We start from the raw sequence: 55,483 nt of genomic DNA on the forward strand, positions 1-55,483 counted from the left end.
CGGGGGGGGGGGGGGGGGGTGGTGTCCGCGGGGGGGGGGGGTGGGGGGGGGGGGGGGGGGGGGGGGGGGGGGGGGGGCGGGGGGGGGGGGCCCCCCCCCCGGCGCCGGGTCGACCCGGAGGTCGCCGTCGGGGTCCGGCCGAGGTCAGGAGACCTTCTGGACCGTCCATACCTGCGTCGCACCGCCGTTGGTGCGCTGCATGTCGAGCAGCCAGCTCCCGTAGTACGCGCGGTTGCTCACCGTCAGGGCGTAGCCGCCGCTCGGGTCGGTCACGGTGACCGCTCCGTTGCGGCTGGACAGCTTCCACCTCTGCGTGGCGGCGTCGCCGCACGCCTGCTGGGCGATCCACATGCCCTGGGCGGGGGCTCCGCCCGTCTGCAGGCACTTGCCGGAGACGGCGGAGCGGATGCGGACGAGTCCGCTGCCCGCGTCGTCGAACAGCCACTGCTGCTGGGCGTATCCGGTGGCCCGGGACCCGACGAGCACCGTGCCGTCGGCGGAGCGCCCGCCCCAGACCTCGGCCGCCATGCCGGTGCCCGCGTTGCCGAGGGTGTAGCGGGTGCCGGGAGTGGTGGTGCCACCGCTCGCTCCGGCCGTACGGAAGGTGGTCGTCCGTCCGGCCCCGCTGTCGCGGCCGGACCGGTCACGGACCGAGACGGCGACCTGGTACGCGGTGCCGGGCTGGAGGTTGTAGATGCGCAGCGCCTGCGACTGCACCCAGGTCAGGTGCCTGCCGTTCAGCAGGACCTGGTACCAGGCGGCGCCCTCGACCTGGGGCCAGCTCACGAGGGCGGCCGTGGACTGGACCTGGCTGACCGTCACCGCCGGGCCGCCGGTGGGCTGCCCGGTGGGCGTCGGGGTCGGCGTCGGAGTGGGCGTCGGGCTCGGGTTCGGGTCGGGGCCGGAGCCGCCCCCGGACCGCATCAGGAACTGGTTGTCGGCGATGTTCCAGTGCGTGGCCAGGTAGCTGCCGGCCCTGGGGTTGGTGTGGAAGTAGTCGTCGTGGTTGCAGTCCAGGATGTTCTCGGCCGCCTGGTTGGTGCACACGTACCGCATCTGGGGGTAGTACGGCGTGTCCGAGTAGCACATGACGTCGTACTCGTCCGTGCAGTGCGCGCCGCGACTGGTGTTGGGCGCGCTGTTGTTGACCGCGCCGAGGTTGTGCCCCAGTTCGTGCGCGGCGGTGTGGCCGCCCCAGCAGCCGGCGTCGGTACGTCCGTAGGAGGGGCCGAAGTTGCTCTGGTTGTTCTGGCCCGGCCGCTCGTCACCGGCGAAGGTGCCGATGCCGCAGTAGACCTTGGTGTCCGCGAAGATCATGTACTTGCGGTCGCGCCGGTTGAGGCCCTTGTCGGCGAGCGCCCTGTTGGTGGCGCTGAACTCGGCGAGCGCGGACGCCGGAAGCTCGATGTTGAGCACGGTCGGCGTGCAGTCGGCCGCGGTCACGTAGCGGATGTGCCGTACGCCGCCGGTCTCCTTGGCGCTCGTCGCGTAGATGAGGTCGGCGTCGGCCGCCCACTTGCGGAACGAGGCGACGTACTCGGCGTACCGGTCGCGGTCGGAGCCGTGCACGTACACGACCTGCACGCGGTTGCCCGTGCTGCCGTCACCGTCGCACTGGACGGTCTGACCGGCGGGGCCCGCGGCGACGGCCTGGCTTCCGGACGTCGCGGCCGGCTCCGGGGCCGCGGCGGCCGCGGTCCTGGCCCCGGTGGCGTCGGCGGCCGGTGCGTCCTGCGGGCGTCCGGCCGCCGGCGCCTTGGTCTTCACGGCGGGGGCCACGTCCGCCTTGATGTCCACGCCCTTCGGCGGAGCGTCGGGCCCGTGGGTGCACAGTCCGGCGTCGGTGCGGTAGACGCCCGTGCAACGGTCGCCCTTGGCGGCCGCCTTGAGCCCGTCGTAGACCATGCCCCGCCGGGTGTCGTTGGCGGGCTTCCCGACGATGGGCTCCGGTTCCGCGTCCCTGGCCGGGGCGGCGGCCGGCGCGAGCGGCGCCGTCGTGGATCCGGCCTGCGCGGGTATGCCCGAAGCGGGCGTCCCTGCCTGGGCGTTGCCCCCTATGCCGGCGTAGGCGACACCTGCCGCGATCACCGCCGCTGACGCCACGGCGACGGTGGCGAGCATCAACCCCCTGGGCTTGCGTCTGTGTTCACGCTTCCTGCGATGACTGGTCATGCGCACCTCAAATCCTTGGTCGGAGGAGTGGGTGCCGGAAGCCTGCCAGACGCACACGGTGGAGAATTCGGGCAAACAGGAATGGCCGTCGAGATATCAGACCGTTACCTTTTCAGGTCGATCTGATGAACACTCAACTCTTTTTAATATAAGGCTAGTTGAAGACTCAGGCGTGAAAGGTCCAGGCCTTTCCGGCAATCTCGTTACCGAATCGAGATATACGGATCCGGCCTGTTGACGGTAATTCAGTTTGGGATTCACCTATTTACTACCTCGTGAATTCCCTTCGTCACCAGCCGTGAGGGACCCCGGCTGCGCGGGGCAGCCGGCCGCCCCGCACCCGGCGCGCACGCCCGAGCGCCCGGGCGCCGAGAGCGCGTTGCTGACAGACTCACGGCTCGTGAAGATCAATACTCTGCGGGGCTCCCTCGTCGTGGGAGCCCTCGCCCTCCTCTGCTCGGCCCTGTTCGCCCTCCCGGCGAACGCCGACTACGAGAACTGTGAGAAGCCGTCCCTCTGCCTCTACCAGGGCGCCGGCGGAACCGGCGAAAGCCTGCGGCTCCCACTGGACGGCACCGCCACCGTCACCGGCTCGGGCTGGGACGACAAGGCCCTGTCCGTGTACAACAACAGCCACTTCTGGGGCTGCTTGTACGCGAACACCTACCTCGGCGGCGCCGTGGAGACGATCCCGCCGGGCGCCCGCACCGACCTGAAGACGCTCGGTCAGCAGCTGACCTCCCACAAGCTGGCCCCCTCGCAGGGCGCCTGCTTCACGGGGTACGAGCGCTGCGCCAACGGTCAGCTGTGCATCTTCAAGGAGCCGAACGGCCGTGGCGGGATGTACGGCACCCAGAACGACCACGCGGGCTACCTCGTCGGGGTCTGGGCGGACAACGTGCGCTCGGTCATGAACCGCACCGAGAAGACCGCCTGCTTCTTCAACGACGCCTCCTGGGCGGGCGAGTGGGCGCAGACCGGGCTGCCCGCAGCCAAGGCGTACAAGGTCAACGCGGGCGACGGCACGTCGCTCACGGCCCCCTTCGACAAGTCCTTCCAGTCCCACCGGCTCAGGACTCCGGACACCGACACCACCACGGACAAGGAATGCCTGTCATGACACGCCCCGCACCCCGTACCGCACACCGCGGCGGCGCGCGTCTGACGGCCGCCGCCACCGCGCTGGGCTCGGTGCTCCTGTTCACCACCTCGGGCCCCACGAACGCGGCCGAGGAACCGCCGGCCGTCCCCGAGCTGCCGCGCTGGACCGCCCAGACCTCGGACAGCAGACTGCTCGCGCCCGGTGTGGAGTACTTCCGCTACAAGGAGACCTCGCCCATCGCGCAGCGCACGTACCCGCGCGAGCTGAACGTCGTCCGGATCGACCCCGCCAAGGGCGCCCTGCGGATCGAGAGCACGTTCGGCAGGAAGGCCGGAACCAGCGAGACCGTCCGGGAGATGACGGCCGCCATGCCCGAAGCCCCCCTCGCGGCCGTCAACGGCGGCTACTTCATGAACGAGGGCACCCCGGACACGACGGATGCCGTACCGGAGACCATCCAGACCTTCGGCGCCACCGTCCGCGACGGGGAGCTGATGGGAGCCTCCTGTCTCCCGGGCAAGAACCGCCACAGCGTGGTGCTCCAGTACGGCGTTCCGTACGTCACCAAGCTGGAGACCGACATCAGCGTGACCAGCAGCCTGACGGAGGAGCAGGGCCGGCCGTACGGCGAGGTCACGCAGCGCGTGGACGACGTCAACCGGAACCCCGGCGGCGCCCTGGGCTGCCCGCGCGACGCCGACGACGCCGCCGGCGAACTGGGCCCGTACAAGGACGCCTACGGCAAGGACCTGGCCGCCTACGCGGATCCGACCGAGTTCGTGCTGTTCAACTACTCCTACAAGGCGACGACTCCGAAGCCGGACGTCAACAAGAACGTCGCCGCCGACGACCAGGCCGGATACGAAGTGGTGCTGGACGGCACGACCGGCGCGATCGTCGACGGCGGTCCGGGCCGGGGCGGCCGTACGGTCGGCAAGGGCCAGTACGTCCTCCAGGCGATCGGGGACCACCAGGTCGACTGGCTGCGTCAGCAGAAGGAGAAGCAGGCCGCCCTGACGGTCACACAGAAGCTCTGGGACCACCGCTTCGAGGCCGACGGCATCAGGCGGGAGATATCCCTGGACGAGACGGTGGACGTCGTCAACGGCGGGTCCCTGCTCATGCGCGACGGCGTCGACAAGTACGGCAGCACGGGGCCCACGGGCTACGCCCACGGCAGCTGCGCCCGCCTCTACGACGAGAACGGCCAGAGCAAGGACCTCTCCGCCGCGACTCCCCAGGCCAAGACCGACTTCTGCCGTGACTCCCGCACCGCGATCGGCGTGGACGACCAGGGCCGCACGGTCCTCGTCGCCCTGAGCGGACCGCGCGACCACTACTCCCCCGACGGCGGGTTCCTCGCGGAGGTCACCGAACCGCTGAAGGCCCTCGGCGTCATGGACGCCGTCAACCAGGACGGCGGCGGCTCGACCACCATGCTGCTCGGCGGCGGCACGCCTCCGGTGAACGGCCTGACCGACGGTCCCGCTCCCGGCGTCGAGCGCCGGGTCTACGACTCGCTCTACGTCGCCACCGGCGGCAGCCCGGTCGTGGGCTAGACCGTCACGGCGGTACGGCACGAGGGTCTCGGCGCCGGCCCGCCGAGACCCTCCCGCCCCATGGACCCGTGACGGTCGATCGGGCCGGTCGCTCAGCGTCATCGACCTCCCGCAGCCCGACCCCGGGCGCGCAGGGCGGAAGGGCGCAGGGCGGCGTGCTCACTCGACCGGCTTGCCGGGCCGGTCGCGGGTGGCGCAGTGGACGCCGCCGCCTCCGGTGGCGATGGTGTCGATGTTCACCTGCACGATGTCCCGCTTGGGGAAGTGCTCCTGGAGGATCCCCCCGCGCGCGGTCGTCGGCCTTCCTGTCGCCGGACTTCGGCACGTACACCGCGTCGTTGCCGATGCAGAAGTTCGCGAACGTCGACAGATAGTCGTCGCTGTAGCCCGTGAGTCGGTCGTGCGCCAGGCGCACCGCCCTCTCCTCCCAGGATTCATTCTGATCGAACGATCATGAGCGATCGTACGTTCACGACTTCTTGACGTTCGATCCGTCGCTCCCTAGATTCGGTCCGCCCGATCGGACCAAGGAGCGCACCGGCATGTCCTCGATCCCGCTTCCTCCGGAGGACCGCGTCCTCAGTCCCCGCACCGGCTGGACGCGAGCGCACTGGGAGGCGGTCGCCGACGGGCTGTTGGCGTCGGCCCTGCGCCACGCCGGTCCCGGGCACGCCCTGATCGCGCTGCCCGGGCCCCGCCCCAGCGTCTCGGGCACGCGGTCGGACGCCCTCGAAGGATTCGCCCGGACCTTCCTGCTGGCCGCCTTCCGGATCGCGGGGTCGGCCGGCGCCGATCCGCACGGCTTCCTGTCGCGCTACGCCGAGGGCCTGGCCGCCGGCACCCGCGCGCCGACCACCGACCGCGAACTGACCGGCGGTGACCCGGTCTCCTGGCCGTCCGTCGGCGACCGCGACCAGGCCATGGTCGAGGCCGCCTCGGTCGCGCTCGCACTGCGCCTGACCCGCCCGTGGCTGTGGGACCGGCTCGACGAGCCGGTCCGCGAGCGCGTCCGCGCCTGGCTCGCCGGCGCCCTCCACCACACGCCCGTCGACAACAACTGGTGGCTCTTCCCGTTCACGGTCGGAGGCTTCCTGACCGAAGTCGGCGCGGACGCGGACGGCGCTGCCCGGGCCGCCGTCGAGCGCGGCCTGGCGAAGATCGAGCAGTGGTACCTCGGCGACGGCTGGTACACCGACGGCCGTCCGCGCGCCTTCGACCACTACAACGGCTGGGCCTTCCACCTCTACCCCGTCCTGCACGCCCATCTGGCCGGCGACGGAGGCCTGATGGAGGTCTACGGCCCCCGCCTCGGCAGCCATCTCGACGGCTACGCCCGCACCTTCGGCGCCGACGGCTCCCCTATGCACCAGGGCCGCTCCCTCACCTACCGCTTCGCCGCCGCCGCGCCGCTGTGGGCCGGCGCCCTCACCGGCCACACCCCGCTCACGCCGGGAGCCACGCGCCGCATCGCCTCCGGTTCGCTGCGCCATTTCCTCGACCGGGGCGCGGTGGACGCGGACGGGCTGCTCACCCTCGGCTGGCACGGCCCCCATCTCCCGCTCGTCCAGGAGTACTCGGGGCCCGCCTCGCCGTACTGGGCGAGCAAGGGTTTCCTCGGGCTCCTCCTTCCACCCGGCCACCCCGTGTGGACGGCGGTCGAGGAGCCCGCTCCGGTCGAGCACGCCGACGCGGTCGTCCCGCTCCCCCGGCCGGGCTGGCTGATCCAGTCCACCGCCGCCGACGGCGTCGTCAGGCTCCACAACCACGGCAGCGACGACCAGCCGGCCGACCGGGTCCTGCCCGACGACCCGCTGTACGCCCGGCTCGCCCACTCCACCGCCACCGGCCCGGTCCTCGACGGCACGCCCGACAACCACGTCGGCGTCCTCGTCGACGGCGAGCTCAGCCTGCGCGGCCGGATCCGCCCGCTCGGCGCGGGCGACGGCTGGGCCGCCTCCACGCACCGGCCCCGCGTCCGGGGCGCCGAACTCCCCGGCGTCACCGTGACCTCCGTCGTCCTGGCGGCGGGGGCGGACGAGATCCACGCCCATCTGGTCGCCGGCGCGGAACCCGGTACGGAGGTGCGTCACAGCGGCTGGGCGGCGGCGGGCACGAGCGTCGCGGAGAGCACGGACGGGCTGTCCACCAGGGTCGTCGCGGCGACGCCGGACGGTACGGAGCTGACGTCGTCCCTGCGGAACGTCCACGGGTACGCCGCGGCCGCCACCCGCCGCGCACCGAACGGCACCGCGTACGGGACGGCGGCCGCGCTGCCCGTCCTCACCGGAACCACGCGCGGTACGGTCGCCCTCTTCGTCGCCGCGAGCAGGCTGTCCGCGACCGAGCCGGAGGGGCTTCCTGCGCTCCCTGTGCACGTCGAGGGCCCCCGGGTCCGTCTGCGCCGGCCCGACGGCAGCGAGCTGGAGGCCCTGCTCGCGCCCGGGGCCGTCACCGTGACCGTGAACCGCCCGGCCGGCTGAGGGGGGCGGCTCCCGCCGCTCGGCAGCGGGTCAGCAGCGGGTGAGCGAGCCGCCGGTCAGGGTGGACTTGTCGCCGAACAGCCAGCCCTCGGTGTTCGTGCCCTGGATGCGGGCGAAGATCCACTTGTTGCCGTGGGCGTTGGTCACGTAGCAGTCGTACGAGACCTTCACACCGGACTTGATCACGGTCACATAGGAGCACTCCGCGTACGGCCCGGTGTAGAGGTGGGTGTTCTGGGACGCCGCGCCGACGCCGCTGCTCCGGTTCGAGTGGGCCCAGCCGGTGCACGCCGTCGACACCGGGGTGGGCTCCTTCACCGTGGAGCTGGGCAGGGTGTCCCGCGAGGCGGACGGGGACGCGGACGGCTTGTCGTCCCCGGCGCCGGGCGTCGTCGTGGGACCGGTCTCCTCCTCCTTCCCGGAAGGCGTGCCCGACGGCGTCGCGCTGGGACTGATGGACGTCAGGTCGCCGGGGGAGGTCGGGCCGTCGGTCGGGCCGCCCGCGTCGGACAGGTCACCGTCGGCGGACGTGCTCGCCGTGGGAAGCGCCGTGTCCGACCCGCCGGTGTCCGCGTCGCCGCGCATGTCCATCAGGGCGTACGCGACTCCGCCACAGGTGAGGACGGTGGCGGCCGCCACCGCGACGACCGTACGGGTGCGACGGCGCCGCGCGCGGACGTCGGTGGATCGCGTCTCGGCCCGGCCGCCGCCACCCGCGGTCACACCGGGCGCCATGCCCGGATGCGCGGCGCCGGGCAGCGGAGCGGAGCCGTACGGGTCGGCCGGCACGTAGGGGGCGACGGGCTGGGGGACGGCCTGGGGGGCGGGCTGCGAGAACGGGGCGGCGGCGGGAGGACCGAAGGCCGCCGGCGGTGTGCCGGGCCGCACGGCCGAGGGTGTGCCCGGGGCCGGAGCCGCTCCCGGGGCAGGGACCACGCCCGGGGCCGGAGCCACACCCGAGACCGGAGCCACACCCGAGGCAGGGTCCGCGCCCGGGGCAGGGACCGCGCCCGGGGCAAAGGCCGTGCCCGGGGCCGGAGCGACACCCGGGGCAAAGACCGTGCCCGGGGCCGGCGCGTGGTCCGTCGGCCAGCCTCCGGCGACCGCCTCCAGCATCTCGCGCGCCTGAGCGGCGTCGGGCCGCTGCAGCGGGTCCTTGGCCATCAGCGCCTGGAGCACGGGCGCGAGCGGCCCGGCGAGCCGGGGCGCGGGCAGCGGTTCGCCGACGATCGCCGCGAGCGTGGACCAGACCGACGTGCGGCGGAAGGGCGAGGCGCCCTCCACGGCCGCGTACAGCGTCATGCCGAGCGCCCAGATGTCGGACGCGGCTCCCGGCACCTGGCCCTGGGCGCGCTCCGGCGGCAGGTAGTCGAGGGAGCCGACGATCTGGCCGCTCTGGGTCAGCTTGGCCAGGGCCTCGTCGCCGGAGGCGTCCATGCTGGCGATGCCGAAGTCGGTGAGCACCACGCGCCCTCCGCCGAGGCCTCCGGAGTGGGAGGTGCCTCCACGCTCCAGCAGGATGTTGCCGGGCTTGACGTCCCGGTGGAGGACACCGGCCCGGTGCGCCGCGTCGAGCGCGTCCATCAGCTTGGCGCCGATCGCGGCCGCTTCGCGCGGGTCCATGGGGCCGCGCTCCGCCAGCACGTCGTCGAGGGAGGGTCCGTCGACCAGCTCCATGACGATGACCGGCAGTCCCCTCTCCTCGACCACGTCGTGCACGGTGACCACGCCGCTGTGCCGGATGCGGGCGGCGGCCTGCGCCTCCCGCTGCATGCGGACCCGCAGGTCGGCCAGGTCGGCGGGGGAGGCGTCGGTGTAGGCCCGCAGGACCTTGACGGCGACCTCGCGGTTCAGCAACTGGTCCACCGCCCGGGCGACCACGCCCATGCCGCCGCGGCCGATCATCGCGGTCACGCGGTACCGCCCGCCCAGGACCTCGCCGACCATGTCCGCGCCGTTCGCCCCCGTCACCTGTCACATCCCGTTCGTCGCACTGTTCGAAATCCGCCACTCGACGGGCACCAGCGTAGGGGTTCGCGTGTGTGCGAGTGCGCACGGACCGGCCCGCGGTACGAGGGCGCACGGGCCGACGTCGGCGACCATCAGGACATCTGAGCCGAGATCAGGACACTCGCCCCGGCACCGTCACGGAATCCCGGCGGTCGTGCGTCCGAAACGCGTGCACCAGCGAATCACGGGGTGGCTCCCGGCGCGCGGCCGAGGACGCGGTCGAGGTACGGGTTGGCGAAGAGACCTGTCGGGTCGAGCTCGTCGCGCAGGGCGACGAAGTCGCCGAAGCGCTCGTAGCGGGGACGCAGCCGTTCGGCGTCCAGGCCGTGCATCTTGCCCCAGTGCGGCCGGCCGCCGTGGGCGGCGAGGATGTCCTCGCAGGCGCGGAAGTACCGGTCGTACGGCATCCGGTGGTACTGGTGGAAGGCGATGTAGCAGCTCTCGCGGCCGTACGCGGTGGAGAGCCAGATGTCGTCGGCGGCGGTGAAGCGGACCTCCAGCGGGAAGGACACCTTCTCGTCGTGGGTGTCGATCCAGCGCTTCAGCTCCCCCAGCGCGTCGGCGGCCCGCTCCCGCGGAATGGCGAACTCGCCCTCGTGGAAGCGGACGTCGCGCGAGGACGCGAAGACCCGGTGGGACAGGTCGGTCCACTCGCGCGTGGACATGGCGCGCGCCGCGAAACGCGTGATCGGCGGTACGAGGGCCGGGAAGCGGGTGCCGAGCCGGTTGAGGCCCTCGAAGCCGAGGCCGCTGACGGTCTCGTCGACACGACGGCTCAGCTCGCCGATGGGCTTCAACGGGGTCGTGGCGGGCAGGCGCCGGAACCTGCGGGTGAGGGTCAGCTCGCTGTGCGGGAACCAGAAGAACTCGAAGTGGTCGTGGGTGTCGGCGAGTTCGTGCATCCGGTCGAGCGTCTCGGCCACCGGCGTGGTGGCGTCCCGGGCGTGGAGAACGTAGCCGGGCACGCACTGGAGCGTCACGCGGGTGATGACGCCGAGCGCGCCGAGACCGACCCGGGCGGCCGCGAACAGTCCGGGCCGCTCCGTGGCCGAGCAGGTGACCACCGATCCGTCGGCGAGGACGAGTTCGAGCGCCCGGACCTGGGTGGCGATCCCGCCGAAGCGGAGACCGCTGCCGTGCGTGCCGGTCGAGATCGCGCCGGAGACGGTCTGCCGGTCGATGTCGCCCATGTTCTCCAGCGCGAGGCCGTGCGCGGCGAGCAGCGGGTTGAGCTGCCACAGCGGCATTCCGGCACCGACCGTGACCAGGCCGGTCTCCGCGTCGACCGTGTGCGCCGCGTCCAGCCGGTCGAGCCTCAGCTGCACGCCGTCGGCGACGGCGACGGGGCTGAAGGAGTGGCCCGCGCCCACGGCCTTGAGGCGGAGCCCGTCGCGGGCCGCGTCCTTCACGGCGGCGGCCACCTCCCCCGTGTTTCCGGGCCGGACGACTCGTGCGGGACGTGCCTGCTGGCTTCCGGACCAGTTGCGCCAGGTCTCGGTCACGGGCGGATTCCTCTCGACGGAACGGTCCGGGGAAGCTGGACGGGCCGGGCCGCCACCGGGGCTTCGGTAGTCCGGGATGGTCGTCTTGGTCAGTCGTCCAAGTCAAGGGTCCCGATGCCTTGACTTGGACGACCGTCCAAGGAGAAGGTGGCCGCGCCTCGGCCGGCTCCTGCCGCCGCCCCGCCAGGAAGGCGCCCACACCATGCGAACCCCGCCCTCGGCACCCGGCACCGGCTCCGCCGCGCGCCCGCCCGCCCACTCCCCCGCCGTCGCCTCGGCTCCGTTCGCGGAGCTGGAGAAGGCGACGGCCGGGCTCACGCCGCCGTTCGCCGTCGTCGACCTCGACGCGCTGCGCGCCAACGCGCGGGAGATGACCGGACGCAGCAACGGCAAGCCCGTCCGCCTCGCCAGCAAGTCGCTGCGCTGCCGCGCGCTGATCACCGAGGTGCTGCGCCTGCCCGGCTTCGCCGGCATCCTCGCGTTCACGCTGCCCGAGGCCCTGTGGCTCGCGGAGCGGGCGGAGGACGTCCTCGTCGGCTATCCGACGACGGACCCCGACGCGCTGCGCAGGCTCGCCTCCGACGACACGCTCGCCGCGCGGGTGACGATCATGATCGACTCGGTCGAGCACCTGGACCACGTCACGTCCGTCATCGGCCACGACGGCCCTCCGGTACGGGTCTGCCTCGACCTCGACGCCTCGCTGCGCCTGTGGGGCGGTCGCCTGCACCTGGGGATGCGGCGCTCCCCGCTGCACTCGCCCGCCCAGGCCGGCGAGCTGGCCCGCGCCGTCGTCGCCCGCCGCCGCTTCCGGCTGGTCGGGCTCATGTCGTACGAGGGGCAGATCGCCGGCGTGGCGGACGACCAGCCCGGCCCGCGCGCCGCCCGGGCGGCGCTCCGGCTGGTCCAGCGGGTCTCCGCGCGCGAACTGGCACGGCGCAGGGCCGACGCGATCCGCGCGGTCCGCTCGGTCGCCGACCTGGAGTTCGTCAACGGCGGCGGCACCGGCAGCCTGCACACGACCTCGGCCGAGGCGGCCGTCACCGAACTCGGCGCCGGCTCCGGCCTCTACGCCCCGGCGCTCTTCGACCACTACCGCGCGTTCACCCCGTACCCCGCCGCCTTCTTCGTCCTCCCCGTCGTCCGGCGGCCCGCGCCCCGTCACGTCACGGTCCTCGGCGGCGGCTGGACCGCCTCCGGCCCGGCCGGCGCGGACCGCCTGCCGGTACCCGTCTGGCCGCCCGGCCTGCGCCTCCTGCCGCGCGAGGGCGCGGGCGAGGTCCAGACCCCGCTCACCGGAGAGGCCGCCGACGCGCTGTGGCTCGGCGACCGCGTCTGGTTCCGGCACGCCAAGGCCGGTGAACTGTGCGAGCGGGTCGACCGCCTGCACGTCGTCTCGGACGGCCGGATCGTCGACGAGGTCCCCACGTACCGGGGAGAGGGCCACGCGTTCCTCTGACCCCGGCCCCGCTGCCGATTCCCGCCCGGCCGTCGACTCCTGACGCGCGGTCGACCGCCGCCCGGCCGTCGGCTCCCGACGCGCGGTCGGCTTCCGTCCTGCCGTCGGCTCCTGTCACCTTGCCGATTCCCGTCCGGCCGTCGGCTCCTGTCCCGGTGTCGATTCCCGTCCTGCCGTCGGCTCCCGTCCCCCGCCGGCTCACGCCCTGCCGTCGGCTCCCGTCCCGCTGCCGACTTCCGTCCCTCCGTAGACTCCTGTCCCTCCACCCGCACGCCCAGGGAGCCTGCATGACCCGCCTGTCGGCCGACGAACGCCGCGACCAGCTCGTCGAGGCGGCCATCGCCGTCATGATCCGAGACGGCGTCGCGAAGGCGACCACCCGGGCCATCGCCACCGAGGCCGGAGCTCCGCTGGGCGCCTTCCACTACTGCTTCCGCTCCAAGCAGGAGCTCCTGCACGCCGTGATCGACCGGATCATGCGGCGCACGCTCGTCCCCACGGCGGCGCCGAGCACGGAGGACGACGACCGTCCCCCGTACGAGATCATCCGCGAGACCCTGCACGCCTACTGGGACGGCATCCGGCGGAGCCCCGCCGAGCAGATGGTGACGTACGAGCTGACCCAGTACGCCCTGCGGCAGCCGGACCTGACCGACGTGGCCCGCCGGCAGTACGCGCACTACCTGAGCGTGTACGGCGAGTACCTGGAGGCCGTCGCCCGCGCCGCCCGCATCCACTGGACCGTCGACGTCCCCGTCCTCGCACGCCACGGACTCGGCCTCATGGACGGTCTCACGCTCAACTGGCTCATCGACCGCGACGACGCCCAGGCCGAGGCCGCGCTCGACGAGTACGCCCGCTACCTCGGGACGGTCGCCGGGCGGTGATCGCGTCGGAGCGCTCCCGCAAGAAGCGCGTCGCCGGGACGCCGCGGGGACCGACGCGCGGCCGAGCGCCCGCCGACGCGTTCCCGGTACGAACCGGATGCGGGGCCGTTCGTCGTGCCGATCCGGCCGCCACCCCGCAGGATGGTCGCGGGAGCCGATCGGGTCCGAGGCGAGGAGGTCCGGGTGCCGGAGCCGAAGGACGAGGGGAGCCGCGAGGAGGCTCCGCGGCTGGGGGAGGCCGTTCTGGACGCCGTGTTCACCCAGTCGGACGTGGGGCTCCACGTGCTCGACACCGATCTGCGGGTGGTACGGGTCAACCCGGTGGCCGTCGGCATGCGCGGCGTGCCCGAGGAGCGCGTCGTCGGGAGGACCGCGGCCGAGGCGTACGCGGCGCTGGGTGTGACCGTCGACGAGGACGCGCTGCGTGACGTGCTGGCGACCGGGCAGCCGCTGAGGGACGCGCTGCTCCGCAGCACCCCGCTCTCGGACCCGGGTCACGAGCACGTCTTCTCCGTGTCGGTCCACCGCCTCGAGGACGACGAGGGCCGGGTCGTCGGGCTCGTCGCCACCACGCTGGACGTGACCGACCGGGAGCGCGCGAACGCCCGGCTGCGGCTGCTGTACGACGCACGGGAGCGGATCGGCGGCACGCTGGACGTGGAGCGGACCGCCCGCGAGCTGGTCGAGGTCGCGCTCGACGGCGGTTTCGCGGACGCGGTCGTCGTGGCGCTCACGGACGCCGTCCTGCAGGGCGGGGCACCGGAACTCGCCGGCCGGAACGGCCTGTTGATGCGCTGCGCGGCCGTCGGCGCCACGGATTCCGGGACGCCGGTGCCGACGGCGGGCTGTGTGCTCCTGCCCGGCCTCTTCGGCTCTCCGCTGCCGGACGCACCGGAGCTGGTGCCCTCGGCGGAGGGGATACGGCTGGTGGCGCCGCTGACGGTACGGGGCCTGGTCCTGGGGGCCGTCTCCTTCGAGCGCAAGCCGGGCTCCGAGCCGTACCTGCCGGCCGATCTCGACCTGGCGAAGAGCGTCACGACGCGGGCCGCGGCGAGCCTGGAGAACGCGCTGCGGTTCACCCGCGAGCACATCGTCATGACGGCCCTGCAGAGCTGGCCCCTGCGGCAGGAGCGGGAGACGCAGCGGGCCGCCGAGATCGCCCAGCGGCGCCGGGCCGGGGGCAGCGGGGCCGGCTCGTGGTTCGACGCGCTGCCGCTGCCCGGGGCACGGGTGGCGCTGGTGGTGGGTCAGGTGGAGCACCCCGGGCTGAGCGCCGTCGCCACGATGAGCCGGCTGCGGACCGCCGTCCACAGCCTCACGACGCTCGACCTCGACCCGCACGAGCTGCTCGCCCGTCTGCACGCGACGGTCCTGCGGCTCGCCCGCGAACAGGCCGGCGGGGAGGACCGCACGGCGGGCGGCCCGCACGGCCCACACGACACGGAAGGCCCGGCGGGCCCGCACGGCCGGCACGCCCCGGCGGGCCCGCACGGTCCGGGCCGCTCGGCCGGCGCGGGCGGCGCGCACGGCGGGAGCCGCTCGGCCGGCGCGCACGGCGGGGGCGACGGCGCGCCGGGCGTGGACGAGCCCACGGCGCACTGCACGTTCGCCGTGCACGACCCCGTCACGGGGAGGCTCGACATCGCGCGGGCGGGCACCTCGCTCCTCGCGATCGTGCGCCCGGACGGTTCGGTGGACACCTCGCCGCTTCCCGAGGGCCCGCTGCTCGGCGAGGAGGGGCCTCCGTTCGCCAGCACGAGTCTCGTGCTGCCGGAGGGAAGCACGGTCTGCCTCGCCTCGCCGGCCACGTCGCAGGACGAGGGGCCGACCGCCGCCGACCTGGTCGCCGCGCTCTCCGAGGCCCATCGCAGCCCGGAGGCGATGGCGAACGACGTGGCACCGCACCTCTCCCCCGACCGCGTCCTCCTCGTCGCCCGCACCCGGCGCCTGCCCTCGCGCGACCTGGCCCAATGGGACGTGCCCGCCGAACTCCAGGCCGTGGCGCCCGCCCGGAGGCACGCGGAGAAGCGCGTACGGGAGTGGTGGCCGGAGGCCGACGCGTTCCCGGTCGAGCTCGTCGTCAGCGAGCTGGTGACCAACGCGGTCCGCTACGGCGCCGCGCCGATCACCCTGCGGCTGATCCGGGGCGAGACGACGGTCGTCTGCGAGGTCGACGACGCCGCCCTCGTGGCGCCCCACCTGCGCCACGCCAAGGCCTCGGACGAGGGCGGCCGCGGCCTCCACATCTCGGCGACCCTCGCCGACGGCTGGGGCGTGCGGTACCGGGAGGACGGCAAGACGGTCTGGGCCGAACTGGACGTCCGTTCCCCGGAGGGCGGCTGACCGGGACGCGGGAGCCGGGCGATCCGCATGTCCGGGAACTCGTCGAGGGTGGGCCACGTTCTACAAGGACGTAGAAGTTCGTCCACCGACGTCGGGAGTACCGCACCATGGCCCTGTGGGACCGCATCAAGGAGTCCGCATCGACGATGCAGACCCAGCTGACCGCCCGGAAGAACGACCTCAAGAGCGGCGCGTTCCGCGATGCGAGCATGGCGATGTGCGCGCTCGTGGCCGCGGCCGACGGCACCGTCGACCCCGCCGAGCGCCGTCGCGTCGCCCAGCTCATCGCCACCAACGAGGTGCTGCAGAACTTCGACGCGACCGATCTGCGGCGCCGTTTCGACGACAACCTCGACAAGCTCGCCGCCGACTTCGACTTCGGCAAGGTCAGCGTGCTCCAGGAGGTGGCCAAGGCGAAGAAGAAGCCCGCCGAGGCTCGTGCCGTCGTCCAGATCGGCATCGTCATCGGCGGCGCGGACGGCGACTTCGACAAGACCGAGCAGGCCGTCGTCCGTGAGGCCTGCTTCACCCTCGGCCTCCCGCCGCACGAGTTCGACCTGTAGGCGCGTCGCGGGCGCCCCGCGGTCGCTACATCGACGTGGCCGCCCGCAGGACCGCGAAGAGCGTGACGGCGGAGTTGGCTGAGGACAGCGCCGACACGGTCGCCCCCGCCGCGGCGCCCCACACGGCGAGGCCCGCCGTCGTGAACGCCGACGGCCACGCGCGGGCCGCCGGGGCGGGTCGCAGCAGCGCCGCCACCCGGCGGGGCACGGGACCGGCCTGGGCGAGGGCGGGCAGGGTGGCGGCGAGCGGGCCCCGGGACATCAGGGCCGCGGTGCCGATGGCGCGCGCCACCGTGCGGCGGCTGCCGACCTCGGCCGCCGCCTCCTCGTCCGCCCACCGCTCGGCCGTGTACGTCACGGCGGTGCGCAGCGGCCGCAGGAACGGGTTCGCGCGGGCCGCCAGGTGCACCACGACCAGATGCCGGTGGTGACGCCCCTTCAGGTGCGCCCGCTCGTGGGCGAAGAGGGCCCGTCGTTCGGCCGGGCCCAGCCCGGCCAGCATCCCGGTGCTGGCCACCACGCGGTCCGGGGTCCGGCCCCGACGGCCGGGCAGGGCGTACGCGTACGGGTCGGGATCGGGCAGCACCGCGACGGACCGCGCCGGAAGTCCGGCGAGGGCGCCGTCCGCCCTCCGGCGTACCCGGACGTGCCGCCAGGCGGCCGACGCGCAGGAGACGAGGACCGCGAGCAGAGCGGGGATGGCCGCCGGGCCCGCGAGCTCGTCGTAGGGGACGGCCGCTCGTACCTCCGGGTCCGACCAGCCGTCCGGCAGCGGGTTACCCGGCAGTTGCGCGGTGCCCACGATCATGAGGAGTCCGAGGCAGAGGGTGCTGCACACGGCGAGGACGCCGGCGACGGCGGCGAGCAGCCGGGTCGCGGTGCGCGGGTGCAGGCGCTGCTCGGCGAGCCGGGCGACCGGCCAGGCGGTGAGCGGAAGGACCAGCGGAAGGAAGACGAAGACTCCCATGACGGTCAGTCTTCCGCCTCGCCCGGGGCCTCCTCCGAGGTGTCGGAGAGGAGTTCGCGCAGCAGCCGCTCGTCGTTCGGCGACAGGGCGGTGACGAAGCTCGCGAGGACCGCCTCGCGGTCGGCCTCGGCGTCGAGGACCTTGCGCATCCGCAGCGCCGCGAGCCCGGCCTCGTCCGCGACGGCGGTCCACACGAAGGAGCGCCCGGCGCGCTCGCGGGCCACGGCGCCCTTGCCGTGCAGCCGGGTGAGAATCGTGATGACGGTGGTGTACGCGAGGTCGCCGGCGAGGCGCTCCTGCACCCAGGCGACGGGTACGGGCCCAGGCGCGCTGCGCAGCATGGCGAGCACCTGGGCCTCCAGCTCGCCCTGCCCGCGCCTGCGCGGGGCGGGATCGGCCCCGCCCTTGTTCCGCTCCACCACGCCGTCGTCCTCCGTGCCGTCTCCGCCCGTCCTGCTCCCCGGGCGGCTGCTCATCGTACGCATCCGCGAGGAGGCCACGGGAACTCCGGCCGCCACCCGTCCGACTCCTTCACCGCACCGGAACGACGGAGCCGAGCACGACGGACCCGAGCACGACCATGCCGAGCACGACGGACCCGACACGGCGGACACGAGCGCGGCGAACGCGAGCGAGAGACAAGGGCAGAGACGGCGGATGGGCGGACTGGACATACGCATGCGCGGAGTCGCCTGCCGGCACGGCCGCAACGAGGCCGTCACCGGTGTCGACCTGGAGATCGCCGCCGGTGAACGGGTCGCGCTGACCGGGACGAACGGTTCCGGGAAGACGACGCTGCTGCGCGCGGTGCTCGGACTGCACGTGCGGACGAGCGGCACGATCGAGGTCGGCGGGCGCGGGGCGCGCTCGGCCGCCGAGTGGGCGTGGCGGCGCCGGGCGTGTGCCTGGATCCCGCAGAAGCCGGCGGCCGGACGGTTTCCGCTGCGCGGTGACGAACTGCTCGGCAGCAGCGGGGCCGCCGAGGAGGCGGCCGGGGCCGCTGAACGGCTCGGGGTCGGCGCGCTGACGGCGAGGCCCGTGGACACCCTGTCCGGCGGGCAGTTGCAGCGCATGTACCTGGCGCGGGCGATCGGCTGTGTGGCGGCCGGCGCGCAGGTGCTGCTCGCCGACGAGCCGACCGCCGCGCTCGACTTCGAGGGCCAGGAGGAGGCGGCGGACGTGCTGACCGCGCTCCCGGTCACGCTCGTGGTCGTGACCCACGACCGGGCGCTCGCCGGGCGCTGCGACCGGGTCCTGGAGATGGCCGCGGGCCGGCTGCGGGAGGTGCGGTGAGCACGCTCGCCACCGCCGATGCGGTGAACACGCTCGCCACGGCCGATCTCGGCGCCCTGCTCCGGCTCGTGCCGGTCCGGCGGGCGGGCGCCGCCCTGCTCCTCGCGGCCGTCGGGCTGCCGGTGATCGGCGTCGTCATCGTCGGCCTCGACATCATGCCGGTGCGCTTCGCGATGATGCACGTGGCGCTGCTGGGCATCGCGGTCGGTCTCCTGACCGGTCTCGACCCGATGCTGTGCGCGCTCGTGGCCTGCGCCCTGTCGGGGGCGGCGGTCGCACCGCTCGCCCGTACGCCGGACGGACTGTCCGGCGCGATGGGCCTGTTGATGAGCCTGGCCGTGGCCGCCGCACTGCTCGTCCTCGCCGTCTCCGGCGTCAACGCCTCAGGCGCCTTCGCGCTGCTGTGGGGCTCGATCCTGTCGGTCGGCACCGCGGACCTCGTGGTCCTGGGCGCCCTCGCCGTCGTCGTGCCGTCGCTGTTCTGGTGGCGGCGCCGTGAGGTGGCGCTGCTGCTGTACGACCGTGAGCTGGCGCAGTGTTCGGGCGTCCCGGTCCGGTTCCTGACCGCCGCGCTCCTCGTGCTCGTGGCGGTGGCGGTGGCCGGGGCGATCAAGCTGACGGGTGCGCTCCTGGTCGACGCCCTGACCCTGCTGCCCGCCCTCGCCGCCCGCCGGCTCGGCCGTTCGCTGTGGTCGATCACCCTGTGGGCGGTCGGCATCGGCGTCGCCGTCAATCTCACGGGTTTCCTGCTGGCCCTGTGGCTGGACTGGCCTCCCGGGCCCGTCCTCGTCCTGACGGCGGGGGCCTTGGTCCTCGTCGCGCACCTCGTCCCCGAACGGAGAAACCGCTCATGGCGCGCACCCGCGTCCGTTTCGCTCCCCTCGTCGCCCTCGCCGCACTGAGCGGGGCGGTCCCGCTGCTCGCCGGGTGCGGGAGCGAGGACTCGCCGGGCCCGGAGAACCCCGGGGCCGGCGGGCACAAGCCGGTGGTGGTCGCGACGACCACCTGGGAGGGCGCCTTCGCGAAGGCCGCGGGGGCCGAGGACGTCACGGTGATCGTGCCGCGTTCGGTGCACCACGCGCCGGACTACGACCCGAAGCCCTCGGACCTCGCCGCGGTCGCGAAGGCCGACTTCGTGCTCTACGCGCCCTTCGAGCCGTACGCCGGGAAGATCAAGGAGGCGGCCGGCTCGAAGGCGAGACTGGTCGAGGTGAACCTCGACAACGACCCGGCCAGGGCCGGCGCCGAAGTCACGCGCCTGGGCGGTCTGTTCGGGACGGAGGACGCCGCCGAGCGGTGGAAGACCCGGCTCGACGGCGAGGTCGCGAAGCTGAACGGAGAGCTGAAGTCCGCCTGGCCCGGCGGCCGGAGCCCGGTCGTCGTGACCCAGGTGTTCACCGCCTGGGCGGCGGACCTCGCGGGCGCCACGACGGTGGGCACGTACGGCCCCGAGCCGGTCACCCCGTCCCGGCTCGCCTCGCTGTCGGCGAAGAAGCCCGCGTACGTCCTCGACAACGCGCACATGTCCACGGGGACGGTGCTGCCGGACTCGGGCGCGCGCCAGGTCGGGATCGCGAACTACCCGGGAGAGGACCTGGACCTGCTGGCCGTGTACCGCGCCGCGGCGGCCGAGCTGAGGAAGGCCATGGACGAAGGCTGACCGGCTTGACCGCCCTGTCCGACCTGACCGGCCTGCCTGGCGGCCTGCCTGGCCTGACCGGCTGACCGGCCGGACCGGCCTCATGCGCCCGCGGACCGGTGCGCGAGGAGGGAGGGAGGACCGCGGTCGCGGTCCTCCCTCCCTCCTGGGCAGACTGCCGGAGCGTGGCCGGCTCAGCTGGTGAAGTAGCCGGCGTCGAGACCGATCCAGCCGGTGAAGCCGCGCTGGTCGAAGATGCGCAGCGAGCCGTCGGTGAGGACCTCCCACCGGACGGTCAGCGAATCCGTGACCCCGGAGCCGGTGATCTGACCGACCATGCCCTGCGTCCGGTTGGGGCGGATGTGCGGCGGGAGGGTGAGGATCGTCTCGCCGTTGGTCCACGCGGCGCCGTTGACGCGGGACAGCCGCAGGTGGATGTCGATGCGGTTGCCGAGCTGGCGGTACTGGGGGATGTAGTTGTCGGAGTTGGGCTTGTAGGTGGCGGTGTCGTAGTCGAGTGCGGTCCACGGGACGTGGTCGCCGGTGCCGTCGGTGGTGCTGGTGATGCCGTAGAGGGCCATCTGGCGCGGTCCTGGTTCCTGGGTGGCGAAGCCGAAGACGAGCTGCGGCCCGTTGGGCGTCTGGCGGACGGTGATGGATTCGGTCTCGCGGTGGGACAGGTCGAGAGCTGTGGTGTTGAAGGTCCGCTCGATGATCTGGCCCGTGGTGATGTCGTAGACGTTCCACCACGAGTTGCCGGGCCGGGGGTTGGTGGCGCTGTAGGCGCCGCCCTCGTTCTGGTAGAGGAGGTCGCCGTAGAGGCACCAGGCCTGGGTGCGGTACCGGGCCGGGAAGGTGTGCAGCGCGGTGAAGGTGCGGTTCTTGAAGGCGGCGAGGTCGTAGACTCGGTATTCCTCGGCGCCGGGTGCCCCGTGGCGCACGCCTATCCGTCCGTGGACGACGTCCACGGACGGGGTGTTGTGGGAGGAGCCCGGGACGGGTTCGAACACCTCGATCAGCGGGCTCCCCGCATCGACGATGGCGTCGGGGGTGAACGCGACGCGGCCGATGCGCTTGCCGTAGGCGAAGCCGCTGGCGACGGGATCCGCGTCGGTCTCCAGCCAGAGCCAGGGACGGCCGTCGACGTGCTCGACGCCGAGGCCGCCGCCGTGGCCGACGCCCCTCACGTACATGACGGCGCGGACGGTGCCGTCGGGCGCGACCTCGTTGACGCACAGGTCGCCGCGGCGACCGCGCTCGCCGTCGGGCAGGATCTCGGTCTCGTCGGCGAGCTTGCGACCGTCGCTGATGAGCTGCGTCACGTAGGCGAGGCCGGTCACCGGGTCGAAGGCGACCTGCTGGTGCACCCTGCCCTGCTTGAGCAGGATCTCCCTGCCGAACAGATCGACGGGCTGGGCGCGCAGGTCGAACCTGTTCTGCGCGTTCAGGGCGGCCGTCGCCCCGCTCTCGGCGGCGACGGCGGCCGCGAGGGGGGCCTGCCGGCCGGCGGCCTGCGCGGTCCCGGCGGGGGCGAGGACCGGAGCCGCGACCATGGCGGTCAGGACGGAGCGGCGAGTCAGCGACATGAGGCGGCCCGTTCCACGGAGTCGAGGAGAACGGTCCGGGTGGCGGCGGTCACCGCGGCCTTCGACGAGCCGCGGCACGGTCTGGGGTCGGAACAACCATTCATGAGCGTGCAGGCCCCCCTTTCAAGATCATCACGTACGGTGCCGCAATCCTTGCACACCACGCGGATCCGGTCAGGCCCCGGCGAGAGCGGTGGTACGGGCCTCCACGACGGTGCGGCGCAGGGCCGCGCGGTCGGGCTTGCCGGCGGCCGTGAGGGGCAGTTCGCGGAGCACCAGGAGGTGCTCGGGGTGCTTGTGGCGGGCGAGGCCGCGCGCGGAGAGGTGGGCACCGAGGTCCGCGAGGTCCGGGGCCCGCTCGCCCTTGGGCACCAGGCAGGCGGCGAGCCGCTCCCCCATCAGCGGGTCCGGGACGCCGACGCAGACGACGTCGCGCACCCGCGGGTGGGAGACGAGCTCGCGCTCGACCTCGGCGGGGCTGATGTTGGCTCCGCCGCGGATCACGATGTCCTTGAGGCGGCCGACGACGTGCAGGACGCCCTCGTCGTCGAGGAATCCGAGGTCGCCGGTCCTCACCCAGCCCTCGGGCGTCCGGTAGCGGGCGTCGAGGTCGGGCGAGGCCACGTAGCAGAGCGGGGTCATCGGCCCGCGGGACACGATCTCGCCGATCCGCCCGTCGGGCAGCGGCTCGTGCGTCGCGGGGTCGGCGATCCGGATCTCGGCGACGCGGGGATCGGGGCGGCCCGCGACGACTCCGGCGCGGTCGGTGGGCGGCACCGTGTGCCGCAGGCCGGTGTGGCAGTTGACGCCGTCGGCCGAGCCGTAGAGGTTGACGACCGGACAGCCGAAGGCCCGGGCCGCCGCCTCGGCGGTCGCCTCGTCGAGGGGCGCGCCGCCGACGACCAGCGCGGTCGGTGCCGGCAGCGGGGCCGCCGGCTGCGACCGCGGGGCCTCCGGGGCTTCGAGTGCCTCCAGCATCATGCGGACCATGGTGGGCACGCCGAGGACGTGCGTCGGGCGGTGTTCCCGTACGGCGGCGAGCGCGGCCCCGGGCGTGAAGTGGTCGAGGAGCACGAGCGTGCCGCCGTGGCGGGCGAGGGTCACCGCCGTGCCGTTCGAGCCGAAGGCGGAGGCGAGCGGCACCAGGAAGAGACAGCGGGGCGGGCTGCCGTCGGGCATGAGGGAGCCGAGGAAGTTCCCGCGCCCGCCGGCCAGGGCGTTGTGCGAGTAGGCGACCATCTTCGGCTCCGCCTCCGACCCGGAGGACACGAGGATGCGTGCCGCGCCGTCGGGATCCGGGCGGGCGGGGACGAAGCCCGTGGGGTCGGTGCGCAGCAGCTCGCGGAAGGGGACCGTGCCGTCGGGCACGAGGGCGTGCGCGGCGGTGTGCGCGGCGGCGGGTCCCGTTCGGGCCGAGGTGCCGCGGCCCGGGGCCGTGGCGATCACGTGGCGCAGGGCCGGCAGTGCGGGTGCGAGGGCCTGCAGGTCGGCGGCCGGCGTCCTGCCGCGGTGTTCCGTGGCGGCGACGACCGCCACGGCCTCCGCGCGCCGCAGCAGGCACTCGGCCTCCACGGCGCCCCGCCCGACCGGGAAGGGCAGGGCGACGGCACCCAGGGCGGCGAGGGCCAGGTCGGTGACGACGGCGTCGCGCGCGTCCGGGAGCTGTACGGCGACCACCTCTCCGGCCCGGACACCGAGCCCGCGCAGGCCTTCGGCGAGGGCGCGGACCTTGCGGTCGAGGGCCGTGTAGCAGAGCTTGCCCCGGGCGTCGAGGACGGCGGTCCGGTGCGGGTCGGCGATGCGTCTGGCCCGGAACAGGCTGTAGAGGTCGAGGTCGGGACAGGCGCCGTCGGCCGCCCAGGAGCGGCGGAGTGCGGCGGGCAGCAGGTCGTTCAGGGCGACGGTCACGCGAAGCTCCAGGGTTCGGGGACGGCGGGGGCGCCGTGCGCGTCCCGGCCGATCGGGCCGGACAGGCGCGGGTCGTGGTGGAGGGCGGACAGGTCGGTGGTGACGGCGGTGGCCGTCAGGCCGTGGGCGCGCAGCTGGTCGAGGGCGTCCTCGCCGCACATCCCGCGCAGGTCGTACGCGGCGGCGGCGCGGGCACAGGCGTCGGTCGGGGCGATCCAGCCGTCGGACGCCCGGAGCGGGTGCCGGAATCCGGCGGGCGGCCGGGGATCGGACCCTGCGGCGGCGCGGCGCAGGGCCGGGGCGAGGAGGGTGTCGGCGGCGCCGAGCAGCGAGGACTCGACGCGTGCGCCGCGCCCGGTGCGCTCGCGCAGGAGGAGGCCGGCGAGGACGGCCTCGGTGCCGTGGAGGCCGCCCAGGACGTCGAGGAGCGTCATGAGGGACGGTACGGGCGGTTCGCCGGCCGGGTGGACGGCCTCGCCCACTCCGGTGCGGGCCTGCGCCATGAAGTCGGTGCCCATGGGCGCGTCGTCGAGCCGGTCGGCCCAGCCTCCCGTGTAGGCGTAGACGAGGGACGGGTTGACGGCGGCCAGGTGCTCTGCGTCGAGTTCGAGGGCGGCGGCCTTCCCGGGAGCCCAGTTGTGCAGGAACACATCGACCTCGGCGGCGAGTTCGCGCAGCCGACGCCGGTCGCTGGCCGACTTGATGTCGAACTCGACCGCCTCTTTGCCCCTGTTGAGTGCGAGCCAGCGCGCGGAGATCCCGTCGCAGGCCGGTGGCATGCCCCGGAGCGGGTCGCCGCCCGGCGGCTCGACCCGGATCACCCGGGCGCCGAGCAGGTTCAACAGGTGGGCGGCAAGCGGTGCCTGGATGCGGCGTCCCGCTTCCAGGACGGTCACCCCGGCGAGGGGAAGGCCGGGCGCGGGCGGCACCCCGAGGGCCGTTCTGCCCGCTCCCAGGGAGCGCAGGTGCCACGGGTCGGCGCCGTCGCCCTCCCGGGCCCGCTCGACGAGCGTGCGCAGGCGGCACACCTCGATCCCGGCGACCGCGGACCCTGCCGTGGCCACGGCGGCCCAGCGGATCTGCTGCCACGTGTGGCGCCGGGTCGCTTCGTGGAGGGCGTCGGGCAAGGGCGCGCAGGCGGTGGCGTACCGGAACTGGAAGGGCCGCCAGCCCGCCCGTACCGCGCCGGCGGGAGCCTCCAGCTCGCGCCAGAACGCGGCCCAGGCGCCGGGGTCGAGGGTCTCCAGCTCGAAGAGGACGCCGTCGGCGGAGGTGAACGGCGGTCCGCCGGGGGCGGGTTCGACGGCCTCGGGTTCGTCGGCGCCGGCGGCGGCGAGGTACTGGGAGACGGCGAGCAGACCGGCGCGGTCGGCCGAGGTGGTCACGCGCGCCGCCCGGGCACCCGTGGACACGGCCGCGCCCGGCGTCGGGCCGCCGCTGCGGGCGGCCGCGGTCGCGCCCCGGGCCTGGCCGACCAGTGCGGCGAGCAGGCCCTGGACCGCGAGGACGCCGGTCGCGGTGGCGAGGTAGTCGACGCCGAGTCCGCGCGGGGCTCCGTGCCGGCGGCCGTGCACCGCCATCACTCCGGTGACGGCCTGCGCGGTGGCCTCGTCCTCGATGCCGGAGCCTTCCGCGCCCCAGGCGGTGGCGGCGGTGACCGGGGCGAAGCCGCCGCCGGTGAGCACGATCTCCCCTGCGCCGGCCGACTCCTCCCCTGTCTCCGGCTCCTGGCCCGGGTCCAGGGCTCCGAGCCGTCGAAGGTGGTCGGCCGCGGTTCCGGTCAGGACCGCGGACCCGGTGACGGCGACGGCGAGTCCGTCCAACGGGCGTGCGCCGCCGGGCGGGTGATGTGCCGTGGTGGTGTGCGTGGTCGCTGGTGACGCCATGCCTCTCCTCGTCTCCTGGCGGCGGCGTGGGCCGGCGCGCGGGGCTGTCACGTCGTGGGAACCGAGGGGCGGATGGGCCCGACCACTTCCACGGGCAGGCAGTCGGACGCGTGTTCTGTCGAGTTCCCGAGATGGAGGCAAACAGTGACGAATCATGACGTACCGGATTCCGGCGCCGACGCGGATGCCGGTCTCCTGCTCCTGCGGAAGCGGGTGGAGGCGTTCGTCCGCGACCGGGTCTTCCCGCACGAGTCCCTGCTCGACTCGGGCGGTCCCGCCGCCGCGGAGCTGAGGACCCGGCTGCGCGCCGAGGCCCGCGATGCGGGCCTGTGGGCCCTGCCGCTGCCGGCCGCACTCGGCGGCGGAGGGCTCCCGTTGAGCGCGTACGGCGCGCTCGCGGAGGCGGAGGGCGCCAGCGACCACGGCCCGGCCGCCCTCGGCTCCGCTCCTCTTCTCGACGTGACCATGCTGTCCCGGCACGGCTCGCCCCGGGTACGGGCGGAGTACCTCACGCGCCTGGTCTCCGGTGAGCTGCGGGCGTGTTATGCGATGACGGAGCCGGACACCCCCGGCACCGAGCCGGCGCTCACCGCCACCCGGGCGGAGCCGCGACGGGGCGGCGGCTGGAGCGTCACCGGCCGCAAGTGGTTCGTGTCGAACGCCGGGGACGCGGATCTGGTGACCGTGCTCGCCCGCTCGAGCGGGGCGCCCGGGGACCGCGACGGGCTGTCGCTCCTCCTCGTGCCCACCGGATCCCCCGGCTTCCGCGTCGTCCGCGAGCTGCCCGTGCTCGGCGCGACCGGCACGTACGAGATCGCGTTCGACCGTGTCGAGGTCGCGGCGGACCAGCTGGTCGGCGAGCCGGGCCGCGCGCTCGCCGTCGCGGGCGAACGTCTCCAACTGGGCCGGACCCTAAGGGCGTTGCGCTGGATCGGCCAGGCGCAGCGGGCCTTCGACCTCATGTGCGGACGCGCCGTCGCACGCCGGGGTGCCCGGGGCCCGCTCGCCGACCGGCAGCTCGTCCGACAGCACGTGTTCGAGGCGCTGTTGGCACTGCGCACGGCCCGCCCCCTCGTGTACGAGGCGATGGCCCTGGTCGCGGCGGGCCGCGAGGCCCGTGTGGAGGTGGGCCTGGCGAAGACGGCGGCGGCGCGCACGCTCCAGGACGTCGCGGACCGTGCCGTCCAGGTCTTCGGCGCGGCCGGACTCGGCCCGGACACTCCGCTTCCCGCCCTGTTCCGGACCGGGCGGACGGCCCGGATCCTCGACGGCCCGGACGAGCAGCACGTCTCCTCCGTCGCCCGGCGCGTGCTGCGGAGCCACGGGGCGCCGTCGGTCACACCCGCCTGAGGTCGACCCGGCCGAGGAGCGCGGCCAGGCCGAGGGCCAGGAAGTAGTCGCCCCAGACGAGTTCGTGCCGGACGGCCGTGCCGCCGTGCGGGTCGTAGCAGCCGTCGAGCAGCATCCCGGCCGGGAGGGAGCCGACGGGCCGGGTGAGGTGGGCGTGCGACGCGAGGCGGCGGAGGACGGCCTCCGCGCGGACGGCGCACACCGAGGCCCACGCGGCACCGGGAACCTGCGCCAGCTTCAGCAGCGCGACGGCGGTGATGGCGGCGGCGGAGGTGTCCGACGGGCCGTCGGGTCGGTGGGCCTCGGCGGGCGGGACGAGCGGGCCGGTGAGGAACGCGCAGCTCTGGAGGAGGAGTTCGGCGGCGACGGTCAGCCGGCCGACGCGCCAGGTGGCGTGGTCGCCGGGGGAGGCGCTCTTCAACGCGTCCGCCACGGCCAGGAGCAGCCATGCCTCGCCCCGGGTCCAGCCGGGCGCCGGTTCCGCCTCCGCCCTCCAGCCGCCCGCCGCGTCCCGACGCCATGCCGGAACGGGGCGCCGGGCGGCCGTACGAGGGAGGCACAGGTCCAGATGGCGATGCAGATGCGCGGCCGCCGCCTCCCGTCCTTCGAGTCCGGCGGCCGCCAGGAGCGGTACGAGGCCGGGGACGCCGTCCGCACGCGCCCGCAGCCGCACTCCGTCGAACGCGGAACCCCACGGCACCAGCCCGAGCACCGGATCGAACCCGGCGAGGACCGCCTCCGCCGCCCGCTCACGCATCCCGCCCACGGCCGCGACCTCGGCGCGCCGGCGGTCGTGCTCGTCCCCGTACCCGTCCCCGTCCTTGCCGCCGCCGGCGCTGCAGCCGCTGCCGACGGCGGTGACGTCTGGGGCGGCGGTGACGTCTGGGGCGGTGGCCTCGGCGGCGGTGGCGGCCGCCTCGGCCGCCTGGTCATGCTCCGGGGCCTCGCCCACCCTCGTGGCCGCACCCTGCCCCGTATCCGCCTCCTCGCCTTCGTCGGCGAGGGCGGTGCCGTACCAGAGGATGAGGCCGCGGGTGGCGGTGTCCGCCTCGATCCACGGGGCGAGCCGGGCCGTGGCGGCGGTCGCGCGGGCGCGGTCGGCGCCGCTGCCGGTGTGCAGTGCCCGCAGCCGGAGGAGTCCCGCCCAGAAGCCGCCGGTCCACGAGCCCCGGCCGGTGGTGGTCCACCGGCCGTCCGCCGGGTCCGCGTACAGCGGGAAGCGGTCGCCCACCTGCTCGGCGGTCTCCGCGACGCGCCCGAACAGCAGCCCGAGGGCCTCCTCGGCCCAGCCGGTGCCGGGGTGCTCGTTGGTCATGCCGCCGGACCCCGTCCCGTACGGCGGTCCCGTAGCGCCCAGACGAGCGCGACGGCCCCCGCGACGGCGAACTCCACCGCGACCAGGAGCCAGCCCTGGCCGTACCGCGCGCGCTCCGCGAGCAGTCCGAACAGCGGCGGCCCGACGGCGAATCCGGCGAAGAACCCCGCGGCGACGAGCGCCGAGTCCTGCCCCGCCCGGCCGGGCGCGGAACGCTGCATCACCAGCACCATCGAGACCGCGTTCCCCGACACGGCGAACACGCCGACCGCCACGGCGGCCGGCCACACCAGCGGTTCGACGCGGACCGCGGCGGCGAGGAGCACGGCCGCGAGGACCGCGCCGCCCGCGAGACCGCCGGGCAGCCAGGGCGCGCGGCCTGGATTCGCCGCCCGGGCCCAGCCGACGCGGCCGCCGATCCCGGCGAGGCCGAGGACGGCGACCAGGATGCCCGCCACCGTGGGCCCCAAGCCGAGGCGTTGGGCGCCGAAGAGCGCGAGGTAGGTGTTGACGGACGCGATGCCGGCGCCGAGGAAGAGCGAGAAGGCCGCGAGCCAGGGCACGGGACTGCCGGAGACGGCAGCCGGGGACACGGTCGGAGAGGGGGCCGGAGGCGCGGCGGGAACCGTCCGCCGAGCCGGGTCGGCGGACGGGATCGGCCCCGCCTTCGGCGGCGATCCCGCCTCGGGCCCCGGCCCCGGCACCGAGTCCGGCACTGGGCCGGGCGCGAGCACCGGCACTGGGCCGGGCGCGAGCACTGGCACCGAGTCCGGCACTGGGCCGGGCACCGGCACCGGCGGCGTCACCGTGCCTGCCCCGGCTGCCGGCCCGGCCGTCGTCCTCACCACCGGCGGCGACGGCTGCGACGGCTGCGACGGCGACGGACGCGTCGCGTCAGGCGGCAGGGCGCGCCAGGCCCAGACGGCGGCGAGAAGGGCCGCGGCGGCGGCCAGCCAGACCGCGCCGCGCCAGCCGACGAGGCCGGCGGCCGCCGCGAGCGGCAGGCCGGCGGCGAAGGCGCCCAGTTGGACCCCGGACTGCTTGGTGCCGGTCACGGTGCCCCGCCTCGGCGCCGGTACCGCGGCCAGGATCGCCTTGTTCGTGGCCGGGTTGGCGAGCGCCTGGGGCAGGCCACCGAGCGCGACCGCAGCGAGGAGCAGGCCGGGGCCCGGCGCCGCGCCGATCAGGCCGAGTGCCAGGGCCGAGACGGCGAGCAGCACCACGAGCGCACGGCGGGGGCCGGTCCGGTCCACGACCCGGCCGCCCACGGGCGAGAGCACGGCGGCCGTGCCGAAGCCCACGGTCGTGGTCAGCCCCAGCAGGGTTTCCGAGACGCCGAGCCGTTCGACGAGCCGGGGACCGAGGGCGCCGATCAGGAAGAGCTGCATCATCGAGAACGCCATCGCCGTCGTCAGCAGCGCGGTCAGCCCGCGCCCCGCCGACGCGGCCGCCGTCGTGGCCGCCGTCGCAGCCGTCGGCTCCCTGGTGCCCGCTTCCGCGTTCGTCACGTGTGGCTCCTCCTCCCGTACGACGGCTCCCGTACCGCGACTCCGTGCCACGGCTCTTGTGCAATCCCGTACGACGGCCCGGCCGCCCGTCGTCGCCGTCGAGAAGTCGTCCCGGACGCGCCGCGGGTTCCCGAGGCGCTCTTGTGGGGCGGGCCACAGTGGCGTACTCATTGGCCGACAGGTCGAGGGGGCGGCCTCCATGCGGCCGTTCCCGCCCTCATGCCTCCGAGGAGGGGTGCAAGGATGGGCGCGCCATGACAGCAGGCCGATGTTCGCGAGGGGCGCGGGCCGCGACGTTCGCGGCCGTCTGCGTGCTGCTCGCGGCCACCGGCCACATCCTCATGTCCGGCCGGTCCGTGCCGGTCGGGACGCTGTCCCTCGCGCTGGCCGGAACCGTGGCCGTCGCGTGGTTACTTGCGGAGCGCGAGCGCGGTCTGTTCGCGGTCACGGCGGCCACGGTGACGGTGCAGAGCGCGCTGCACGCGGTGTTCACCTGGTCCGCGTCACCGGCCCCCGTCACCACGACGGATGACCCCCACATGGACCACTCGGCCCACGTGGGGCACCTGATGACCAGTCACGCGGACTTGCCGGGAGAAGTGTTGACTGCCTTGGCAGCCCCCGGCTCCACGGGCTCCACGGCGCACGACATGACAGACATCTCCTCGACCATCGGCATGCTGTCGGCACATCTTCTGGCCGCGCTGCTGAGCGGCCTGTGGCTGGCGTACGGAGAGCGCGCCGTCTTCCGTCTGGCTCGGTCCCTGCCCCTGCGGCTCTTCCGGCCCCTGCGCCTCCTGCTCGCCGCGGTCGTGCCCGTCACGGCAACCCGCCCGCGTCTACGCCCCGTTCGCGCCGCCCGCGAACCCGCCCCACAGCAGCTCCACCTCGCCCATTCCCTCATCACCCGAGGTCCTCCAGAGGCACTCGCTGTCCTTTGACAGCCGGCTCCTCATCACCGGCGCCCGCCGTTCGCGTGCCGCCGGATTCCCTTTGCCTCGTAAGGACTTGTGGTGATGACTGCTGCCCACGACACCCTCAACCGGCGCCAGGGGCCGCCCCGGCCGACCCGCTCCGCGCACGCACCGGACGCCGCCGCCGACGCGGCGACGACGCTGCTCGCGCTCGCGGCACGGGACGGCGACCCGGCCAAGGCCGATCTCTTCGTCCGTGCCCTGCACCGCGACGTCTGGCGGTACGTGGCCTACCTCAGCGCGGACCGCCAGGCGGCGGACGACCTGACACAGGAGGTGTTCCTCCGTGCGCTGGCCGCGCTGCCGCGCTTCCAGGGGCGTTCCTCGGCGCGCACCTGGCTGCTGTCGATAGCCCGCCGCACGGTCGTCGACAGCCTGCGGCACGCCGCCGCGCGGCCCCGGCTGTCCGATCGCGACGACTGGCAGGCGGAGGCCGAACACACCCAGCCGCGCGGGCTTCCCGGTTTCGAGGACGGCGTCGCGCTCGCCGAACTCCTGGCCGCGATCCCGGCCGAGCGGAAGGACGCCTTCGTCCTCACCCAGCTCCTGGGTCTGCCGTACGCCGAGGCCGCCGAGGCCATGGGCTGCCCGGTGGGGACGGTCCGCTCGCGCGTGGCGCGGGCCCGCGCCGCGCTGGTCGCCCTGGTCCGCGGAGACGACGAGCCCTCGGAGCCGGGGCCGGGGACGGGGACGGGGAGGGAGCCGCGGACGGGGACGCAATCGCAGTCGCGGTCGCAGCAGGCCTCGGGCGACCGCCCGCCCGCCCGCAGACGGTTCACCCGGGCGCCCGCCCTCGCCTGACCCTGGCCCTGGCCCTGACCCAGGCCCAGGCCCAGGCCCTGGTGCTCGCGAGCCCGGCCGGGCGCCCGGGAACCCGGGGGCCCGGCCGGCCGACTCATCGGGGGACGTGTTCGTGTTCCGGCGACGGGAGAGGCGGCCGATGGAGAGTCCTGGAGCGTCCACGGCGGAGCGGGTCAGGGCCCGGGTCCGCATCCGGCGGGTCTCGGTCCCGCCGCCCGTCGCCGTCGGCGGTTTCCTCCTGCTGCTCGCCGCGGTCTTCTTCGGGTCGTATGCCTTGGGTGCGGCCGTGGGGCCGGTCGGCGCCCCCACTGGCTCCCGCTCCACGCCCGCGCCCCCGCCCACACCCGAGCCGGCACACGACCCGGGCGCCCCGCACCACGGCACCCACAGGTGACGGGGCCGGTCACCGATCGCCGGGCAGCAGCGCGCGTCACCGGGCGCCGCCCGCGCTGTGGCGATAGTCTCGCCAGCCCCGGATCGGAGCACACCGTGTCCCTTCTCCTCTTCCCCCGCACCCTCTTCCCCCGCACCCTCTCCTCCCGTCTCCTCGCCTCCTCCCCTTTCCTCTCCTCCCGCCGCACCAGGCCGGCCGCCCATGGGTGACCTCCTGCTGGTCCGTCACGGCGCGACGGAGTGGAGCGCCGCGGGGCGGCACACCGGGCGTACCGATCTGCCGCTCACCCCGGAGGGCGAGGCCGAGGCCCGCGTCCTCGCGCCGTACTTCGCCGGGCGCTCCTTCGCGTTCGTCCTGACCAGTCCGCTGCGCCGGGCCCGGCGGACGGCGGAGCTGGCCGGGCTGCGCGGTGCGGTGGCCGACGAGGACCTGTGCGAGTGGGACTACGGCGGCTACGAGGGGCTGACCACGGCCCGGATCCAGGAGGACCGGCCGGACTGGTCGCTGTGGCGCGACGGGGTTGCACCGCATCCGGACGGGCGGCCGGGCGAATCGGCCGAGGACGTGGGGCGCCGGGCGGACCGGGTGCTCGCACGCCTCGCGGGTCCGCTGTCCATGTCCGCCGAGGACGGCGTCGTGGTCGCTCACGCTCATCTGCTGCGCGTGCTCACCGCCCGCTACCTCGGTCTCCCGGCGTCCGAGGGACGTCTGTTCCTGCTGACCACGGCGACGCTCGGGCGGCTGTCGAGGGAGCACGGACTGCCCGTCATCGCCGGCTGGAACCAGCGGCCCCTCCCCCGGACCGGCGCCCCCGCATAAGCAGGTCCGGCGCCCCCGCACGAGGCGGCCGGGACGCACCCGACGGGCGTTCCGGGGGGTTTGCCGGCGGCTCCTCCGGGCCTGTGCGCAGCCTGTCCGCGGCTCGTCCGGCGCCCTCGGCGCAGGCCGTCCGCAGCCCGTCCGGAGCCCGTCCCGACGCCGAGCACGGACGGCACTCCGGATCAAGGCCAACCCGAAGAGGTCAAGGTCACAGCTGATCACACTGCTGAGACTTTAGGGCCCTGGCCTAGCATCCGGGCATGACTGTGCTGCCTGACGACGGCCTCTCCCTGGCCGCCGAGTTCCCCGCAGCGACCCATGCGCAGTGGCAGCGCCTCGTGGCGGGCGTACTGAGCAGGTCGGGCAAGGACGTTCCCGAGACCGAGGCCGAGGACGCGCTCTCCACCGCGCTGGAGGACGGCCTGCGGGCCCGGCCGCTGTACACGGCCGCCGACGGCGTGCCGGACGCCGGCCTGCCCGGATTCGCCCCGTTCGTGCGCGCCGGCCGCGCCGAGGGCAACACCGCGGGCGGCTGGGACGTGCGCCAGCGTCACCGTACGGCGGACTCCGAGGCGGTCCTGACGGACCTGGAGAACGGCGTCACGTCGCTGTGGCTGGCCGTCGGTCCCGACGGCGTCCCCGTCGAGGAGCTCGACCGGGTCCTGCGTGACGTGTACCTGGACCTGGCCCCGATCGTCCTGGAGGCCGGGGCGGAGACCGCCGCCGCGGCCGGCGAGCTGCTCTCGCTGTACGAGCGGCGCGGTGTCGCTCCCGAGGCGGCCCGCGGCAACCTCGGCGCCGATCCGCTCGGCACCGAGGCGCGCACGGGCGTGGCCTACGACGGCGACGGCTTCGCCGCCACGGTGGCGCTCGCGCGGCTGTGCGCGGAGTCGTACCCGGGTGTGCGGGCCCTGACCGTGGACGCCCTGCCGTACCACGAGGCCGGAGGCTCGGCCGCGCAGGAGCTCGGCTGCTCGCTCGCCACCGGTGTGGCCTATCTGCGGGCGCTCACCGGCGGCGGTCTGAGCGTCGAACAGGCCCTGGGTCAGCTGGAGTTCCGTTACGCGGCCACGGCCGACCAGTTCCTGACGATCGCCAAGCTGCGTGCCGCGCGCCGCCTGTGGGCGCGGGTCGCGGAGGCCTGCGGGGCGCCCGCGGCCGGGGCGCAGCTCCAGCACGCGGTCACCTCGTCGGTGATGATGACGGCCCGCGACCCGTGGGTGAACATGCTGCGGACGACGGTCGCGACCCTCGCGGCCGGTGTGGGCGGCGCCGAGTCGGTGACCGTGCAGCCCTTCGACCACGCGCTCGGCCTGCCGGACGCGTTCGCGCGTCGGATCGCCCGGAACACCTCGACGATCCTCGTCGAGGAGTCGCACCTCGCGCGGGTCATCGACCCGGCCGGCGGTTCCTGGTACGTGGAGTCCCTCACCGACGAACTCGCCCAGGCCGGCTGGGAGTTCTTCCAGGAGATCGAGCGGTCCGGTGGCCAGGCCGCCGCGCTGCGCTCGGGTCTGGTCGGGGACCGGCTCGCGGCGACCTGGGCGGAGCGTTCGAAGGCGCTGGCCAAGCGCCGCGAACCGATCACCGGCGTCAGCGAGTTCCCGTTCCTCGCGGAGAAGCCGGTGGAGCGCGAGCCCGCGCCCGCCGGTCCCGTCGGCGGTCTGCCGCGGGTCCGCCGCGACGAGGCCTTCGAGGCGCTGCGCGCCCGCTCCGACGCCCATCTGGCGGCGACCGGCGCACGGCCGCGCGTCTACCTGGCCGCGCTCGGCCCGGCCGCCGCGCACACGGCACGGCTCACCTTCGCCGCCAACCTCTTCCAGGCCGGCGGCATCGAGCCGGTCACCGACGGCTCCTTCGCGGACAGCGGCGCCACCGAGGTCTGCCTCTGCTCCAGCGACGCGCTGTACGAGGAGCGGGCCGCGGCCGAGGCGGCGGAGTTCCGCGCCGCCGGGGCCCGGCACGTCGCGCTCGCCGGACGCCCCGCGGCGTTCGCGGACGCCGACTCGTACGTCTTCGCGGGGTGCGACGCGATCGCCGTGCTCTCCGCCACCCTCGACCGCATGGGAGTGTCCTGATGGGAATCCCCGACTTCACCGGGATCGACCTCGGATCCCCCGCGCCGGCCGGCAGTGCCGACGAGTGGCGCGCCGCCGTCAAGCGTGCCTCCGGCGGCGACGACCTGCTGTGGGAGACGCCGGAGGGCATCGCGGTCAAGCCGCTGTACACCGGCCGTGACCTGGAGGACGTCGACTTCCTCGGGACGTACCCGGGTGTGACGCCGTATCTGCGCGGTCCCTACCCGACGATGTACGTCAACCAGCCGTGGACCATCCGCCAGTACGCGGGCTTCTCGACCGCCGAGGAGTCGAACGCCTTCTACCGGCGGAACCTGGCGGCCGGCCAGAAGGGCCTGTCGGTGGCCTTCGACCTGCCGACGCACCGCGGTTACGACAGCGACCACCCGCGCGTCACCGGCGACGTCGGCATGGCGGGCGTGGCGATCGACTCGATCTACGACATGCGGCAGCTGTTCGACGGGATCCCGCTGGACAAGATGTCGGTGTCGATGACGATGAACGGTGCCGTCCTGCCCGTTCTCGCCCTCTACATCGTGGCGGCGGAGGAGCAGGGTGTCTCCCCCGACAAGCTCGCGGGGACCATCCAGAACGACATCCTCAAGGAGTTCATGGTCCGCAACACCTACATCTACCCGCCGAAGCCGTCGATGCGGATCATCTCCGACATCTTCGCCTTCACCTCGCGGAACATGCCGCGCTACAACTCCATCTCGATCTCCGGCTACCACATCCAGGAGGCCGGTGCGACGGCCGACCTGGAGCTCGCGTACACGCTGGCGGACGGTGTCGAGTACATCCGCGCCGGCCGCGAGGCCGGTCTGGACGTGGACGCGTTCGCGCCGCGGCTGTCGTTCTTCTGGGCGATCGGCATGAACTTCTTCATGGAGGTGGCCAAGCTGCGCGCGGCCCGCCTCCTCTGGGCCAAGCTGGTCAAGGAGTTCGATCCGAAGAACGCGAAGTCCCTTTCGCTGCGCACCCATTCGCAGACCTCCGGCTGGTCGCTGACCGCGCAGGACGTCTTCAACAACGTCACCCGGACGTGCGTCGAGGCGATGGCGGCGACGCAGGGCCACACCCAGTCGCTGCACACCAACGCGCTCGACGAGGCGCTGGCGCTGCCGACCGACTTCTCGGCCCGCATCGCCCGCAACACCCAGCTGATGATCCAGCAGGAGTCGGGCACCACCCGGGTCATCGACCCGTGGGGCGGCAGCGCGTACGTGGAGCGGCTGACCTACGACCTGGCGCGCCGGGCGTGGCAGCACATCCAGGAGGTCGAGGCGGCCGGCGGCATGGCGCAGGCCATCGACGCGGGCATCCCGAAGCTGCGCGTCGAGGAGGCCGCGGCGCGTACGCAGGCGCGGATCGACTCGGGCCGTCAGCCGGTGATCGGCGTCAACAAGTACCGGGTCGACGGCGACGAGCAGATCGAGGTCCTCAAGGTCGACAACTCGTCCGTGCGGGCCCAGCAGATCGAGAAGCTGCGCCGGCTGCGCGCCGAGCGCGACGAGCGGGCCTGCCAGGACGCGCTCGACGACCTCACGCGGGCGGCGGGCGGCGAGGGCAACCTCCTCGAGCTGGCCGTGCGCGCGGCCCGCGCGAAGGCGACCGTCGGCGAGATCTCGGACGCCCTCGAGAAGGTGTACGGGCGGCACGCGGGCCAGATCCGTACGATCTCCGGCGTGTACCGCAACGAGGCAGGACAGTCGCCGTCCGTGGACGGCACCCGCGCGCTGGTGGACTCCTTCGAGGAGGCCGAGGGCCGGCGGCCGCGCATCCTGGTGGCCAAGATGGGCCAGGACGGGCACGACCGCGGCCAGAAGGTGATCGCGACCGCGTTCGCCGACCTGGGCTTCGACGTCGACGTCGGCCCGCTGTTCCAGACCCCGGCCGAGGTGGCCCGGCAGGCCGTGGAGGCGGACGTGCACATCGTGGGCGTCTCGTCGCTCGCGGCCGGTCACCTCACGCTCGTCCCGGCGCTGCGGGAGGAGCTGGCCGCGGAGGGCCGCGAGGACATCATGATCGTGGTCGGCGGGGTCATCCCGCCCCAGGACGTGCCGACGCTCCTGGAGATGGGCGCCGCCGCGGTGTTCCCGCCCGGCACGGTGATCCCGGACGCGGCGGCGGACCTGGTGCGCCGGCTCTCCGCCGGTCTGGGGCACGGGGCGGCCGGCGCGGAGGACGGCCAGTAGCCCCATGGCCATCGACATCGACACGTACGAGAAGGGTGTGCGGGACGGGAAGCGGGCGCTCGTGGCGCGCGCGATCACCCTGGTGGAGTCCACCCGGCCCGCGCACCGCGTGCTCGCGCAGGAGCTGCTGACCCGGCTGCTCCCCTACAGCGGCCGGGCCCGGCGGATCGGGATCAGCGGTGTGCCCGGGGTCGGCAAGTCCACCTTCATCGACGCCTTCGGCACGATGCTGACCGGGCTGGGGCACCGTGTGGCGGTGCTCGCCGTCGACCCGTCCTCGACGCGCACCGGCGGCTCGATCCTGGGCGACAAGACCCGGATGGAACGGCTCGCGGTCGACCCGGCGGCCTTCGTCCGGCCCTCGCCGAGCGCGGGCACGCTCGGCGGTGTCGCCAAGGCGACCCGCGAGTCGATGGTGGTGATGGAGGCCGCCGGTTACGACGTCGTCCTCGTCGAGACGGTCGGCGTGGGCCAGTCGGAGACGACCGTGGCGAACATGGTCGACTCGTTCCTGCTGCTCACCCTCGCCCGCACGGGTGACCAGCTGCAGGGCATCAAGAAGGGCGTCCTGGAGCTGGCGGACGTCGTCGCGGTCAACAAGGCCGACGGCCCGCACGCGACCGACGCCCGCGCCGCCGCGCGCGAACTCGCGGGCGCGTTGCGGCTGATGCACGGCCAGGAGGCCTTCTGGACGCCGCCGGTGCTGAGTTGCAGCGCCCGTGAGTCGGCCGGTCTCGACGAGGTGTGGGGGCGGCTGGAGAAGCACCGCTCGCTGCTCGACGCGACCGGCCGTCTCGACGCCCGGCGCCGGGACCAGCAGGTCGACTGGGCCTGGTCGATGGTCCGTGACGAGCTGCTCGGCCGGCTGCACTCCGACCCGGCCGTCCGGGCGCTCGCGCCGGAGGTGGAGCGGCGGGTCAGGGACGGCGAACTGACGGCGACGCTCGCGGCGGAGCGGATCCTGGGTGCGTTCGGGGACGGGCGCACGCCCTAGCGTTGTCCCCGGTCCGGGCGCGCGCGGACGTACGGATGCCTTCGCGCGCGCCGGACCGGCCGGCCGGTCTCAGCCGATGGTCCACTGCTGCAACGCGGCTCCGGTGTCGGGCTGTTGGGTGACGAGGGCGCCGTTCGTGGTGGACGCCGTGGTCAGCAGCAGTCCGCTGCCGACGGAGGCGACGGTGTGGGCGCCCGAGGACAGGCGGACGATGCGCCAGCGCTGGTTGGCGCCGCCGTGGCAGGTCCACTGGATGACGCGGGCTCCCGGGGCGGTGGAACCGCCTTCGATGTCGGCGCACTTGCCGGACGCGCCGTTCCTCATCTCGTAACTGCCGTCGGCCTGCCGGGTCAGGGTCCACTTCTGGTTGGCGCCGCCGTTCGGCGTCCAGGTGACCAGCCGGGTGCCGTTGGCGGTGCTGCTGTCCGGGTCGTCGAGGGCCTTGCCGCCGGTGGTGAAGGTGCGCACGCCGTCGAGCGCGGACGGGGCGTCGCCGGTCGGGGTGAGCGTGAGGCTCTGCTCGCCCGCCGTCCGGCCGCCGCCGACGGAACTGCCGGTGGTGTCGGTCCAGTTGCGGACGGGCGTGGTCTCGGCGAGCCGGGCGGAGTCGCCGGACAGGCCGAGGACGAGCCCGCTGTAGCGGTTGACCAGCTTGTACGTGCCGGTGGGCGTGTTGTCGGCGGCGGAGGCGCCGCGGATCACGAACCACTCCTGGCCGACGGTGGAGCCGCCCGCGCCGGCCGCGGTGACGGTGGGCTTCGCGCCCCAGGCGCGGCCCGCGGTGCCGGAGGCGGGGACGCCGAGGAGCTGTCCGGTGGAGGCGTTGGCGATGCGGTAGGAGCCGTCGCCCTTGGCCGTGAAGATCCACGATTCGAGCGCGGAGCCGGTGGCGGAGGCCAGGGAGGTGGTGGCGGAGCCGCCCGGCACCTGGGCGAGGACGCGCCCGCCGGCGCTGCCGAGACGGTAGGTCCTGGTCGTGTCCACGGGGGCGGCGGGCCGGTCGGTGCCGATGCTCAGGTTGACGTACTCGCTGCTCGCGCCGCCGGAGCAGCCGAACGAGCAGTACGCGCGGAAGTCCCTGCCGACGATGCCGGAGCCGGTCCGGTTGCCGGCGTCGAGGAACCAGCGGTACCAGGACGCGGTCCTGTAGGTGCCGGTGTCGCCGAGCCTGAACCACTTCTGGGTGGTGAGGTCGTCGGTGGCGTACAGCTCCTGCGGGGCGTTGCCGCTCTGGTCGACGGCCTGCGGTTCGCCGACGTACAGGCCGAGGTGGGCGTTCCAGGTGATGTCCATGACGAACAGCGGTGAGGTGGGCGGGGTCAGGCCGGCCGCGACCTGCTCGCTGACGGTGCCGCCGTTGGCGGGGTCGTACTCCTTCGTCGTCGGCACGTAGCCGGTGGTGCTGTTCGCGCCGACCGGGACCATGGTGCTCTCGCGGCCGCCGACGCCGGACTGGGACCAGGCGCCGCCGTACCACTTCTGCCAGGAGCCGCGGGCCATCTTCGACGCGATCGGGGCGCGGGCGACGTGTCCGTAGAACGCGGCCCAGCCGCCACCCTTGTTGACGATGCGGGAGCCGTAGAAGGCGTAGAACCAGCCGGAGGCGGTGTCGACGAAGAGCCGCGGGTCACCGGTGCCGTAGTGGTACGTCTGCTGCGGGAAGGCGGTGGTGTCGCCGCGCTTCGTGCTGTACGGCGAGGTGATGACGTGGTCCTTGACGGTCCAGGTCCTGCCCTGGTCCTTGGAGACGGCGTAGTCGATGCCGTCGTAGTGGACGCCGTCGGCGAAGGGCTGCGGGGTGAACTCGTTGTGCACGAGGCCGTACCAGTCGCCGGTGTCCGGGTCGACCCACATGCCGGTGAGGTCGCAGTAGTTGCGGTGGGCGTAGCCGCTGCCGGCCGGGGCCTGGGTGGACTCGACGCCGGTGGGGCTGTTGTTGCAGCGCCATGTGGTGTCGTTGTTGCGGTCGTTGGTGTTGGCGGGGTTCACGGCGTCGCTGATGGCGGCGGACCGGGTGGCGGTGTCGAGGTCGGTGCCGGTGAAGAAGGTCCACTTCCTGGGGTCGTTCGTGCCGTAGAGGGCGTGCGCCTGCTGGAAGTAGAAGGTGCCGTCCTTGTCGATGTAGGGGCTGGCGGGGGTGTCGTCGGGGTGCGTCCAGGAGCCCTTGGCGCCGACGGTGACGGTGTAGGCGGCGGTCGGGGACTCGGCGGAGGCCGGGGCGGCGGCGGGTGCGGTGGGGGCGGGCGCGGCGAGCGCGCTGCCGCCGGTCACGGCGAGGGCCGCGGCGGCGAGCACGCCCACGAGTCTGCTGCGCGGAGTGGTCACGAGTACTCCCTGGTGGTGGGGGCCGGGATCGGGAGGTGCCTGTGGTGGCACGGACCTTAGGGGTTCTTTGACCGGTAAAACAAGACTCGGCGCAGGAGTGGGAACCGGCCCTGGGCGCAGGGCTCCGGGCGAACTCCCGGGCGGCCTTGACCCGTTCGGGGGGCGGGGCTACGGTGCGACCTCACGCGAGCGGTGCGACGGGGGCGCGATGGTGACCATGCAGGACGTGGCGGAACGGGCCGGCGTCACCAAGCAGACCGTCTCCAACGTCGTCACGGGCCGCGTGGCCGTACGCCCCGCCACCGAGGCGCGGGTGCGGGCCGCGATCGCCGAACTCGGCTACGTGCCCAACCTGGTGGCCCGCTCGCTGGCGACGGGCAGCACCCGCACGGTGGGCCTCCTCGTGCCGACCGTGTCCGCGCCGTTCTACGCGGACGTGGTCGAGGAGGTCGAGGACGCCCTGGAGGAGCGCGGCTACCACCTTCTGCTGTGCACGACGCGCCTCGACGGCGAGCGCGCCCGGAGGCACCTGGCCGGGCTGACCAGCCGCTCCGTCGACGCCCTCCTGATCGCCGGGGACCAGGGGCTCACCGGACATCTGCCGCTCCTCGCGGACGCCCGCTTCCCGGTGGTGCTGTGCGCGTGGGAGGCGCCGCTGCCGGAACGCTTCCCCGTCGTCACGGTCGACTACGAGCACGGCGGTCATCTGGCGGGCCGTCACCTGCGCGGCCTCGGCCACGAACGCGTGGCGGTCCTCGCCAGTCCCGCCCACGCCGTGCGCGTGGAGGGCTTCCGGCGGGCGTTCCGCGAGGACGGCATCACCGTGCCGGACGCCGCCGTCCACCTGGCCGCGGCCCCCACCTTCCGTGGCGGGCTCGACGCCGCCCTGACCGCCCTGCGGGCGGACCCCGCCACGACGGCCGTCTTCGCCACCCACGACGTGCTCGCCGCGGCGGCGATGGAGGCGGCCCGCGCCCTGGGCCGCTCGGTGCCCGAGGACCTCTCCGTCGTCGCCCACGACGACACCCCCGAAGGCCTCCTCTCGCGCTCCACGCTCACCGGCGTGGTCCTCCCCAAGCGCGAGATGTCCCGCCAGGCCGTCGACGTCGCCCTCCGCGCGATCGCCTCCTCCCCCCGGACGGCCCCCCGGACGGCCCCCCGCCCGCGCCTCCTGCTCCCCCGCCTCGTGGCCGGTACGAGCACGGCCCGGCCGGGGCCGCGTCAGGGAGCCCAGTAGCGGGCGAGGGCACCCTCCTTGTACGGGGCCGGGGACACGCTGAGTTCGCCGGCGAAGGGGCGGTCCAGGACGACGATCAGGAGGAGGCTGAAACCGATCAGGCCGGCGACGCAGGCGACGAAGAGGAGCTGGATGCGCAGTTTGCGCATGCCGTAGAGGAAGGTCAGGGGGATCAGGACGATCGCGCCGCCGAAGGCCAGCACCTGCAGGAGCGGCGGGAGTTCCTGCTCGGCCATGGTGAGACGGGCGCGGCGCTGGGTGGCGACGTCGTCGAGGTGGCCGACCGCCTCCTCGTAGAAGACCTCCTCGCGGGCGGTCTTCGGGTCGTACGCCTGGAGCACGTCGTAGACGCCCTGGAGCTTGTTCGCGGTCGCGCCGTGGCTCGGTTCGCCGGCCCGCATCCGGGGCCACTGGTCCTCGACGACCGCGTGGACGTAGTCGCTCAGCGCGGCGTCGACGCCGGCCCGCACCGGCGGCGGGAAGGCGGCGGCGTCGCGGGCGATGAGCGCCGCGTCGGTGGCCTCGGTCGCCACGATGGTCTGCGTGCTCTCCAACTGCGTCCAGAGGGTCACGATGACGAAGGCGAGGATGATCCCGTAGATCGCGCCGAACATCCCCAGCGTCACCCCGACCATGTCGTTGTGCTCGCCACCGGACAGCGACGGGTACCTGCGGCGCATGACGACGCTGCCGGCGAGGGCGAGGAGGACCGTTCCGCCGACGATGACGACGGTCAGGGTGAAGGTGCCGAAATGATTGAGCAGCCAGAGGGACATGGGCGGGAAGTCTAGACTTGCGGAGTTCGTCCTCCTTTCACGCGGCGGGCCCGCGCCGGGCGCTGCCGCAGGGAGATCACGGTGTCACGTGGGGGGATTCCACCCCATCGGGTGACGACGTGACCGCCGTCGGGCCCGGGCCCGCGTCCCGTTCCGGGCCCGACGGCGGGAGCGCGGGGATCAGCGGCTCGCGTACGGCAGCAGGGCCATCTCCCGGGCGTTCCTGATCGCCGTCGCAAGGGCCCGCTGCTGCTGCGCCGTCACGCGCGTGACGCGGCGGCTGCGGATCTTGCCGCGGTCGGAGATGAACTTCCGGAGCAGATCGGTGTCCTTGTAGTCGATGTACGTGATGCCTGCCGCGTCGAGCGGGTTGGGGCGCGCCTTGACGGGCTTGTGGTGGTCGGTGCGTCGGGCCATGCGGGTTCCCTCTCACATGAGTGCTTGATGACGTGGTCGGTTGACGACGTGCTGACGAGCTGTCGTGGTGACCTGCTACGTGCTGACGTGCTGACGTGCTGACGTGAACGGGCGGCGCCCCGCGGTCAGGCGGCGTCGAGGAGCGCGTCGAAGGCCGGCGGCAGCCGCTTCCACGCCTCGGGTCCGGAGGCGTACTCCGCGTCCGTGAGCAGGCAGGAGTCCAGGAGCCGCTCCAGGCCGTCCCGGTCGAGGCCGGGTGAGGTGAACACGAGGTGCTGGCAGCAGTCACCGTGGTCGGGGTGCCAGTCCAGGGCCGCCGCCGCCCGCCGCATGGGCGGGACCATCTCCCAGGCGGCGTCGGGCAGCGACGCGAGCCAGGGGCCCGCGTTCTCCACGCACAGCGCTCCGCCCGCCGCGTCCCAGGCGAGCAGGGTGTCGGGGCGGTCGGCCAGCCAGAACCGGCCGCGGCTGCGGGCCGCCGCACAGCACAGGTCTTCGAGCGCCTGGTAGAGGCGACCGGGATGGAAGGGCCGGCGGCGGTGCCAGACCAGCGTCGCGACGCCGGCCTCGTCCGCCTCCTGCGGCAGCAGCGCGCACGCGGGGTGCTGGGCGGCCGCCGCGGTCTCGACGTCGAAGCCGGCGAGGGCGGCCCGGGCGAGTTCGACGGAACCGGCCGGCACGCGCAGCGCCGTGGGGTGCAACTGGGCGAGGAGCGCGCGGTCCTCGTCGTCGGCCTCGTCGCTGTCGACGACGGCGAGGACCGGCGCGTACTCCAGCTGCCGGGCCCAGGTGTCGCCGACGGTCCGCTGGTCGGTGGGCGCGGCGGCGAGTCCGGCGTCGGCGAGGTCGTCGCCGTTGCCGAGGTACGGCAGCACGAGCGCGGGGTCCACGGCGGTGATCACGCCGGTCAGGGCCAGCCGGTCGCCGCCGTGGGCGGCGACGACCTCGGCCATGGCCTTCGGCTCGACGGAGTCCCACAGTTCGACGACGGCGAGCCGGGTCAGGCCGCCGTCCGCGAGGCGGGTCAGCTCCGGTACGAGGTCCTCGCGCAGCGCACAGCAGGCGCAGTCGTTGACCAGCGGCGTCTCCCCGCTGGAGAGGGTCCCGGAGGCGTCGCGCACGGTGCGGAGCACGGTGCCGTCGGGTGCGTCGGTCAGGTCGTGGTGGAGCGCGACGCTTCCCGGCACGGTCCGCAGGAGGCGGTCGACGACCTCCTTGCGGGCCTCGGAGTGGAGCCCGGCGACGATCGCGACGGGCATCTGGTGCGGGTGTCCCATCAGCGGGCTCCGTAGCGGCGCTCGAAGCGTTCGACGCGGCCGGCGGTGTCGAGGACGCGAGCGGTGCCCGTGTAGAAGGGGTGGCTCGCCGAGGAGATCTCGACGTCGACGACCGGGTAGGTGTTGCCGTCCTCCCACTCGACGGTCTTGTGGCTGCTCATCGTCGAGCGGGTGAGGAAGGCGGTTCCGGAGGCGGAGTCCCGGAAGACGACGGGGCCGTAGGCGGGGTGGATTCCAGGCTTCATGGCAGGGGTCTCTCAGCAGGGTCGGTGGGCGGGGGCGGGGACGTCCCGCCCGGAGGTCAGCGTTCTTCGCGGAAGTCGACGTGCCGGCCGACGACGGGGTCGTACTTGCGCAGCACGAGGCGGTCGGGGTCGTTGCGCCGGTTCTTGCGCGTCACGTAGGTGAACCCGGTGCCCGCCGTGGAGCGGAGCTTGATGACCGGGCGGATCTCGTTGCGTGCCATGGGCGCTAGTATACGACAATGGTTTTCATTACCGATAACCACTTCCATCGAGAGGGGTAGCCCGACCATGTCCGCCCACTGCCAACTGACCGGCGCCAAGCCGGGATTCGGCAACGCGATCTCCCATTCGCACCGCCGCACGCCGCGCCGCTTCGACCCGAACATCCAGCGCAAGCGCTACTGGCTGCCCAGCGAGGGCCGGCACGTCCGGCTCACGCTGAGCGCCCGGGCGATCAAGACCGTGGACGCGATCGGCATCGAGGCCGCCGTCGCCCGGATCCGTGCGCGAGGAGGCCGCGTCTGATGGCGAAGAAGAGCAAGATCGCGAAGAACGAGAAGCGCAAGGAGACCGTCGCGCGGTACGCGGCCCGCCGGGCGGAGCTCAAGGAGACCGTCCGCCGGCCGTCCTCCACGCCCGCCGAACGCGCCGCCGCCCTCGCGGAGCTGCGGCGCCAGCCGCGCGACGCCAGCGCCACGCGGGTGCGCAACCGCGACGGCGTCGACGGCCGGCCCCGCGGCTACCTCCGCAGGTTCGGCCTCTCCCGGGTACGGACCCGGCAGCAGGCGCACGCGGGCTTCCTGCCCGGAGTGACCAAGTCCTCCTGGTGAGCCGTCCCCTGTCACGGGAGGCCGGGCCCGGTGGTGTCGAGCACGACACCACCGGGCCCGGCCTCCCGGCCCTCCGGCTGGGTACGCTGACGATCTTCCGACAGTGGTCCGGCAGCGAGGGGGAGCATGATCGACGTCGACGGGTACCTGGCCGTGCTGGGGGTGGCCCGGCCGCAGGCGCCGACCGCCGAGGCGCTGTGGGCCCTGCACCGGGCGCAGGTGGAGCGGGTCGCCTACGAGAACCTCGACATCCATCTGGGGCGGCCGACCGGCATCGACGCCACGGAGTCCGCCGCCCGTATCGTCCGCGGGCGCGGCGGCTACTGCTTCCACCTCAACGGGGCCTTCGCCGCACTGCTCACGGCCCTCGGGTACGAGGTGACCCTGCACCGCGCCGGGGTGCAGGAGGAGGTGGAGGACCCCGCGGGCCCGGGCGGTGACCACCTCGCGCTCACCGTGCGGCTCGACGGCGAGCGGTGGCTGGTCGACACCGGGCTCGCGGGCGGGATGTACGAGCCGCTTCCGCTGCGCGAAGGCAGCTACTCCCAGGGGCCGTTCACCTACGCGATGGCCCCGTCGACGGTGGTGCCCGACGGATGGCGGTTCACCCACGATCCCCGCGGCGCGTTCAAGACGATGGTCTTCGCGCCGGAGCCCGTGGAGCTCTCCTCCTTCGCCGAGGAGCACGTCCGGCTGTCCACCTCCCCCGAGTCCGGCTTCGTCCGGGTACTCACCGCCCAGCTCCGCGGCGCCGAAGCCGTGGACGTGCTGCGCGGCCGCGTGCTGCGCCGGATCCACGCCGAGGGCACGGACGAGCGGACCGTCGACTCGGCCGACGACTTCTACGACGTCCTGGTCGGGGTGTTCCGGCTGGACCTGACCGACGTCGACGCGTCCGCGCGCGCGGGGTTGTGGGACCGCGTCCGCGTCGCGCACGAGGAGTGGGAGGCCGCGGAACGGCAGTGAGGGCGCGGCCCGCCCCCGGGCGGCGTACCCGCGGAGAAGTCCGGACGGCAGACGGGCCGCGCGGAGAAGTCCGGACGGCTGGGGCTGCGCTGCAGCCGGACGGCGGGCGGCGCACCCGCGCGCAGAAGCCTGACGGCGGGCGGTGCACCCCCGCGGAGAAGCGGAACGGCCGACGGGCCGCCCGGAGAAGCCGAACGGCCGACGGGCCCCGCGGAGAAGCCGAACGGCGGGCGGGCCGTCCGGAGAGGTCCGGACGGCCCGCCCGCCGCGTCGGCGCGGGCGCGTCAGCGCGTGACGTCGAAGAAGGCGGCGGCCCGCGCCAGGGCCGCCGGGTCCGCCTCCAGGTCGCCCTCGCGGTGGGCGCGGGCGAGGAGCGCGCCGCGCCACTCCATGCCGAGGTAGCCGGCGGTCCGCCGGAGCATGCCCGTGAGCGGTTCGGTGTCGGTGTCGTCGCCCCGGGCGTACGCCGTGACGGCCCACAGGTTCTTGCCCCGCATCCGCTCGCGGAAGCCGAGGTCCGGCAGCCCGCTCCAGCGGGCCCAGTAGTCGAGGTAGAGCTTCGTCGCCGCGGAGACGCTGTACCAGTGGAGCGGCGACGCGACCACGATGTCCGTGCTGTCCAGGGTCGCGTCGAGCAGCACCTTCTCCGCGCCGTCGGGGAGCGGACCGGCCGGACTGGCCGGGAGCGCCAGCTCGCTCAGGCTGAGCCAGCTGCCCGTGGCGTCCGGCGGGAGCCCCTCGGCCGCGTAGCGGGCCAGGGTCTCGGTGTTGCCTCCGCCGCGGGGGCTGCCCAGGATGAAGGCGAAGCTCCGGCTCCGTACCGGTTCGAGCGTGACAGTCACAGCAGTCCTCACTGCTCGTCGTGGTCAGGCGGACCGGTGGGCGGCCGCGCGGCCGTCGGCGACCAGCCGCAGGTGCTCCTCGGCGTCGCGGTGCAGCTGGTCCGAGTAGTCGATGCGGCCGCCGGTGCCGGCGTAACGCAGCTTCCGCGCGCCGGAGGTGCGGCGCAGGATCGTGACGCTGTTCTGCATCAGCTTCTGCGACTCGAGGAGGCTGACGACCTCCAGCTCGCCCGGATGGCGCTCCTGGAACTTCGCGATGTAGCGGCGGACGGCGTCGCCCTCCGGGTAGGTCATCAGGTAGTGCATGACGACGAGGCCGCCGTCGGGGTTGATCAGGGGCCAGAAGTGGTCGAAGAACCACAGGCACTCCCAGGCGTCGACCCAGGCGAAGTCGATGGGCGTGAACTCCTCGGGCAGCTTGTCGAGGGAGTCCTTGAGGTCGGCGTTGACGACGGTGACCCGGTCGTCGAGGCCGAGCTCGGTGAGCACCTCGCGGACGCGGCCCGCGGAGGACTCGGCGATCGACAGGTTGTCGACGGCGGCGAGGCGCGGCTGGTAAGGCTCCAGGTGCAGCGAGGGAGTGACGAGCGGAGGTTCGGCGAGCAGCCAGCTGTCGTCGAGCGCGCGGCCGGCGTCGAGGTGTTCGCGGGTCTTCGCGGCGAGGGCGAGCGATTCCTCGGCGACGGTGCGCTCGGCCTCGGCGAGGGCGGCGGCGAGGAACGGCGTCGTGTAGCCCATTCCCACTTCCAGTACGCGGCGCGGGCGCAGCAGTTGGACGAGGTTGGCGAGGAGCGGGCCGACGACTTCGGTGCCCATTCCGGGCACGGACAGCCGGGCCACCGCCGAACGGAACTCTTCACTGTGAATCGAATGAGGCATTTCCATCCCTTGGTAAACGGGTAAACGGGGGTGTCGAACCGACTGGGAGAGGCCCACTCATGGTTTCCGGCGCGCGGTTGCCCTAACAACGCCCTGACCTAACATGTATGCGCAGCGCATGATCACGCAGGGGGGCAAATGTCACAAACAGGGTGTGATAGCACGCCATGTGGACCAGGACTGTGCGAGCCTGGACTACGTCGTTACGAGAGCGCCGTCGCCGCCGGGTCGATACCGGCCGACCCGCCGGTCCACTGCGCGACGGAGCTCGGACTGCTCGAGCCGGTACCGGGTGAACCGGGCCTGCTCGTACCGGTCACTCCGGCGATCGCCGCAGGTAGGACCCTGGCGCCGCTGGAGCACACGCTCGCCGAGGGCCGTCGTCGGCTGGACGCTCTGACCAAGTCCTTCGAGACGGCTGAGGCCGTGTACACCGAGGCCCGGCAGAGCGGCCCGCAGTACTCGACGGTGCTGCGGGGTGCCGGTCAGATCGCCGAGACGATCGACGTGGCGGTGGGACTGTGCAAGGCGGAGCTGCTGACCGCCCAGCCGGGCGGCCGGCGTCCTCCGGAGATCCTGGAAACGGTCGTCCGGCGCAATCTGGAACTCCTGTCGAGGGGCGTCTCGCAACGCACCCTCTATCAGCATGCGGTGTGGAATCACCCGCCCACGGCCGATTACATCCGGACCGTCGCGGAAGCCGGCGGAAGTATCCGTACCGTTGACGAAATGTTCGACCGGGTCATCATCTGCGACCGCACGGTCGCTTTCATTCCGACGCTTTCCGATTCCCCGGACGAGGCGCTGGAGGTGCGGGACCCGCACGTCGTCCGGTATCTGGCCAATGTCTTCGAGTACGCCTGGGCCCGCGGCACCCCGGTGGACCCGGCTGCCGGGAAGCGACCGGAGATCGTCGTCTCCGAGCTCGAGCAGAGCATCGTGCGCTTCCTGGTCGCCGGTCACACCGAGGAGAAGATCGCCCGCGGTCTGGGCATCAGCCGGCGGACCGTGGCCGAGTACATCAGCCGGATCTCGCGGCGCCTCGGCAGCGTCAGCCGGGCCCAGCTGGGCTATCTGATCGCCACCAAGGGACTGTTGCCGGACCCCGAGAACGAACGGCCCTGCCCGCCCTGACGGTCGGGGCCCGGACCGGGCCGCCCGGGGTCGCTGGGCGGCCCGTGCCTACAGCCCCGCCGCGGTCCTGAGCGCGTCGACGCGGTCGGTGCGCTCCCAGGTGAACTCCGGCAGTTCGCGGCCGAAGTGCCCGTAGGCGGCGGTCCGGGAGTAGATGGGGCGGAGCAGGTCGAGATCGCGGATGATCGCGGCCGGGCGGAGGTCGAAGACCTCCGTCACGGCCTTCTCGATCGTCGCCACCGGCGCCTGCTCCGTCCCGAAGGTCTCGATGAAGAGGCCGACCGGCTCGGCCTTGCCGATCGCGTACGCGACCTGGACCTCGCAGCGGCGGGCAAGTCCGGCCGCGACCACGTTCTTGGCGACCCAGCGCATGGCGTACGCGGCCGAGCGGTCCACCTTCGACGGGTCCTTGCCGGAGAAGGCACCGCCGCCGTGGCGGGCCATGCCGCCGTACGTGTCGATGATGATCTTCCGGCCGGTGAGGCCGGCGTCGCCCATCGGGCCGCCGATCTCGAAGCGCCCGGTCGGGTTGACCAGCAGCCGGTAGCCGTCGGTGTCGAGCTTGATGCCGTCCTGGTCCAGCCGGGCCAGGACGTGCTCGACGACATGGGTGCGGATGTCGGGCGCGAGCAGCCCGTCCAGGTCGACGTCGGCGGCGTGCTGCGAGGACACGACCACCGTGTCGAGGCGGACGGCCCGGTCGCCGTCGTACTCGATGGTGACCTGCGTCTTGCCGTCCGGGCGCAGGTAGGGGACCGTCCCGTCCTTGCGGACCTCGGTGAGGCGCCGCGCCAGCCGGTGCGCCAGGTGGATCGGCAGCGGCATCAGCTCGGCCGTCTCGTCGCAGGCGTAGCCGAACATCAGGCCCTGGTCGCCGGCGCCCTGCCGGTCCAGGTCGTCCACCTCGTCGCCCCCGGTCTCGACCCGGGCCTCGTAGGCGGTGTCGACGCCCTGCGCGATGTCCGGCGACTGCGCGCCGATCGACACCGTCACGCCGCAGGAGGCACCGTCGAAGCCCTTGAGGGAGGAGTCGTAGCCGATCTCCAGGATCCGGTCCCGGACGAGCTGGGCGATCGGCGCGTACGCGGAGGTCGAGACCTCGCCGGCGACGTGCACCTGGCCGGTGGTGATCAGGGTCTCCACGGCGACCCGCGAGCTGGGGTCCTGGGCGAGCAGCGCGTCGAGGATCGTGTCGCTGATCTGGTCGGCGATCTTGTCGGGGTGGCCCTCGGTCACGGACTCCGAGGTGAACAGTCGACGTGTCATGTGCGTGGCTCCAGAAGGGAGTTGCGGGCGGCGGTGACGTCACGGCCGATGCTGTGGCAGACCGCCGCGGCGTGGTCGAACAGGTAGAAGTGGCCTCCGGGCCAGGAGTGCCGGGCGGTCGCGGCGGTGGTGCGGCCGGCCCAGGGGGCGGCGAGCCCCGGGTGGGCGACCGGGTCGTCCTCGCCGGTGAACAGGGACAGGGGCACCCGCAGCGGCGGGCCGGGGTGCTCCTCGTACGTGTCGACGACGGCGAGGTCGCCGCGCAGCGCTTCCACCATCGGGCCGACGATGTCGGGGATCGCGAGGACCTCCTCGGGCGTGCCGCCGAGGTCCCGCATGAAGGCGGTCAGCCGCTCCCGCGACCACAGGTGCCGCTGGGCGCGGTCGGGCCGGTGGCCGGGCGCGGGGGCGCCGGAGAGGCCCACCCAGAGGGGCGCCGGCCCGTCCTGGGAGAGCTCACGGGCCAGTTCGTACGCGACGAGGGCGCCCATGCTGTGGCCGAAGACGCCGTAGGGGCCGTCGAGCACGCGCCGGGTGAGCGGGGCGAGCCACGCCACCGCCTCGGCGGTGGAGCGGCAGCCGCCCTCGCCCATGGCCATCAGCCGGCCCGGGAGGTCCACGGCGAGCACCCGCCAGTCGGCGGGCAGGTGCCTCAGGAACGGCGCGAAGGCCGCCGCCGAGCCTCCGGCGTGGTGGACGAGGAGCAGCGTGAAGCCTCCCTGGGCCCCGTCGGCCCCGTCCGCGGGTCCCGGCTCGGGCCCGGTGACCGGAGCGAGGAAACGCCGCAGGTCCTTCCAGCCCGCGTACGGGCGTACGGGAGCGGTCATCGTCCTCGGTACTCCATCGCCGTCACGCCCCAGCTGAAGCCCATGCCGCTGGTCGCGACGAGCACGAGGTCGCCGGGCTCGACGCGCTTCCCGTCGATGAGGTCGCCGAGCGCGATGAACGGGTCGGAGCCGCCCATGTGCCCGTACCGGTGGTAGTTGAAGACGCTCTTCTCCGCCGGGATGCCGAGCTTGGCGAGGAGCTTCTCGTGCATGCCCTTGTCGCCCTGGTTGATGAGGAACCAGTCGACGTCCTCGATGCGCCTGCCGAGGGTGCCGAGCACGTCGTCGACGCGGGCCGGGAAGTTCTCCAGGTAGGCGTCGCCGAGTCCCTGCCTGCGGCCGCGGCGGCGCATGAGGACGCGGTCGTCCTCCACGTCGCCGGAGTAGTAGTCGGCCCAGGACGGGTCGGTGCGGACGGCGGTCGCCAGCACGTCGAGCAGGCAGTCCTCGCGGCCGAGGAGGAGGGCGGCGGGCGCGTCGCCGAAGTTGAACAGGGCCTTGGACTCGGCGTCCTCGTGGTCGACCAGCCGGCTGAGCCGGTCGCCGACGAGCACGAGGGCGTACCGGGCGGTGCCCAGGGCGAGTTCGGCGAGCGCGGTGCGCACGGCCGTCATGCCGCCGTTGCAGAAGTTGGTGACCTCGTAGCAGTGGGCGTTGCCGATGCCCAGTTCGTCGGCGACCTTGGCGGCCGGCGACCAGAACGGCAGGTCCCACTCCCCCGACCCGGCGTAGAGGACGAGGCCGATGTCGTCCGGGTCGATCCCGTTGCGCTCCAGGACCGTGCGGCCGGCGGCCGCGGCCAGCTCCCAGGCGGCCTCGTCCTCGTCGAGGGCGGGGAAGCTCTCGGTGTGGGTGATGGCCAGGATGTCGGCCACGGGCACGCCCGAGGACTCGTGCAGCTCCCGTACGTCCACCGTCGACGACGGGAACACCACCTCGAAGTCGACGATTCCGCCCACGGCCCTCGATCCCTCTTCCGTTTCCGCTCGTACTGGCTGCCGGGTCATGACGCCGGGCCCTCGCCGTCGGCGGTCGTGCGCTCGCGCAGCCGGTTCAGGTGCTCCAGGCTCGCCAGGACGGCGGGCGTGGGGAGCCCGAAGTCGATCAGGCAGGCGACCTCGTCCACGCCGATCGCGCGGAACCGCTCCACCATCCGCTCGGCCTTGTCGACGGTGCCGAGGAGGCCGCCGTCGTCGAAGTAGCGGTCGAAGGACCTGGCCACGATGAAGTCGACGTCCTCCGGCGACAGCTTGGAGGCGTCGATGCGCCGGCCGTCGAGCTGCGAGCCGAGCAGCAGCCCGAGGGAGCTGCGCAGGTAGTCGCCGAGCGGGGCCCGTACGGTCTCGCGTACGGCGTCCTCGTCCTCGCCGAGGAAGGCGTGCACCATGAGGGCGACGTGGCCGGTCCAGCCGTCGGGGCGGCCGAGTGCGGCGACGGCCTTGCGGTACTCGGCGATCTTGTGCGCGAGGTCGTCGAGGTCCTGGCCGAGCAGATGGGTGAGCAGCCCGGAGCCGGACCGGCCGGCGTTGCGGAAGGTCTCGACGCCGCCGGCGCTGGTCACCCAGACCGGGAGCTCGGGCTGCACCGGCGGCGGGTAGATCCCGAGCCGCTGCTCGTTGCCGACGCCGTCGGTGACGGCGATCCGCTCACCGCGCCACAGGGCGCGGACCTGCTCCACCTGGTCGAGCAGGATCTGCCGGCGGTTCTCGTAGTTCTCCGGGCGCAGCGCGAAGTCGGTGGCGTGCCACCCGGAGGCGAAGGAGAGGCCCACCCGGCCGTTCGACAGGTTGTCGACGACCGACCACTCCTCCGCGATGCGCAGCGGGTGGTGGAGCGGGGCGACGACGCTGCCCGCCCGGATGCCGATGCGTTCGGTCACGGCGGCGACGGCGGCGCCGGTCACCGACGGGTTGGGGTAGAGGCCGCCGAAGGGGTGGAAGTGCCGCTCGGGCGTCCACACCGCGCTGAAGCCGTTGCGGTCGGCGAACTTCGCTCCTTCGAGCAGGAGTTCGTAGCGGTTGTCGGCGGCGCCCGTGCTGTCGTTGGCGAAGTAGAAGAGGCTGAAGTCCATGGCGTGCGTTCTCCGATCGGGCGGCGGTCAGGAGGCGACGGCCGCTTCGGCGCCCGTCTCGGGGGCCGGCTTGCGGGTGCGTTCGGCCCAGGACGCCACCGCGGGCGCGGCGAGACCGGCGGCGAGCAGGAGGGCGGCGAAGACCACCCAGGCCGGCCAGCCGAGCCGGACGATGAGCAGCGTGGCGAGGGCCGGGGTGACCATCGAGCCGAGCTGGGTCGACATGCCGAACATGCCCTGGTACTGCCCCTGGGCGTGGTCCGGGGCCAGGCCGAAGGCCAGGGACCACGAGCCGGCGCTGTAGAGCATCTCGCCGATGACGTGGACGACGGCTCCGGCGAGCAGGGCGGCGACGGCGACCCACACCGGGCGGTCGGCGGCGAGCGCGAAGAGCCCGCAGCACAGCGCGAGGAAGACCCCGCAGCGGCGCAGGGTGCGGGCCCCGCCGCGGACGTCCTCGCTGCCCTTGCCGGCCCGGACCTGGAAGAGCACGACCATGATCGTGTTCAGGATGAGGATCACGGAGTAGAGCCACTTCGGGGCGTCGGTGTGGCCGGTGATCCAGATGGGCAGCGCCACGGTGAGGATGGCGACGTTCATCACCAGGACCGAGTTGAGCAGGGCGACGGCGGCGTACGGGAGGTCGCGCAGGACCACCCACTTGGGTCCGCTGTTCTCCTTGGCCGCGGGCTCGACCGACGGGACCGTCATGTAGGCGGCGCCGGCGATCAGGAACATCGCGCCGCCCGCGATGAGCAGGCCGACGTAGGCGGGCCGGCTGTCGAACCAGAGGGCGACGGCGCCGGCGGCGGCGCCGAGGGTCACGCCGAGGTTGCTGACCGCCCGCATGTAGGACCAGGCGCGGACGCGGTCCTCCTGCGGGATGAGCCCGGCGATCAGGGCGCCGCGCGCGGCGTCGGTGGAGGACTCGGCCATCAGGGCGAGGCTGGTCACCACGACGAGGGCGGCGAAGCTCTCGACGAAGGCGTAGGCGCCGACGAACACGCCGAGCAGCAGCAGGAATCCGACGGTGGTGTTGCGGGGGCCCATGACGTCGGCGAGCCGGCCGGCCGGGATGCTGGCGGCCATGGCCATGGCCGCGCCGATGCTCAGGGCGAGGCCGACCTGTTCGGCGGGGATGCCGACGGTACGGGTGAAGAACAGCACGCTGACGGCCATGAGGACGCCGTGCCCCGCGGTCTTGGCGAAGTTGCTCAGGCAGAGCGTCCGGACGATGCCGGGCGGCGGGATGATGTCATCGAGAATCGCCATGGTGGCCTCCGTGGCCGCCGGCCGGTCCGGCCGCGGCGAGGTCGTGGGACTGGAGCTCGCTGGTGATGCGCGGCCGGTCGATCTTGCCGTTGGGGTTGAGCGGCAGGGTGTCCAGGTGCCGGAATCGCCGGGGCACCATGTGGACCGGGACGCGCTTGCGCAGCCAGCGGCCGAGGGGCTGGGGCTCGACGGCGGTGCCGGTGTGGCAGCCGACGAGTTCGACGTCGTCGCCGTTCCTCAGGGCGATGACGACGGCCTGGTCGATGTCCGGGTGGCGGCGCATCGCGGCCTCGATCTCGCCGAGCTCGATGCGGTAGCCGCGGACCTTCACCTGGTTGTCGAGCCGGCCGAGGTGCACGAGCCGGCCGTCCTCCCAGCGCACCCGGTCGCCGGTCCGGTAGTAGTGCTCCGCGCTGAGCGGGCCCTCCCCGTCGTACGGGGTGACGCCGTCGTCGTAGGCGAGGAAGCGCCCGCGGTTGTCGGCGGGGTCGAGATAGCCGTCGAAGCGCTGGGAGCCGCGGACGACCAGCTCGCCCTCCGTGGCGGGCCTGCCGTCCTCGTCGAGCACCAGGTGCTCGAGGAAGTCGTACACGGGCCCGATCGGGACGGTGTCGTTGGAGGTGGCGGGCCAGTCCGCCGGGTCGGCCGGCAGGGCGAACTCGGTGCAGGCGACGGTGAGTTCGGTGGGGCCGTAGACGTTCTCGATGGCGGCCTGCGGAGCGACCGCGTGCCAGGCGCGGGCCTGGTCGTAGGACAGCTGCTCGCCGATGAACACGCTCATCCGCAGACCGGTGGCCAGGCCGGCGGGCAGGTTGCCGAGCTGGGCGCTGACGGACACCACGGACGGCACCGAGAACCAGTGGGTGATGCCGTTGTCGACGATGTAGTCGACGGGCGAGAGGAGTTCGGCCCGGCCGGGCACCACGAGGGTGGCGCCGCCGCCCCAGGTGACGAAGAGGTCGAAGACCGACGGGTCGAAGGTCAGGTCGAAGGTGTGGGAGGTGCGGCAGCCGGGGCCGATGCCGTAGCGCGCGATGTTGTGCGCCAGGTACGGGCCGAGGTTGCGGTGCCGGATCGGCACGCCCTTGGGGCGGCCGGTCGAGCCCGAGGTGAACAGGACGTACGCCACGTCGTCCGGGCCCGTGGTGTACGGCGGGAGGTCCGCCGCCGGGGCGGCCGCCGCGCGTCCGGCGGCGGCGACCTCCTCGGCGTCCAGGCGCAGTTCGGTGGGCACGCAGCCGGCGAGTTCGCCGTCGAGCTGGGCGGCGTCGGCGGAGTCGACGACCAGCACCTCGGTGCCCGCGAGCTCCACGATCATCCGGTTGCGCTGCACCG

At 73.8% G+C, this 55,483-nt stretch carries 47 protein-coding genes and 1 pseudogene (1 of these 48 cut by a window edge); 23 read left to right on the forward strand and 25 right to left on the reverse strand.

Going from position 1 to position 55,483, the window contains the following annotated elements:
- Positions 1-144: 144 nt before the first annotated feature.
- Positions 145-2,172: an RICIN domain-containing protein gene (locus tag ACFY8W_RS07595; protein WP_391101418.1), complete on the reverse strand. Its 2,028-nt coding sequence runs from the start codon at positions 2,170-2,172 to the stop codon at positions 145-147.
- A gap of 400 nt (positions 2,173-2,572) precedes the next feature.
- On the opposite strand from ACFY8W_RS07595, the gene ACFY8W_RS07600 reads away from it, so the two are divergent.
- Together ACFY8W_RS07600 and ACFY8W_RS07605 are read left to right on the forward strand one after the other, a co-directional pair.
- Positions 2,573-3,292 carry a peptidase inhibitor family I36 protein gene (locus ACFY8W_RS07600; protein ID WP_391101420.1) on the forward strand — a complete coding sequence of 240 codons (720 nt, stop codon included), beginning with the start codon at positions 2,573-2,575 and terminating at the stop codon, positions 3,290-3,292.
- The gene (locus ACFY8W_RS07605; RefSeq protein WP_391101422.1) at positions 3,289-4,833 is read left to right on the forward strand and encodes a phosphodiester glycosidase family protein; all 1,545 of its coding nucleotides are present in this window, start codon (positions 3,289-3,291) and stop codon (positions 4,831-4,833) included. Before ACFY8W_RS07600 ends, ACFY8W_RS07605 begins: the two co-directional genes overlap by 4 nt.
- Positions 4,834-4,992: 159 nt before the next feature.
- Here ACFY8W_RS07605 and ACFY8W_RS07610 read toward each other — a convergent pair.
- Positions 4,993-5,233, reverse strand: a pseudogene (locus ACFY8W_RS07610) (agmatine deiminase family protein); the annotation flags it as partial.
- Positions 5,234-5,375: 142 nt separating this feature from the next.
- Between ACFY8W_RS07610 and ACFY8W_RS07615 the strand changes: the two are divergent.
- Positions 5,376-7,313: a DUF2264 domain-containing protein gene (locus ACFY8W_RS07615; RefSeq protein ID WP_391101424.1), complete on the forward strand. Its 1,938-nt coding sequence runs from the start codon at positions 5,376-5,378 to the stop codon at positions 7,311-7,313.
- Between the two features lie 30 nt (positions 7,314-7,343).
- On the opposite strand, the gene ACFY8W_RS07620 is transcribed toward ACFY8W_RS07615, so the two are convergent.
- Positions 7,344-9,260 carry a protein kinase gene (locus ACFY8W_RS07620; RefSeq protein ID WP_391101791.1) on the reverse strand — a complete coding sequence of 639 codons (1,917 nt, stop codon included), beginning with the start codon at positions 9,258-9,260 and terminating at the stop codon, positions 7,344-7,346.
- A 245-nt stretch (positions 9,261-9,505) separates the two neighbouring features.
- Positions 9,506-10,825: a D-arabinono-1,4-lactone oxidase gene (locus ACFY8W_RS07625; RefSeq protein ID WP_391101426.1), complete on the reverse strand. Its 1,320-nt coding sequence runs from the start codon at positions 10,823-10,825 to the stop codon at positions 9,506-9,508.
- A 202-nt stretch (positions 10,826-11,027) separates the two neighbouring features.
- On the opposite strand from ACFY8W_RS07625, the gene ACFY8W_RS07630 reads away from it, so the two are divergent.
- The 4 genes from ACFY8W_RS07630 (at position 11,028) to ACFY8W_RS07645 (ending at position 16,077) form a co-directional block, all read left to right on the forward strand.
- Entirely contained in the window at positions 11,028-12,284 is a 1,257-nt protein-coding gene (locus tag ACFY8W_RS07630) for an alanine racemase (RefSeq protein WP_391101429.1), read from the forward strand.
- Between the two features lie 287 nt (positions 12,285-12,571).
- Positions 12,572-13,171, forward strand: a complete 600-nt coding sequence (locus ACFY8W_RS07635; RefSeq protein WP_391101431.1) for a TetR family transcriptional regulator — start codon at positions 12,572-12,574, stop codon at positions 13,169-13,171.
- A gap of 183 nt (positions 13,172-13,354) precedes the next feature.
- Positions 13,355-15,514 carry a SpoIIE family protein phosphatase gene (locus ACFY8W_RS07640; RefSeq protein ID WP_391101433.1) on the forward strand — a complete coding sequence of 720 codons (2,160 nt, stop codon included), beginning with the start codon at positions 13,355-13,357 and terminating at the stop codon, positions 15,512-15,514.
- A gap of 107 nt (positions 15,515-15,621) precedes the next feature.
- Positions 15,622-16,077, forward strand: a complete 456-nt coding sequence (locus tag ACFY8W_RS07645) for a TerB family tellurite resistance protein (RefSeq protein ID WP_391101436.1) — start codon at positions 15,622-15,624, stop codon at positions 16,075-16,077.
- Positions 16,078-16,102: 25 nt separating this feature from the next.
- Here ACFY8W_RS07645 and ACFY8W_RS07650 read toward each other — a convergent pair whose 3' ends face one another.
- Together ACFY8W_RS07650 and ACFY8W_RS07655 are read right to left on the reverse strand one after the other, a co-directional pair.
- Positions 16,103-17,044: a M48 family metalloprotease gene (locus ACFY8W_RS07650; RefSeq protein ID WP_391101439.1), complete on the reverse strand. Its 942-nt coding sequence runs from the start codon at positions 17,042-17,044 to the stop codon at positions 16,103-16,105.
- A 5-nt stretch (positions 17,045-17,049) separates the two neighbouring features.
- Entirely contained in the window at positions 17,050-17,520 is a 471-nt protein-coding gene (locus tag ACFY8W_RS07655; protein WP_391101442.1) for a BlaI/MecI/CopY family transcriptional regulator, read from the reverse strand.
- A gap of 181 nt (positions 17,521-17,701) precedes the next feature.
- On the opposite strand from ACFY8W_RS07655, the gene ACFY8W_RS07660 reads away from it, so the two are divergent.
- Genes ACFY8W_RS07660 through ACFY8W_RS07670 form a run of 3 tightly spaced genes read left to right on the forward strand, consistent with a single transcriptional unit; the run spans position 17,702 to position 19,997 of the window.
- Positions 17,702-18,337: an ATP-binding cassette domain-containing protein gene (locus ACFY8W_RS07660; protein ID WP_391101445.1), complete on the forward strand. Its 636-nt coding sequence runs from the start codon at positions 17,702-17,704 to the stop codon at positions 18,335-18,337.
- A 23-nt stretch (positions 18,338-18,360) separates the two neighbouring features.
- On the forward strand, positions 18,361-19,239 hold the full coding sequence (locus ACFY8W_RS07665) for a metal ABC transporter permease (protein ID WP_391101793.1): 879 nt from the start codon (positions 18,361-18,363) through the stop codon (positions 19,237-19,239).
- Positions 19,188-19,997, forward strand: a complete 810-nt coding sequence (locus ACFY8W_RS07670) for a metal ABC transporter solute-binding protein, Zn/Mn family (protein ID WP_391101447.1) — start codon at positions 19,188-19,190, stop codon at positions 19,995-19,997. Before ACFY8W_RS07665 ends, ACFY8W_RS07670 begins: the two co-directional genes overlap by 52 nt.
- A gap of 173 nt (positions 19,998-20,170) precedes the next feature.
- Here the strand turns inward: ACFY8W_RS07670 and ACFY8W_RS07675 are convergent, their stop codons facing one another.
- From ACFY8W_RS07675 to ACFY8W_RS07685, 3 genes are all read right to left on the reverse strand, one after another.
- Complete coding sequence (locus ACFY8W_RS07675; protein ID WP_391101449.1) at positions 20,171-21,562, reverse strand: signaling protein; 1,392 nt, start codon at positions 21,560-21,562, stop codon at positions 20,171-20,173.
- Positions 21,563-21,736: 174 nt separating this feature from the next.
- The gene (locus ACFY8W_RS07680; RefSeq protein WP_391101451.1) at positions 21,737-23,470 is read right to left on the reverse strand and encodes an AMP-binding protein; all 1,734 of its coding nucleotides are present in this window, start codon (positions 23,468-23,470) and stop codon (positions 21,737-21,739) included.
- Positions 23,467-25,356: a CoA transferase gene (locus ACFY8W_RS07685; protein WP_391101454.1), complete on the reverse strand. Its 1,890-nt coding sequence runs from the start codon at positions 25,354-25,356 to the stop codon at positions 23,467-23,469. The genes ACFY8W_RS07680 and ACFY8W_RS07685 overlap by 4 nt, the downstream gene beginning before the upstream one ends.
- A 144-nt stretch (positions 25,357-25,500) precedes the next feature.
- Between ACFY8W_RS07685 and ACFY8W_RS07690 the strand changes: the two genes are divergently transcribed.
- Positions 25,501-26,706: an acyl-CoA dehydrogenase family protein gene (locus tag ACFY8W_RS07690; RefSeq protein WP_391101457.1), complete on the forward strand. Its 1,206-nt coding sequence runs from the start codon at positions 25,501-25,503 to the stop codon at positions 26,704-26,706.
- Here the strand turns inward: ACFY8W_RS07690 and ACFY8W_RS07695 are convergent.
- A complete protein-coding gene (locus ACFY8W_RS07695) occupies positions 26,693-28,021 on the reverse strand; it encodes a sugar ABC transporter permease (protein WP_391101459.1) in 1,329 nt (442 codons plus the stop codon). The genes ACFY8W_RS07690 and ACFY8W_RS07695 overlap by 14 nt on opposite strands.
- A complete protein-coding gene (locus tag ACFY8W_RS07700; RefSeq protein ID WP_391101796.1) occupies positions 28,018-29,424 on the reverse strand; it encodes an MFS transporter in 1,407 nt (468 codons plus the stop codon). Before ACFY8W_RS07700 ends, ACFY8W_RS07695 begins: the two co-directional genes overlap by 4 nt.
- 359 nt (positions 29,425-29,783) lie before the next feature.
- On the opposite strand from ACFY8W_RS07700, the gene ACFY8W_RS07705 reads away from it, so the two are divergent.
- The 7 genes from ACFY8W_RS07705 to meaB all read left to right on the forward strand — a co-directional run bounded on the left by ACFY8W_RS07705 (position 29,784) and on the right by meaB (position 37,784).
- Complete coding sequence (locus ACFY8W_RS07705; protein ID WP_391101461.1) at positions 29,784-30,470, forward strand: hypothetical protein; 687 nt, start codon at positions 29,784-29,786, stop codon at positions 30,468-30,470.
- Between the two features lie 75 nt (positions 30,471-30,545).
- On the forward strand, positions 30,546-31,304 hold the full coding sequence (locus ACFY8W_RS07710; protein WP_391101463.1) for a sigma-70 family RNA polymerase sigma factor: 759 nt from the start codon (positions 30,546-30,548) through the stop codon (positions 31,302-31,304).
- Positions 31,305-31,443: 139 nt separating this feature from the next.
- Positions 31,444-31,698 (forward strand): hypothetical protein, encoded by a 255-nt coding sequence (locus ACFY8W_RS07715; RefSeq protein WP_391101466.1) that lies wholly within the window; start codon positions 31,444-31,446, stop codon positions 31,696-31,698.
- 201 nt (positions 31,699-31,899) lie between these two features.
- Complete coding sequence (locus ACFY8W_RS07720) at positions 31,900-32,517, forward strand: histidine phosphatase family protein (RefSeq protein ID WP_391101468.1); 618 nt, start codon at positions 31,900-31,902, stop codon at positions 32,515-32,517.
- 260 nt (positions 32,518-32,777) lie between these two features.
- Positions 32,778-34,595, forward strand: coding sequence for a methylmalonyl-CoA mutase family protein (locus ACFY8W_RS07725; protein WP_391101470.1), 1,818 nt, complete (start codon positions 32,778-32,780; stop codon positions 34,593-34,595).
- Complete coding sequence (gene scpA, locus ACFY8W_RS07730) at positions 34,595-36,790, forward strand: methylmalonyl-CoA mutase (protein WP_391101472.1); 2,196 nt, start codon at positions 34,595-34,597, stop codon at positions 36,788-36,790. The genes ACFY8W_RS07725 and scpA overlap by 1 nt, the downstream gene beginning before the upstream one ends.
- A gap of 4 nt (positions 36,791-36,794) precedes the next feature.
- On the forward strand, positions 36,795-37,784 hold the full coding sequence (gene meaB / locus ACFY8W_RS07735) for a methylmalonyl Co-A mutase-associated GTPase MeaB (protein WP_391101475.1): 990 nt from the start codon (positions 36,795-36,797) through the stop codon (positions 37,782-37,784).
- A 69-nt stretch (positions 37,785-37,853) separates the two neighbouring features.
- Here meaB and ACFY8W_RS07740 read toward each other — a convergent pair whose 3' ends face one another.
- Positions 37,854-40,109 carry an RICIN domain-containing protein gene (locus tag ACFY8W_RS07740; RefSeq protein ID WP_391101477.1) on the reverse strand — a complete coding sequence of 752 codons (2,256 nt, stop codon included), beginning with the start codon at positions 40,107-40,109 and terminating at the stop codon, positions 37,854-37,856.
- Positions 40,110-40,317: 208 nt separating this feature from the next.
- Here ACFY8W_RS07740 and ACFY8W_RS07745 point away from each other — a divergent pair, with 208 nt between their 5' ends.
- Positions 40,318-41,346, forward strand: a complete 1,029-nt coding sequence (locus tag ACFY8W_RS07745) for a substrate-binding domain-containing protein (RefSeq protein WP_391101479.1) — start codon at positions 40,318-40,320, stop codon at positions 41,344-41,346.
- On the opposite strand, the gene ACFY8W_RS07750 is transcribed toward ACFY8W_RS07745, so the two are convergent.
- From ACFY8W_RS07750 to rpmG, 5 genes are all read right to left on the reverse strand, one after another.
- The gene (locus ACFY8W_RS07750) at positions 41,331-42,122 is read right to left on the reverse strand and encodes a DUF4239 domain-containing protein (RefSeq protein ID WP_391101481.1); all 792 of its coding nucleotides are present in this window, start codon (positions 42,120-42,122) and stop codon (positions 41,331-41,333) included. The two genes, ACFY8W_RS07745 and ACFY8W_RS07750, sit on opposite strands and share 16 nt — an antisense overlap.
- Before the next feature lie 180 nt (positions 42,123-42,302).
- Positions 42,303-42,539, reverse strand: coding sequence for a 30S ribosomal protein S18 (gene rpsR, locus ACFY8W_RS07755; RefSeq protein ID WP_391101483.1), 237 nt, complete (start codon positions 42,537-42,539; stop codon positions 42,303-42,305).
- A 125-nt stretch (positions 42,540-42,664) separates the two neighbouring features.
- Complete coding sequence (locus tag ACFY8W_RS07760; protein ID WP_391101486.1) at positions 42,665-43,816, reverse strand: GTP-binding protein; 1,152 nt, start codon at positions 43,814-43,816, stop codon at positions 42,665-42,667.
- Positions 43,816-44,061, reverse strand: coding sequence for a type B 50S ribosomal protein L31 (locus ACFY8W_RS07765; protein ID WP_391101488.1), 246 nt, complete (start codon positions 44,059-44,061; stop codon positions 43,816-43,818). The genes ACFY8W_RS07760 and ACFY8W_RS07765 overlap by 1 nt, the downstream gene beginning before the upstream one ends.
- 56 nt (positions 44,062-44,117) lie before the next feature.
- Positions 44,118-44,282 carry a 50S ribosomal protein L33 gene (rpmG, locus tag ACFY8W_RS07770; protein WP_099198435.1) on the reverse strand — a complete coding sequence of 55 codons (165 nt, stop codon included), beginning with the start codon at positions 44,280-44,282 and terminating at the stop codon, positions 44,118-44,120.
- Positions 44,283-44,349: 67 nt separating this feature from the next.
- On the opposite strand from rpmG, the gene rpmB reads away from it, so the two are divergent.
- The 3 genes from rpmB to ACFY8W_RS07785 all read left to right on the forward strand — a co-directional run bounded on the left by rpmB (position 44,350) and on the right by ACFY8W_RS07785 (position 45,857).
- Complete coding sequence (gene rpmB / locus ACFY8W_RS07775; protein ID WP_391101491.1) at positions 44,350-44,586, forward strand: 50S ribosomal protein L28; 237 nt, start codon at positions 44,350-44,352, stop codon at positions 44,584-44,586.
- Complete coding sequence (gene rpsN / locus ACFY8W_RS07780; RefSeq protein WP_391101493.1) at positions 44,586-44,891, forward strand: 30S ribosomal protein S14; 306 nt, start codon at positions 44,586-44,588, stop codon at positions 44,889-44,891. Before rpmB ends, rpsN begins: the two co-directional genes overlap by 1 nt.
- Before the next feature lie 126 nt (positions 44,892-45,017).
- A complete protein-coding gene (locus ACFY8W_RS07785; protein WP_391101495.1) occupies positions 45,018-45,857 on the forward strand; it encodes an arylamine N-acetyltransferase in 840 nt (279 codons plus the stop codon).
- A 284-nt stretch (positions 45,858-46,141) separates the two neighbouring features.
- On the opposite strand, the gene ACFY8W_RS07790 is transcribed toward ACFY8W_RS07785, so the two are convergent.
- A complete protein-coding gene (locus ACFY8W_RS07790) occupies positions 46,142-46,699 on the reverse strand; it encodes an NAD(P)H-dependent oxidoreductase (RefSeq protein WP_391101496.1) in 558 nt (185 codons plus the stop codon).
- Between the two features lie 24 nt (positions 46,700-46,723).
- Positions 46,724-47,578 carry a class I SAM-dependent methyltransferase gene (locus tag ACFY8W_RS07795; protein WP_391101497.1) on the reverse strand — a complete coding sequence of 285 codons (855 nt, stop codon included), beginning with the start codon at positions 47,576-47,578 and terminating at the stop codon, positions 46,724-46,726.
- 426 nt (positions 47,579-48,004) lie between these two features.
- On the opposite strand from ACFY8W_RS07795, the gene ACFY8W_RS07800 reads away from it, so the two are divergent.
- On the forward strand, positions 48,005-48,712 hold the full coding sequence (locus ACFY8W_RS07800; RefSeq protein WP_391101498.1) for a LuxR C-terminal-related transcriptional regulator: 708 nt from the start codon (positions 48,005-48,007) through the stop codon (positions 48,710-48,712).
- A 48-nt stretch (positions 48,713-48,760) separates the two neighbouring features.
- Here ACFY8W_RS07800 and metK read toward each other — a convergent pair whose 3' ends face one another.
- The 6 genes in view from metK to ACFY8W_RS07830 are tightly spaced (at most 44 nt apart) and all read right to left on the reverse strand, a layout consistent with a single transcriptional unit that may run on beyond the window.
- On the reverse strand, positions 48,761-49,978 hold the full coding sequence (metK, locus tag ACFY8W_RS07805; protein WP_391101500.1) for a methionine adenosyltransferase: 1,218 nt from the start codon (positions 49,976-49,978) through the stop codon (positions 48,761-48,763).
- Positions 49,975-50,805 carry an alpha/beta fold hydrolase gene (locus ACFY8W_RS07810; RefSeq protein WP_391101501.1) on the reverse strand — a complete coding sequence of 277 codons (831 nt, stop codon included), beginning with the start codon at positions 50,803-50,805 and terminating at the stop codon, positions 49,975-49,977. Before ACFY8W_RS07810 ends, metK begins: the two co-directional genes overlap by 4 nt.
- Positions 50,802-51,764, reverse strand: coding sequence for a 3-oxoacyl-[acyl-carrier-protein] synthase III C-terminal domain-containing protein (locus ACFY8W_RS07815; protein ID WP_391101502.1), 963 nt, complete (start codon positions 51,762-51,764; stop codon positions 50,802-50,804). The genes ACFY8W_RS07810 and ACFY8W_RS07815 overlap by 4 nt, the downstream gene beginning before the upstream one ends.
- 44 nt (positions 51,765-51,808) lie before the next feature.
- Positions 51,809-52,876, reverse strand: coding sequence for a MupA/Atu3671 family FMN-dependent luciferase-like monooxygenase (locus ACFY8W_RS07820; RefSeq protein ID WP_391101503.1), 1,068 nt, complete (start codon positions 52,874-52,876; stop codon positions 51,809-51,811).
- A 27-nt stretch (positions 52,877-52,903) separates the two neighbouring features.
- The gene (locus ACFY8W_RS07825) at positions 52,904-54,148 is read right to left on the reverse strand and encodes an MFS transporter (protein WP_391101506.1); all 1,245 of its coding nucleotides are present in this window, start codon (positions 54,146-54,148) and stop codon (positions 52,904-52,906) included.
- Positions 54,132-55,483: the 3' portion of an amino acid adenylation domain-containing protein gene (locus tag ACFY8W_RS07830; protein ID WP_391101508.1), read on the reverse strand. Its footprint extends 277 nt past the window's final position; only the last 1,352 of its 1,629 coding nucleotides appear in the window; the start codon falls outside the window, past its right edge; it ends in the stop codon at positions 54,132-54,134. The genes ACFY8W_RS07825 and ACFY8W_RS07830 overlap by 17 nt, the downstream gene beginning before the upstream one ends.

Source organism: Streptomyces sp. NPDC012637, assembly GCF_042954805.1.
Classification (GTDB): domain Bacteria; phylum Actinomycetota; class Actinomycetes; order Streptomycetales; family Streptomycetaceae; genus Streptomyces.

Excerpts from the sequence above, each read along its gene's own strand:
- ACFY8W_RS07595 (WP_391101418.1), bottom strand. The coding sequence starts at position 2,172 with ATGACCAGTCATCGCAGGAAGCGTGAACACAGACGCAAGCCCAGGGGG.
- ACFY8W_RS07605 (WP_391101422.1), top strand. The coding sequence starts at position 3,289 with ATGACACGCCCCGCACCCCGTACCGCACACCGCGGCGGCGCGCGTCTG.
- ACFY8W_RS07615 (WP_391101424.1), top strand. The coding sequence starts at position 5,376 with ATGTCCTCGATCCCGCTTCCTCCGGAGGACCGCGTCCTCAGTCCCCGC.
- ACFY8W_RS07620 (WP_391101791.1), bottom strand. The coding sequence starts at position 9,260 with ATGGTCGGCGAGGTCCTGGGCGGGCGGTACCGCGTGACCGCGATGATC.
- ACFY8W_RS07630 (WP_391101429.1), top strand. The coding sequence starts at position 11,028 with ATGCGAACCCCGCCCTCGGCACCCGGCACCGGCTCCGCCGCGCGCCCG.
- ACFY8W_RS07635 (WP_391101431.1), top strand. The coding sequence starts at position 12,572 with ATGACCCGCCTGTCGGCCGACGAACGCCGCGACCAGCTCGTCGAGGCG.
- ACFY8W_RS07645 (WP_391101436.1), top strand. The coding sequence starts at position 15,622 with ATGGCCCTGTGGGACCGCATCAAGGAGTCCGCATCGACGATGCAGACC.
- ACFY8W_RS07650 (WP_391101439.1), bottom strand. The coding sequence starts at position 17,044 with ATGGGAGTCTTCGTCTTCCTTCCGCTGGTCCTTCCGCTCACCGCCTGG.
- ACFY8W_RS07655 (WP_391101442.1), bottom strand. The coding sequence starts at position 17,520 with ATGAGCAGCCGCCCGGGGAGCAGGACGGGCGGAGACGGCACGGAGGAC.
- ACFY8W_RS07660 (WP_391101445.1), top strand. The coding sequence starts at position 17,702 with ATGGGCGGACTGGACATACGCATGCGCGGAGTCGCCTGCCGGCACGGC.
- ACFY8W_RS07670 (WP_391101447.1), top strand. The coding sequence starts at position 19,188 with ATGGCGCGCACCCGCGTCCGTTTCGCTCCCCTCGTCGCCCTCGCCGCA.
- ACFY8W_RS07675 (WP_391101449.1), bottom strand. The coding sequence starts at position 21,562 with ATGTCGCTGACTCGCCGCTCCGTCCTGACCGCCATGGTCGCGGCTCCG.
- ACFY8W_RS07685 (WP_391101454.1), bottom strand. The coding sequence starts at position 25,356 with ATGGCGTCACCAGCGACCACGCACACCACCACGGCACATCACCCGCCC.
- ACFY8W_RS07695 (WP_391101459.1), bottom strand. The coding sequence starts at position 28,021 with ATGACCAACGAGCACCCCGGCACCGGCTGGGCCGAGGAGGCCCTCGGG.
- ACFY8W_RS07700 (WP_391101796.1), bottom strand. The coding sequence starts at position 29,424 with ATGGCGTTCTCGATGATGCAGCTCTTCCTGATCGGCGCCCTCGGTCCC.
- ACFY8W_RS07705 (WP_391101461.1), top strand. The coding sequence starts at position 29,784 with ATGACAGCAGGCCGATGTTCGCGAGGGGCGCGGGCCGCGACGTTCGCG.
- ACFY8W_RS07710 (WP_391101463.1), top strand. The coding sequence starts at position 30,546 with ATGACTGCTGCCCACGACACCCTCAACCGGCGCCAGGGGCCGCCCCGG.
- ACFY8W_RS07715 (WP_391101466.1), top strand. The coding sequence starts at position 31,444 with ATGGAGAGTCCTGGAGCGTCCACGGCGGAGCGGGTCAGGGCCCGGGTC.
- ACFY8W_RS07720 (WP_391101468.1), top strand. The coding sequence starts at position 31,900 with ATGGGTGACCTCCTGCTGGTCCGTCACGGCGCGACGGAGTGGAGCGCC.
- ACFY8W_RS07725 (WP_391101470.1), top strand. The coding sequence starts at position 32,778 with ATGACTGTGCTGCCTGACGACGGCCTCTCCCTGGCCGCCGAGTTCCCC.
- scpA (WP_391101472.1), top strand. The coding sequence starts at position 34,595 with ATGGGAATCCCCGACTTCACCGGGATCGACCTCGGATCCCCCGCGCCG.
- meaB (WP_391101475.1), top strand. The coding sequence starts at position 36,795 with ATGGCCATCGACATCGACACGTACGAGAAGGGTGTGCGGGACGGGAAG.
- ACFY8W_RS07745 (WP_391101479.1), top strand. The coding sequence starts at position 40,318 with ATGGTGACCATGCAGGACGTGGCGGAACGGGCCGGCGTCACCAAGCAG.
- ACFY8W_RS07750 (WP_391101481.1), bottom strand. The coding sequence starts at position 42,122 with ATGTCCCTCTGGCTGCTCAATCATTTCGGCACCTTCACCCTGACCGTC.
- rpsR (WP_391101483.1), bottom strand. The coding sequence starts at position 42,539 with ATGGCCCGACGCACCGACCACCACAAGCCCGTCAAGGCGCGCCCCAAC.
- ACFY8W_RS07760 (WP_391101486.1), bottom strand. The coding sequence starts at position 43,816 with ATGGGACACCCGCACCAGATGCCCGTCGCGATCGTCGCCGGGCTCCAC.
- ACFY8W_RS07765 (WP_391101488.1), bottom strand. The coding sequence starts at position 44,061 with ATGAAGCCTGGAATCCACCCCGCCTACGGCCCCGTCGTCTTCCGGGAC.
- rpmG (WP_099198435.1), bottom strand. The coding sequence starts at position 44,282 with ATGGCACGCAACGAGATCCGCCCGGTCATCAAGCTCCGCTCCACGGCG.
- rpmB (WP_391101491.1), top strand. The coding sequence starts at position 44,350 with ATGTCCGCCCACTGCCAACTGACCGGCGCCAAGCCGGGATTCGGCAAC.
- rpsN (WP_391101493.1), top strand. The coding sequence starts at position 44,586 with ATGGCGAAGAAGAGCAAGATCGCGAAGAACGAGAAGCGCAAGGAGACC.
- ACFY8W_RS07785 (WP_391101495.1), top strand. The coding sequence starts at position 45,018 with ATGATCGACGTCGACGGGTACCTGGCCGTGCTGGGGGTGGCCCGGCCG.
- ACFY8W_RS07795 (WP_391101497.1), bottom strand. The coding sequence starts at position 47,578 with ATGCCTCATTCGATTCACAGTGAAGAGTTCCGTTCGGCGGTGGCCCGG.
- metK (WP_391101500.1), bottom strand. The coding sequence starts at position 49,978 with ATGACACGTCGACTGTTCACCTCGGAGTCCGTGACCGAGGGCCACCCC.
- ACFY8W_RS07810 (WP_391101501.1), bottom strand. The coding sequence starts at position 50,805 with ATGACCGCTCCCGTACGCCCGTACGCGGGCTGGAAGGACCTGCGGCGT.
- ACFY8W_RS07820 (WP_391101503.1), bottom strand. The coding sequence starts at position 52,876 with ATGGACTTCAGCCTCTTCTACTTCGCCAACGACAGCACGGGCGCCGCC.
- ACFY8W_RS07825 (WP_391101506.1), bottom strand. The coding sequence starts at position 54,148 with ATGGCGATTCTCGATGACATCATCCCGCCGCCCGGCATCGTCCGGACG.